This window comes from Burkholderia sp. HMSC10F09 (assembly GCF_001806955.1).
Classification (GTDB): Bacteria; Pseudomonadota; Gammaproteobacteria; order Burkholderiales; family Burkholderiaceae; genus Burkholderia; species Burkholderia multivorans.
Genome location: NZ_KV786726.1, coordinates 1 through 41,181 on the forward strand (window position 1 = coordinate 1; position 41,181 = coordinate 41,181).

Annotated in this window: 34 protein-coding genes; 16 read left to right on the plus strand and 18 right to left on the minus strand. The window is 66.8% G+C overall.

Translation table 11 applies throughout. The features are described from left to right. Positions 1–48: 48 nt before the first annotated feature. Positions 49–1,281: a citrate/2-methylcitrate synthase gene (locus tag HMPREF3115_RS15095; RefSeq protein ID WP_070554968.1), complete on the minus strand. Its 1,233-nt coding sequence runs from the start codon at positions 1,279–1,281 to the stop codon at positions 49–51. A 139-nt stretch (positions 1,282–1,420) separates the two neighbouring features. Here HMPREF3115_RS15095 and HMPREF3115_RS15100 point away from each other — a divergent pair, with 139 nt between their 5' ends. Continuing rightward, on the plus strand, positions 1,421–2,812 hold the full coding sequence (locus tag HMPREF3115_RS15100) for a CoA transferase (protein ID WP_070554970.1): 1,392 nt from the start codon (positions 1,421–1,423) through the stop codon (positions 2,810–2,812). A 25-nt stretch (positions 2,813–2,837) separates the two neighbouring features. Here HMPREF3115_RS15100 and HMPREF3115_RS15105 read toward each other — a convergent pair whose 3' ends face one another. Then, positions 2,838–3,584: a GntR family transcriptional regulator gene (locus tag HMPREF3115_RS15105; RefSeq protein ID WP_006398515.1), complete on the minus strand. Its 747-nt coding sequence runs from the start codon at positions 3,582–3,584 to the stop codon at positions 2,838–2,840. A gap of 166 nt (positions 3,585–3,750) precedes the next feature. On the opposite strand from HMPREF3115_RS15105, the gene HMPREF3115_RS15110 reads away from it, so the two are divergent. Continuing rightward, entirely contained in the window at positions 3,751–4,596 is an 846-nt protein-coding gene (locus HMPREF3115_RS15110; protein ID WP_070554971.1) for an aldo/keto reductase, read from the plus strand. Between the two features lie 19 nt (positions 4,597–4,615). On the opposite strand, the gene HMPREF3115_RS15115 is transcribed toward HMPREF3115_RS15110, so the two are convergent. The 5 genes from HMPREF3115_RS15115 to HMPREF3115_RS15130 form a co-directional block, all read right to left on the minus strand. Next, positions 4,616–5,629, minus strand: a complete 1,014-nt coding sequence (locus HMPREF3115_RS15115) for a HoxN/HupN/NixA family nickel/cobalt transporter (RefSeq protein ID WP_070554988.1) — start codon at positions 5,627–5,629, stop codon at positions 4,616–4,618. Between the two features lie 159 nt (positions 5,630–5,788). After that, positions 5,789–7,894, minus strand: a complete 2,106-nt coding sequence (gene fusA, locus HMPREF3115_RS15120; RefSeq protein ID WP_006398518.1) for an elongation factor G — start codon at positions 7,892–7,894, stop codon at positions 5,789–5,791. Positions 7,895–8,116: 222 nt separating this feature from the next. Continuing rightward, a complete protein-coding gene (locus HMPREF3115_RS15125; RefSeq protein WP_006405897.1) occupies positions 8,117–8,617 on the minus strand; it encodes a DUF192 domain-containing protein in 501 nt (166 codons plus the stop codon). Between the two features lie 158 nt (positions 8,618–8,775). Continuing rightward, positions 8,776–8,988 carry a hypothetical protein gene (locus HMPREF3115_RS29355; RefSeq protein ID WP_006398520.1) on the minus strand — a complete coding sequence of 71 codons (213 nt, stop codon included), beginning with the start codon at positions 8,986–8,988 and terminating at the stop codon, positions 8,776–8,778. Between the two features lie 280 nt (positions 8,989–9,268). After that, positions 9,269–9,847, minus strand: a complete 579-nt coding sequence (locus HMPREF3115_RS15130) for a pseudouridine synthase (RefSeq protein WP_006410687.1) — start codon at positions 9,845–9,847, stop codon at positions 9,269–9,271. 271 nt (positions 9,848–10,118) lie between these two features. Here HMPREF3115_RS15130 and icd point away from each other — a divergent pair, with 271 nt between their 5' ends. Further along, positions 10,119–11,375: an NADP-dependent isocitrate dehydrogenase gene (icd, locus tag HMPREF3115_RS15135; RefSeq protein ID WP_006398522.1), complete on the plus strand. Its 1,257-nt coding sequence runs from the start codon at positions 10,119–10,121 to the stop codon at positions 11,373–11,375. A gap of 276 nt (positions 11,376–11,651) precedes the next feature. Beyond that, positions 11,652–13,877 (plus strand): NADP-dependent isocitrate dehydrogenase, encoded by a 2,226-nt coding sequence (locus tag HMPREF3115_RS15140; RefSeq protein WP_053296923.1) that lies wholly within the window; start codon positions 11,652–11,654, stop codon positions 13,875–13,877. A 123-nt stretch (positions 13,878–14,000) separates the two neighbouring features. On the opposite strand, the gene HMPREF3115_RS15145 is transcribed toward HMPREF3115_RS15140, so the two are convergent. Then, positions 14,001–14,225, minus strand: a complete 225-nt coding sequence (locus HMPREF3115_RS15145) for a hypothetical protein (protein ID WP_012212852.1) — start codon at positions 14,223–14,225, stop codon at positions 14,001–14,003. Between the two features lie 565 nt (positions 14,226–14,790). Here HMPREF3115_RS15145 and HMPREF3115_RS15150 point away from each other — a divergent pair. Beyond that, positions 14,791–16,392: a multicopper oxidase family protein gene (locus HMPREF3115_RS15150; RefSeq protein WP_070554973.1), complete on the plus strand. Its 1,602-nt coding sequence runs from the start codon at positions 14,791–14,793 to the stop codon at positions 16,390–16,392. Between the two features lie 488 nt (positions 16,393–16,880). Next, positions 16,881–18,713 carry a YadA-like family protein gene (locus tag HMPREF3115_RS15160; protein WP_227747579.1) on the plus strand — a complete coding sequence of 611 codons (1,833 nt, stop codon included), beginning with the start codon at positions 16,881–16,883 and terminating at the stop codon, positions 18,711–18,713. Between the two features lie 249 nt (positions 18,714–18,962). On the opposite strand, the gene HMPREF3115_RS15165 is transcribed toward HMPREF3115_RS15160, so the two are convergent. Continuing rightward, positions 18,963–19,166, minus strand: coding sequence for a cold-shock protein (locus tag HMPREF3115_RS15165; protein WP_004196460.1), 204 nt, complete (start codon positions 19,164–19,166; stop codon positions 18,963–18,965). Positions 19,167–19,708: 542 nt separating this feature from the next. Between HMPREF3115_RS15165 and clpS the strand changes: the two genes are divergently transcribed. From clpS to HMPREF3115_RS15185, 4 genes are all read left to right on the plus strand, one after another. Next, positions 19,709–20,023 (plus strand): ATP-dependent Clp protease adapter ClpS, encoded by a 315-nt coding sequence (clpS, locus tag HMPREF3115_RS15170; RefSeq protein WP_006398529.1) that lies wholly within the window; start codon positions 19,709–19,711, stop codon positions 20,021–20,023. Further along, a complete protein-coding gene (gene clpA, locus HMPREF3115_RS15175) occupies positions 20,020–22,320 on the plus strand; it encodes an ATP-dependent Clp protease ATP-binding subunit ClpA (RefSeq protein WP_006398530.1) in 2,301 nt (766 codons plus the stop codon). Before clpS ends, clpA begins: the two co-directional genes overlap by 4 nt. Before the next feature lie 102 nt (positions 22,321–22,422). Further along, positions 22,423–23,802: an amino acid permease gene (locus HMPREF3115_RS15180; protein WP_070554976.1), complete on the plus strand. Its 1,380-nt coding sequence runs from the start codon at positions 22,423–22,425 to the stop codon at positions 23,800–23,802. 114 nt (positions 23,803–23,916) lie between these two features. Next, positions 23,917–24,687 carry a COG4705 family protein gene (locus tag HMPREF3115_RS15185; protein WP_059940199.1) on the plus strand — a complete coding sequence of 257 codons (771 nt, stop codon included), beginning with the start codon at positions 23,917–23,919 and terminating at the stop codon, positions 24,685–24,687. A 70-nt stretch (positions 24,688–24,757) separates the two neighbouring features. Here the strand turns inward: HMPREF3115_RS15185 and dut are convergent, their stop codons facing one another. From dut to HMPREF3115_RS15210, 5 genes are all read right to left on the minus strand, one after another. Further along, complete coding sequence (gene dut, locus HMPREF3115_RS15190) at positions 24,758–25,204, minus strand: dUTP diphosphatase (protein ID WP_006410973.1); 447 nt, start codon at positions 25,202–25,204, stop codon at positions 24,758–24,760. 53 nt (positions 25,205–25,257) lie between these two features. Continuing rightward, positions 25,258–26,469, minus strand: coding sequence for a bifunctional phosphopantothenoylcysteine decarboxylase/phosphopantothenate--cysteine ligase CoaBC (gene coaBC / locus HMPREF3115_RS15195; RefSeq protein ID WP_070554978.1), 1,212 nt, complete (start codon positions 26,467–26,469; stop codon positions 25,258–25,260). 68 nt (positions 26,470–26,537) lie between these two features. Continuing rightward, positions 26,538–27,038 (minus strand): signal peptidase II, encoded by a 501-nt coding sequence (gene lspA / locus HMPREF3115_RS15200; RefSeq protein ID WP_006398534.1) that lies wholly within the window; start codon positions 27,036–27,038, stop codon positions 26,538–26,540. A gap of 2 nt (positions 27,039–27,040) precedes the next feature. Next, on the minus strand, positions 27,041–29,878 hold the full coding sequence (gene ileS / locus HMPREF3115_RS15205; RefSeq protein ID WP_006410968.1) for an isoleucine--tRNA ligase: 2,838 nt from the start codon (positions 29,876–29,878) through the stop codon (positions 27,041–27,043). Between the two features lie 101 nt (positions 29,879–29,979). Beyond that, the gene (locus HMPREF3115_RS15210; protein ID WP_006405882.1) at positions 29,980–30,972 is read right to left on the minus strand and encodes a bifunctional riboflavin kinase/FAD synthetase; all 993 of its coding nucleotides are present in this window, start codon (positions 30,970–30,972) and stop codon (positions 29,980–29,982) included. A gap of 121 nt (positions 30,973–31,093) precedes the next feature. On the opposite strand from HMPREF3115_RS15210, the gene purN reads away from it, so the two are divergent. The 6 genes from purN (at position 31,094) to nadC (ending at position 38,034) form a co-directional block, all read left to right on the plus strand. Next, on the plus strand, positions 31,094–31,756 hold the full coding sequence (gene purN, locus HMPREF3115_RS15215; protein WP_070554979.1) for a phosphoribosylglycinamide formyltransferase: 663 nt from the start codon (positions 31,094–31,096) through the stop codon (positions 31,754–31,756). Next, a complete protein-coding gene (locus tag HMPREF3115_RS15220; protein WP_069220503.1) occupies positions 31,753–33,018 on the plus strand; it encodes an RsmB/NOP family class I SAM-dependent RNA methyltransferase in 1,266 nt (421 codons plus the stop codon). Before purN ends, HMPREF3115_RS15220 begins: the two co-directional genes overlap by 4 nt. Before the next feature lie 18 nt (positions 33,019–33,036). Next, positions 33,037–34,425: a mechanosensitive ion channel family protein gene (locus HMPREF3115_RS15225; RefSeq protein WP_070554981.1), complete on the plus strand. Its 1,389-nt coding sequence runs from the start codon at positions 33,037–33,039 to the stop codon at positions 34,423–34,425. Between the two features lie 197 nt (positions 34,426–34,622). Then, the gene (locus HMPREF3115_RS15230) at positions 34,623–35,816 is read left to right on the plus strand and encodes a DesA family fatty acid desaturase (protein ID WP_006398540.1); all 1,194 of its coding nucleotides are present in this window, start codon (positions 34,623–34,625) and stop codon (positions 35,814–35,816) included. Between the two features lie 203 nt (positions 35,817–36,019). After that, the gene (gene nadA, locus HMPREF3115_RS15235) at positions 36,020–37,156 is read left to right on the plus strand and encodes a quinolinate synthase NadA (RefSeq protein WP_070554982.1); all 1,137 of its coding nucleotides are present in this window, start codon (positions 36,020–36,022) and stop codon (positions 37,154–37,156) included. Beyond that, entirely contained in the window at positions 37,153–38,034 is an 882-nt protein-coding gene (nadC, locus tag HMPREF3115_RS15240) for a carboxylating nicotinate-nucleotide diphosphorylase (RefSeq protein ID WP_070554984.1), read from the plus strand. The genes nadA and nadC overlap by 4 nt, the downstream gene beginning before the upstream one ends. An 86-nt stretch (positions 38,035–38,120) precedes the next feature. Here nadC and nadB read toward each other — a convergent pair whose 3' ends face one another. The 4 genes from nadB to radC all read right to left on the minus strand — a co-directional run. After that, positions 38,121–39,707: an L-aspartate oxidase gene (nadB, locus tag HMPREF3115_RS15245; RefSeq protein ID WP_053296937.1), complete on the minus strand. Its 1,587-nt coding sequence runs from the start codon at positions 39,705–39,707 to the stop codon at positions 38,121–38,123. A 159-nt stretch (positions 39,708–39,866) separates the two neighbouring features. After that, positions 39,867–40,034: a 50S ribosomal protein L33 gene (gene rpmG, locus HMPREF3115_RS15250; RefSeq protein WP_004185395.1), complete on the minus strand. Its 168-nt coding sequence runs from the start codon at positions 40,032–40,034 to the stop codon at positions 39,867–39,869. 17 nt (positions 40,035–40,051) lie between these two features. Next, the gene (rpmB, locus tag HMPREF3115_RS15255; protein WP_004186391.1) at positions 40,052–40,285 is read right to left on the minus strand and encodes a 50S ribosomal protein L28; all 234 of its coding nucleotides are present in this window, start codon (positions 40,283–40,285) and stop codon (positions 40,052–40,054) included. Between the two features lie 238 nt (positions 40,286–40,523). After that, positions 40,524–41,181: RadC family protein (gene radC / locus HMPREF3115_RS15260; protein WP_256276209.1), on the minus strand; the 658-nt coding region annotated here is incomplete at its 5' end.

Here is a 41,181-nt window from a genome sequence, read left to right on the forward strand (position 1 = left end):
CGTTGCGCGCGCCGCACCGGCGGTGCGGCACGCGCCCGACGGACGGCGTCACGCGGCCGCGTCGTTGCCGACGTAGCGTGCGCGCGGCCGGATCAGCTTGCCGTTCGCCGACTGTTCGAGCGCATGCGCGATCCAGCCGGCCGTGCGGCCTGCCGCAAACAGCGTGAAGGCCGCGCCGTCCGGCAGCGCGAGCGCGCGTTCGAGCGTCGCGAGCGCAAAGTCGATCGTCGGCTGCAGCCCGGTCGCCGCTTCGACGCGTGCGGCCAGCGTGCGCGCCGCGCGCAGGGCCGGCCGCTGCGGCATCGCCGCGTGCAATGCGTCGAGCAGCGCCCGCGCGCGCGGATCGCCGTCCGGATACAGCGGGTGCCCGAAGCCGGCCAGCGCGGTGCGGCCGCCGTCCGCGCGTTCGTCGTGCGCGATCCGCAGCGCGAGGTAGCGGTCGAGATCGGCGGCGCGCGCCGCTTCGTCGAGCAGCGTCGCCGCGCGGAACGTTTCGCCGCCGTGGCGCGGTCCCGATAGCGCGGCGAGCCCGCCCGCGATCGCGCCGAACAGGTGCGTGCCGGTCGACGCGATGCAGCGCACCGCGAACGTCGACGGGTTCAGTTCGTGATCCGCGCAGAGCACGAGCGCGCGGCGCAGCAAGTCGGTGTGATCGCCTCGACGCACGCGCCAGGCAGCGGCGAGTTGCCGATGCACGGGCGCGTCGGACGGCGCACAGCCGGCGAGTGCGGCGGCCGCGACACGCAGCAGCAGGGCGGCCGAATCGAGCTGCGCGTCGCGCTCCTGCGCCCACAGTCGCGGCAGCGACGCGGCGGCGGCCGGCAGCAGCACGAGCGCGCGGTCGAGCGGGGCGAGATGCGCCCAGCGGCGCGCCCAGTCGTCCCATTGCGCGCGATCGAAGCCGCTCGCGTCGAGCGAGGCGGCGGTGAGCCGCGCCGGTGCGCAGTCCCAGAGCCGCGCGGCGGTCGCTTCGAGCGTCGCGTCGTTTGCGAGTGCGACCGCATCGGCGCCGCGGTAGCGCAGGCGGCCATCGGCGATCTGCGTGATTCGCGATTCGAGCACCGGTACGCCCCAGTCGAGCGAACGCTCCGCGACCCCGCCTGCCCGTTTCGCATCGGCTCGCCGGCGCGCGAGCAGGCGCACTTCGTCGGCGTCGTAGCGACGCCGCTTGCCCGCGCCGTCCGGCAGCGAGCGCAGCAGCCCGCGGCTCACGTATGCGTAGAGCGTGCTCACGCTGATGCCGAGTCGATCGGCCGCTTCGGGCGCGCTGAGAGACGTCATGTCGATCGCTCCTGTCGGCGCGCATAAGGCGCGCTCGCGCTACAACTATTCGTTATGTATTGATTCGCGCAATCAAGATTGATCGCGTGTGTGGCGAATTCTAGACTCGATTCCGTCTTCGCAACGACGGACTGCCGCCATGACACCCGAACACGCACTGACCCATTTGTGGCAACGCGCGCACGGCGACGCCGACGCGCTGTCGCGAGCGGCCGTGACCGGACACGATCCGGTCCTGCCCTCGACGTTTCGCATCGGTACGCTCGCGGCCGCGACGATTGCGGCGGCCGGCCTCGCGGCGGCCGAATGCCATCGGTTGCGTACCGGCGTGGCGCAGCGTGTCGACGTGTCGGTGCGCGACGCGCTCATCGCGTTTCGCAGCGAACGCTATTTGCGCGTCGACGACGGACCGCCGCCCGAGCTGCGCCATCCGGTCACGGGCTTCTACGCGACGCGCGATGGCCGCTGGATCCAACTGCATGCGAACTTTGCGCATCATCTGCACGGCATACTCGACGTGCTCGATTGCGGCGAACGGCCGGCCGATGTCGCCGCGGCGATCCGCACCTGGGACGGCGCCGCGCTCGATACCGCGCTGGCCGACGCCGGGCTGTGCGCGGCATTGATCAGAACGCCTGACGAGTGGGCCGCGCACGAACAGGCCCGCGCGATCGCGGCGCTGCCGCTGTTCGAGATCGAACGCATCGGCGACGCGCCGCCGGAGCCGATCGGCAGTGGCATCGCCGCGCGCCCGCTCGACGGCGTACGCGTGCTCGATCTGACGCGCATCATCGCGGGGCCGGTCGCGGGGCGTACGCTCGCTTCGCACGGCGCGCAGACGCTGCTCGTGAACGGGCCGCACCTGCCGAACATCGCGCCGCTCGTGATCGACAACGGTCGCGGCAAGCGCTCCGCGTGGCTCGATCTGCGCGAGACGGCGGGCGTCGACGCGCTGCGTGCACTCGTGCGCGACGCCGACATCTTCCTGCAGGCATATCGCCCGGGCGCGCTCGCCGCGCGCGGCTTCGGACCGGAGGCGCTGGCGGCATCGCGTCCGGGCATCGTCTGCGTATCGGTGTCGGCGTACGGGCATGCGGGCCCGTGGGCCGCACGGCGCGGCTTCGACAGTCTCGTGCAATCGGCGAGCGGCATCGCGTGGCGCGAGCAGCAGGCCGCGCACGCGGACGCGCCGCGCCATCTGCCCTGCCAGGCGCTCGATCATGCGACCGGATACCTGGCCGCATTCGGCGCGATGATCGCGCTGATACGTCGCGCGCGCGAAGGAGGAAGCTGGCATGTGCGCGTGTCGCTCGCGCAGACCGGGCACTGGCTGCAATCGTTCGGCGCGGTGCCGGACGGCATGCAGGCGCGCGATCTCGCGCTCGACGACGTGCGCGACCGGATCGATCGCATCGCGTCGACGTTCGGCACGATCGATACGGTCCGGCCGGCCGAGCGGCTGTCGGCGACGCCGCCGTCGTTCGCGCGCCCGCCGGTGCCGCTCGGCAGCGACGACGCACGCTGGCTCTGAACGCCGCGCGCGAAGCGCGGCTGGCCTATTTGCGAAGTTCGACGACGAAGTCGTAGTAGTCGTTGCGGCAATACGTGTCGGTCAGCTCGATCGCGCGCTGATCGGCCGTATAGCCGATACGCGTGATCAGCAGCAGCGCGTCGTGCGGCGCGATGCCCATCTGCGCGGCGATCTCGTCGGTCGCGTTGACCGCGCGGAAGTGCTGCAGTGCGCGCACGATCGGCGTGCCGCGCGCTTCGAGATAGCTGTAGAGCGATCCGCCGATCGCTTCGGGATCGGGAATCAGCGTCGCGGGGAACGTCGAGTTCTCGACGGCCATCACGATGCCGTCCGCGAGCCGCAGCCGCTTCAGGCGCGTGACCGACGCGGCCGGCGACAGCCCGAGCTGAATCACCTCGTCGCGGTTCGCGGGCTGGATCTCGCGCGCGAGCCACTGCGAGCTCGGCTTGAAGCCGCGGCGCTCGAGCATTTCGCTGAAGCTCGACAGCCGCGACAGCGGATCTTCATAGCGCGGCCGGATGAAGTTGCCGGCGCCTTGCGTCCGACGGATCAGCCCTTGTTCGACCAGCAGCGCGATCGCCTTGCGCGCGGTGATCCGCGACACGCCGAGCGCCTCGGACAGCACACGTTCGGAAGGCAGCGCCTCGCCGGCCGCCCAGCGATTGTCGTGAATCGCATCGCCGAGCTTGCGGGCGAGTTGCAGATAGAGCGGCGTGTCGTTGTCGGGGTCGGGGCGCAGGTCCTGCCAGCGGTCGTCCGTGGGTGCCTTCATGGAATGGGTATCGATCAGGTTGCGGCCATTCTAAGTCATCATGCGGCGCCGTTATAGCCGGTTTTTGCGATCCTGCAGGTGCGTGCGGCGGCGATTGACTACACTGATACGTCGCATTCGATGCTTCGGCCGCGGTGCGCGGCCACGAATCCGCAGCGAGGAATTCATGACAGACACGATGGCCACGGTCGTCCTGCCCGACGGCGAGACGATCCCGAAGCTCGGGCAGGGCACCTGGGAAATGGGCGAACGGCCGGCGCGGCGCGCGGACGAGATCGCGGCGCTGCGCGAAGGCATCGCGCTCGGGATGACGCTGATCGATACCGCGGAAATGTACGGCGAAGGCGCGACCGAAGCGCTCGTCGGCGAAGCGCTGCACGGCTTGCGCGACGACGTGTTTCTCGTCAGCAAGGTCTACCCGCACCATGCGAGCCGGCGCGGTGTCGTCGCCGCGTGCGAGGCGAGCCTGAAGCGTCTGCGCACCGACCGTCTCGACCTGTATCTGCTGCACTGGCGCGGCTCGGTGCCGCTTGAGGAGACGGTCGAAGGCTTCGAGGCGCTGCGGCGCGCCGGCAAGATACGCCACTGGGGCGTCAGCAACTTCGACACCGCGGACATGATCGAACTCGTCGACGAAGCGGGCGGCGCCGCGTGCGCGACCGACCAGATCCTCTACAACATCGCGCGGCGCGGCCCCGAATTCGACCTGCTGCCGTGGCTTGCCGCGCACCGGATGCCGGCGATGGCGTACAGCCCGGTCGATCACGCGCGGCTGCCGAAACGCTCGCCGCTCGACGAGATCGCGCGGCAGCGCGGCGTGTCGGTGATGCGCGTCGCGCTGGCGTGGGTACTCGCGCAGCCGGGTGTGTTCGCGATTCCGAAGGCGTCGCGGATCGAGCACGTGCGCGACAATCGCGCGGCGCTCGAGCTGGTGCTGACCGACGACGAGCACGCGCAACTCGACGCGTATTTCCGCGCGCCGCGCAGCAAGCGGCCGCTCGAGATGCTGTGAGCGGCGGCGCGCGCGGTGCTCAGCGCGCCGGCGCGCCTGCCGCGCGCTGCCAGCGGTGGAACAGGATCGACGCGATCCAGCAGACGATAAACAGCGCGACGATCGCGTAGCCGAGCGTGCCGAAGCGTTCGCCGAGCGCATCGAGCGCGTCGCGCACGGGGCCCGTGAGCGCGAGCTTGTCGGCGAGCAGCCCGGCCGCTTCGATGCCGCCAATCGCGAGCGCGACGATCGCCGACACGAGCGTGATGCTCGCGTTGTAGAGCAATTTGCGCTGCGGGTCGTCCATTGCCCACCCGTACGCATGAATCATCAGTACGTTGTCGGTCGAATCGATCAGCGTCATGCCGGCCGTGAACAGCGCGGGAAACAGCATCACCGTATAGATCGGCAAGCCCTGGCTCGCCTGCGCGGCCGCGATCGCGAGCAGGCCGATTTCGGTCGCGGTGTCGAAGCCGAGACCGAACAGCACGCCGATCGGATACATGTGCCAGCTCTTCGAGACGAAGCGGAACAGCGGGCGCAGCAGGCGCGACAGCAGGCCGTCTCGCCGATGCCGATGCGCGACGTCGTGTGCGTGGGCCGGCGCGCGGCGGTAGCGCCGCCAGACGTCGCGCAGAATCATCAGGTTCACGCAGGCGAGCGCGAGCAGGAACGTCGCCGACACGGCCGTGCCGATCGTCCCGCCGATGTCGCGAAATGCATCGAAGCGCGTGCGTAGCGCGAACGCGGTGAGCGCGATGCCGAGCGTCGCGGCGATCACGACCGTCGAGTGGCCGAGCGAGAACGCGAGGCCGACCGTCAGCGGGCGCCGGCCGTCGTGCATGAGCTTGCGCGTCGCGACGTCGATCGCCGCGATGTGGTCGGCGTCGACCGCATGACGCAGTCCGAGCCCGTAGGCGATCGCCGCCGTGCCGAGCAGCAGCGGATGCGCGCGCAGCACCGCGAGCGCCCATAGCCAGACGGCCGCATTGGCGGCGATCAGCCCCGCATAGAGGATCAGCAGGCGGCGCAGCGCAGGCGTGGCGGACAACATCGGCAGGTTCCATCGGACGATACGCCGGCCATTGTGGCACGCGAAAAAAATGCGCGGCGTGCGGACGGCGCGGCGCGCACGACGCGACGGCGGCCGGCGCGCGGAAAAAAGCCCGTCCGGAACCGGACGGGCTTTCATGCGTCGCGACGAACGTCGTGCTTATTTCGTCTTCGCGTTGATCACCGCTTCGGACACGTTCGTCGGCGTTTCGGCGTAGTGCTTGAACTCCATCGTGTAGGTCGCGCGACCTTGCGTGGCCGAGCGCAGTGCCGTCGAATAGCCGAACATCTCCGCGAGCGGCACTTCGGCGCGCACGAGCTTGCCGCCGCCGCCGGCGATGTCCTCCATCCCCTGCACGATGCCGCGCCGGCTCGACAGGTCGCCCATCACGTTGCCCATGAAGTCCTCGGGCGTCTCCACTTCGACGGCCATCATCGGTTCGAGCAGCACCGGCTTCGCGCGGCGCATCGCTTCCTTGAAGGCCATCGAGCCGGCCATGCGGAACGCGTTTTCGTTCGAATCGACGTCGTGGTACGAACCGAACGTCAGATGCACCTTCACGTCGACGACCGGGTAGCCCGCGAGCACGCCGCTCTTCAGCGTTTCCTCGATGCCCTTGTTGACCGCCGGAATGAATTCGCGCGGAATCACGCCGCCCTTGATCTCGTCGAGGAACTCATAGCCCTTGCCGGGATTCGGCTCGAGCGTGATCACCGCGTGACCGTACTGGCCGCGCCCGCCCGACTGCTTGACGAACTTGCCCTCGACGTCGGCGGCCGTCGTGCGCACCGTCTCGCGATACGCGACCTGCGGCTTGCCGACCGTCGCCTCGACGCCGAATTCGCGCTTCATCCGGTCGACCAGAATTTCGAGGTGGAGCTCGCCCATCCCCGAGATGATCGTCTGCCCCGATTCCTCGTCGGTCTGCACGCGGAACGACGGATCTTCCTGCGCGAGGCGGTTCAGCGCGAGGCCCATCTTCTCCTGGTCGGCCTTCGTCTTCGGCTCGACGGCTTGCGAGATCACCGGCTCCGGGAATTCCATCTTCTCGAGGATGATCGGCTTGGCCGGGTCGCACAGCGTGTCGCCGGTCGTCGCTTCCTTCAGGCCGACGGCCGCCGCGATGTCGCCCGCGCGCACTTCCTTGATTTCCTTGCGCTCGTTCGCGTGCATCTGCAGGATCCGGCCGAGCCGCTCCTTCTTGTCCTTCGTCGCGTTCAGCACGGTGTCGCCCGAGTTGACGACGCCCGAGTACACACGGAAGAAGATCAGCTGGCCGACGAACGGGTCGGTCATGATCTTGAACGCGAGCGCGGAGAACGGCTCGTCGTCGCTCGGATGGCGTTCCGCTTCCTGATCGTCGAGCGTATGGCCGAGGATCGCGGGCACGTCGACCGGCGACGGCAGATAGTCGATCACGGCGTCGAGCATCGCCTGCACGCCCTTGTTCTTGAACGCGCTGCCGCACAGCATCGGCACGATCTCGTTGGCGATCGTGCGCTGGCGCAGCGCAGCCTTGATCTCGTCCTCGGTCAGCGATTCGTGGTCGTGCAGATACTTCTCGAGCAATTCCTCGCTCGCCTCGGCGGCCGCCTCGACCATCTTCTCGCGCCACTCGTGTGCGAGATCGACGAGGTTCGCGGGAATGTCCTCGTACGTGAACTTCACGCCCTGGCTTTCGTCGTCCCAGACGATCGCCTTCATCTTCACGAGATCGACGACGCCCTGGAAATGATCTTCCGCACCGATCGGAATCTGGATCGGCACCGCGACGCCTTTCAGCCGCTCGCCGATCTGCCGCTGCACGCGGAAGAAGTCCGCGCCGACGCGGTCCATCTTGTTGACGAACGCGATGCGCGGCACCTTGTACTTGTTCGCCTGGCGCCACACGGTTTCGGACTGGGGCTGCACGCCGCCGACCGAGTCGTAAACCATGCACGCGCCGTCGAGCACGCGCATCGAGCGCTCGACCTCGATCGTGAAGTCGACGTGCCCGGGCGTATCGATGATATTGATCCGGTGTTCCGGATAGTTGCCGGCCATGCCTTTCCAGAAAGCGGTGGTCGCAGCCGACGTGATCGTGATGCCGCGTTCCTGCTCCTGCTCCATCCAGTCCATCGTGGCCGCACCGTCGTGCACTTCACCGATCTTGTGGCTCACGCCGGTGTAAAACAGGATGCGCTCGGTCGTCGTGGTCTTGCCGGCATCGATGTGAGCGCTGATCCCGATGTTGCGATAGCGCTCGATGGGGGTTTTGCGGGGCACGTGAACCTCCTGGTGGTTCGGATCGTAAGCGGGCCGGCTGCGCCGGTCCGGGCTTGGAAACAAGCGAGACTTCAAGGATAGCGCTTGCGCGCGGCTTTTGCAGATGCGGGCCGCGACCGCGGAATCAAGCCGGCGCCGCCGCCGGCGGACGAAAAAAAACCGGCGCGCGACGCAGCCGGTTTCGGGCGGGGCAGGGCGCGGCCCGCGCGCGGGCGCTGCGCGTTACTGCGGCTTCGGCAGCCCTTCGAGCTTCATGCCGGGCTTGATGCCCTTCGCGGCGAACCAGCCCTTGCTCATTTCGAGCGCATAGACGCCGTTGTTGCGCGGGCAGTGGTTGTCGGTCGTCTCGGCCTGCATCTCGTCGATGTCCGTGATCGTGCCGTCGGCGCGGATGAACGCGATCGACAGCGGGATCAGCGTGTTCTTCATCCAGAAGCAGTGCACGGCGTTCTCGTTGAACACGAACAGCATCCCTTCGTTCGGCGCGAGCTGCGAGCGGTACATCAGCCCCTGTTCGCGGTCGGCGTCGTTCGCGGCGACGGCCGCATCGATCACGTACATGCCGGCACGCAGCTTCACGCGCGGGAACTCGCTGGGCTGCTTCGCGCCGGGCGGTATTTGCGCGCCGGCGCTCTGCATGCCGAGCGCGAGCACGGCGAGTGCGGCGGGAAACACGGCGGCGCGCGCAAGGCGGCCGAGCGACGAGCGCAGGGAGAATCGCACAGCAGGGCTCCTATCTGGAAAACGAGACCGCATGGTACGCGATCCGCACCACCGGGCACAAAAAGAAAAAGGCAGATCGCCTCGCGGTGATCTGCCTTTCAACGCCGTAAGAACGGCACGAACGTGTGTTCTTGACTGCGTTATTACAACCAGCTTGCTTAGTTCGAAGCAGCTGCCGGGGCTTCGGCTTCGCTAGCAGCCTTCTTCGCTGCGTGGTGCTTCTTGGCGTGGTGCTTCTTCGCAGCCTTGTGCTTTGCCGGTGCCGAAGCAGCTGCCGGAGCAGCAGCCGAAGCAGCTTCCGGAGCCGAAGCTTGTGCGAAAGCAGCCGTTGCGAAGAGACCAGCGACCAGAGCGGCGATCAGTTTGTTCATGTTGTGTTCCTCAGCTTTAGTTAATTAACCAAATGACCCGGCATAGGAGTCATGACGTCTAACGGTGCCATCCACCTTTCGGTTGACAGACGCTCCGAGAAATTTCTCTTTGCGCTGCGGGCGCCGAATCGTATTCGACGAAAACGTCGGTTTCGTGACGCAAACGCGGATTCGGCCGCCAATGCCGGATAGCTCAGGGTGGCATCTGCGTCGTTTAACGCGCGATCTTCGCAGGCGGTTGACGAAAAAGATGAGGAAAAGTGCGCGCGCGTCGTGCCGCTCAGGTTGCGCGTGCGAAACCGTCCCACGGCGCGCGCGGCGGCAGCGCGATTGTTTCGCCGGGTGCAATGCCGAGCGCGAATATGTCGAGCGCGCCGATGCCGACGCGCACGAGGCGCAACGTCGGGAAGCCGACCGCCGCGGTCATCCTGCGCACCTGCCGGTTCTTGCCTTCGGTGATCGCGAGTTCGATCCAGGTCGTCGGGATCGCCGCGCGGTAGCGGATCGGCGGGTTGCGCGGCCATAGCGTCTCGGGCGGTTCGATGAATTCGGCGCGGCACGGGCGCGTCACGTAGTCGCCGAGATCGACGCCGCGCGCGAGCGCTTTCAGGTCGGCTGGGCCCGGCGCGCCCTCGACCTGCGCCCAGTAGCGTTTCACGAGCTTGTGGCGCGGCTCCGCGATGCGCGCCTGCAGCGCGCCGTCGTCGGTGAGCAGCAGCAGGCCTTCGCTGTCCGCGTCGAGGCGGCCGGCCGGATAGACGCCGGGCGCTTTTACCCAGTCGCCGAGCGACGGCCGCGTTTCGTGCGCGGAAAACTGGCAAATCGTGCCGAACGGCTTGTTGAGGGCGATCAGGGTCATGGGCGGCACGCAGGCCCGCGGCGCGCGGGGCGGCGGGCGCTCTATGGCAAATGGCGGAATCTTAATGCATAATACGGAACGGCAAGTCATCTGTCTTATATAAGACATAAGTGAAGACTTGATACGCAGCACCGCGCTTCGTGCCGCCGTGCCCGGTTGGGGCGCTAGAATAGCGGCTCGCTGTCGGCGCCGGAGGAGCTCAGGCCTTGCTCCTGCGGCGCGCGCAGCTTCGACCAGCAACACCTGCTCAGCCACGTCACTGGAGTCGATCATGCCGTATCAGCACATCAAGGTTCCGGACGGCGGTGACAAGATCACCGTCAACCAGGATTTCACGCTCAACGTTTCCGATCAGCCGATCATTCCCTATATCGAAGGCGACGGGACGGGCTTCGACATCACGCCGGTCATGATCAAGGTGGTCGATGCGGCGGTCGAGGCGGCGTACAAGGGCAAGCGCAAGATCCACTGGATGGAGATCTACGCGGGCGAGAAGGCGACCAAGGTGTACGGTCCGGACGTGTGGCTGCCGGACGAGACGCTGCAGGTGCTGAAGGAATACGTCGTGTCGATCAAGGGGCCGCTGACGACGCCGGTCGGCGGCGGCATCCGTTCGCTGAACGTCGCGCTGCGCCAGGAGCTCGATCTGTACGTGTGCCTGCGGCCGGTGCGGTACTTCAAGGGCGTGCCGTCACCGGTGCGCGAGCCGGAAAAGATCGACATGGTGATCTTCCGCGAGAACTCGGAAGACATCTACGCCGGCATCGAATGGCCGGCCGGTTCGGAGCAGGCGAAGAAGGTGATCGCGTTCCTGCGCGACGAGATGGGCGTGAAGAAGATCCGCTTCCCGGAAACGTCGGGGATCGGCGTGAAGCCCGTGTCGACGGAAGGCACCGAGCGGCTCGTGCGCAAGGCGATCCAGTACGCGATCGACAACGATCGCAAGTCGGTCACGCTGGTGCACAAGGGCAACATCATGAAGTTCACGGAAGGCCTGTTCCGTGACGCCGGGTACGCGCTCGCGCAGAAGGAATTCGGCGGCGAGCTGATCGACGGCGGCCCGTGGATGCGCGTGAAGAACCCGAAGACGGGCGGCGAGATCGTGATCAAGGATTCGATCGCCGACGCGTTCCTGCAGCAGATCCTGCTGCGCCCGGCCGAATACGACGTGATCGCGACGCTGAACCTGAACGGCGACTATATTTCGGACGCGTTGGCCGCGCAGGTCGGCGGCATCGGCATCGCGCCCGGCGCGAACCTGTCGGATTCGGTCGCGATGTTCGAAGCGACGCACGGCACGGCGCCGAAGTACGCGGGCAAGGATTACGTGAACCCCGGTTCCGAGATCCTGTCGGCCGAAATGATGCTGCGCCACCTCGGCTGGACGGAAGCGGCCGACACGATCATCGCCGCGATGGAGAAGTCGATCCTGCAGAAGCGCGTCACGTACGACTTCGCGCGCCTGATGGAAGGGGCGACGCAGGTATCGTGCTCCGGTTTCGGCGAGGTGCTGATCGAGAACATGTAAGACCCCTTCCGGGGTGGGCCGGCGCGCAGCCGGCCGCCCCGGCGCCTGCTGCCGGCGCCGGGGCGTTTCGTGGATGGCAGCTTTGGCAGGGCGGCCCGGGCTCCGGGTCGCGGCGCCGCGAGGCGGCTCGCAAGCCCTGCAAGGTAGAACATGACGGCCCTCGCAACATTCCCGCCCGGCTAGCCGGCGCGCCCCTTTTCGCGACCGACCCGGTCGCTCCCCGCCGGTTACCGCCGGCGATCTTCAGTCCCACTTTCACGTAGCAACGCATCGACCATGTCCACTTCGCCCAAGATCATCTACACGCTCACCGACGAAGCGCCCGCGCTCGCGACCTATTCGCTGCTGCCGATCGTCAAGGCCTTCACGCGTTCGTCCGGCGTCGCCGTCGAAACGCGCGACATTTCGCTCGCGGGCCGCATCATCGCGGCATTTGCAGACATCCTGCCGCCCGAGCAGAAGGGTTCCGACGATCTGGCCGAGCTCGGCCAGCTCACGCTGAAGCCCGAGGCGAACATCATCAAGCTGCCGAACATCAGCGCGTCGGTGCCGCAGCTGAAGGCTGCGATCGCCGAGCTGCAGGCACAGGGCTACAAGCTGCCGGCCTATCCGGAAGAGCCGTCGACCGACGAAGAGAAGGCGATCAAGGCCCGTTACGACAAGATCAAGGGCAGCGCGGTAAACCCGGTGCTGCGCGAAGGCAACTCCGATCGCCGTGCGCCGCTGTCGGTGAAGAACTACGCACGCAAGCACCCCCACAAGATGGGCGCATGGCAGTCGAGCTCGAAGGCGCACGTCGCGCACATGACGGAAGGCGACTTCTACGGCAGCGAGAAGTCGGCGCTGATCGCCGAGCCGGGCAGCGTGAAGATCGAGCTGACCACGGCCGACGGCGTGAAGAAGGTCCTCAAGGAAAAGACGGCCGTGAAGGCCGGTGAAGTGATCGACGCGTCGGTGATGAGCCGCAAGGCGCTGCGCAGCTTCCTCGAAGCGCAGATCGCGGACGCGAAGGCGCAGGACGTGCTGTTCTCCGTGCACCTGAAGGCGACGATGATGAAGGTGTCCGATCCGATCCTGTTCGGTCAGGTCGTCTCGGTGTTCTATCGCGACGCGCTCGAAAAGCATGCGGACGTGCTGGCCAAGGCGGGCTTCAACCCGAACAACGGCATCGGCGATCTGTACGCGCGCCTGAAGGACCTGCCGGCCGACACGCGCGAAGCGATCGAAGCCGACATCAAGGCCGAGTACGCGGTGCGTCCGCGTCTCGCCATGGTGAACTCCGACAAGGGCATCACGAACCTGCACGTGCCGAGCGACGTGATCGTCGACGCATCGATGCCGGCGATGATCCGCGAGTCGGGCCGCATGTGGGGCCCGGACGGCGAACTGTACGACGCGAAGGCCGTGATTCCGGACCGTTGCTACGCGGGCGTCTACCAGGCCGTGATCGAGGACTGCAAGCAGCACGGCGCGTTCGATCCGGTCACGATGGGCAGCGTGCCGAACGTCGGCCTGATGGCGCAGGCGGCCGAGGAATACGGTTCGCACGACAAGACCTTCCAGATCCCGGCCGACGGTGTCGTGCGCGTGATCGACGAAGCGGGCAACGTGCTGCTCGAGCATGCGGTCGAGTCGGGCGACATCTGGCGCATGTGCCAGACGAAGGACGCGCCGGTGCAGGACTGGGTCAAGCTCGCGGTGAACCGCGCACGCGCGACCGGCGCGCCGGCCGTGTTCTGGCTCGATCCGGCGCGCGCGCACGACGCGCAGATCATCGCGAAGGTCGAGCGTTACCTGAAGGATCACGACACGAACGGTCTCGACATCCGCATCATGACGCCGGTCGAAGCGACGCGTTTCTCGCTCGAGCGCATCCGCGCGGGTAAGGACACGATCTCCGTCACCGGCAACGTGCTGCGCGACTACCTCACCGACCTGTTCCCGATCATGGAGCTCGGCACCAGCGCGAAGATGCTGTCGATCGTGCCGCTGATGGCGGGCGGCGGGATGTTCGAGACGGGCGCAGGCGGCTCGGCGCCGAAGCACGTGCAGCAGTTCGTCGAGGAAGGCTTCCTGCGCTGGGATTCGCTTGGCGAATTCCTCGCGCTCGCGGCGTCGCTCGAACACCTCGGCAACGCGTACCAGAACCCGAAGGCGCTCGTGCTCGCGAAGACGCTCGACCAGGCGACCGGCAAGTTCCTCGACGAGAACAAGTCGCCGGCGCGCAAGGTGGGCGGCCTCGACAACCGCGGCAGCCACTTCTACCTGTGCCTCTACTGGGCGCAGGCGCTCGCCGCGCAGGACGAGGATGCGGCGCTGAAGGCGCAGTTCGAGGGTGTCGCGAAGGCGCTCGCCGACAACGAGGCGCGCATTCTCGAGGAACTGTCGGCCGCACAAGGCAAGCCGCAGAACATCGGCGGCTACTATCGCCCGAACGTCGAGCTGACGAGCCAGGCGATGCGCCCGAGCGCGACGCTCAACGCGATCGTCGACGCGCTCTGATCGCGACCGGCGCCGGCCGGCGGATGCGCCGGCGCTGACCGGCTGCCGCCCGACGGACGGCAGCCCGAGCGCAACGAGAAACGCCCCGGAGGTCCGGGGCGTTTTGCTTGGGTGACGCGTCATTCAGACGTGGACGACTTCCCACTCGGCGATTTCGTGCGGCACTTCGAGCGTCGCGGTATCGAGGTCGGACAACTGCGGGCAGTCGCCGCGAGAGATGTGGTCTGCCGCGTGTTCCGGGCACGAGAACGCGCCGAGCACGGCGTTGCCGAACGTCGCTTCCCAGCCGCCGTTACCCGGCAGGATGTAGAACGACCCGAGCGCTGAACCAAAGCGAAATCCCATCATTTCCGTTCTCCCTTTCTGATCACAAGCGATTCTGTGCGTGCCGCCGGTTCGACCGGCCCTGGCTCGACTGGCTGCTTGCGTCCGGTCCGGTATCGACCATCCTCGCGAAGCGTCAGTGCATGGAACAAAGTCTACGTCCGGCGACGGTCCGGATGGTGCGCGTAGAACGGCGACTCGATAGAAAATTGTTCTTGTAAAAACAAAGGGATACGTGCTTCGTTTTGTATTGCGGAACGTTTTTCGGCATCGCGAAATGGGGAATTTGTGCCATGCACCACGAGTTTTTATAACGCAGTGATTCTTTCCGCATCGTGAAAAATCGGCGGTTTGGCGATTGACGAGCATGCGGGCGCGCCCAATAGGCGGGAATCGCCATGCGCTGAGCGCAGAACCGGCGCGCGATGCGCAGGCTGCGCTGCGACGTATCGCCGCTCGAGCGGCGCTCGCGCGTCGCGGTACGGACGCGCGGTTATGATGGCGCGGGGCACGGCTTCGCATCGTGCCCGCGGTATGCGGCCCGTCCGCGTGGCGCCGCTGCCGCCGCACGAACAACGAGGAACGATTGATGATTCGAAGAACCTTTCTGTCGCGCGCGATCGGGGTCGCGGCGGCATCGCTCGTCGCACGCGGTGCATGGACGCAACATGCGGGACATGCCGGTATGGCGGGCATGGACGACATGCGGGACATGCCGGGAATGGGCGGCATGTCCGGGCACGGGCAGCACGCTAACCGGCCCGCGCCTGCGGCGCTGGCGGCAGCCGATGCGCTGCCGGCCGGCGCGCCGCTGGCCGTCTTGCGCACGCTCGTCAACGAAAGTCGCGAGCCGGGCACGTTCCGCGCGACGCTGACCGCGCAGCCGGTCGCGCGGCCGCTGCTGCGCGGTGCGCGCCCGACGACGTTCTGGCAGTTCGGCGCCGGCGCCGACGGCCCCGTCGTCGGTCCGCTGATCGACGTGCGCGAGGGCGATACGGTCGAGATCCGGTTCGAGAACAAGCTGCCGCAGCCGTCGACGATTCACTGGCACGGCCTGCCGGTGCCGCCCGATCAGGACGGCAATCCGTCCGATGCCGTTGCGCCGGGCGCGTCGCGCGTCTATCGCTTCACGCTGCCGAAGGGCAGCGCGGGCACGTACTGGTATCACCCGCATCCGCACATGATGACGGCCGAACAGGTGTTCCGCGGGCTCGCGGGGCCGTTCGTCGTGCGTGCGGCCGACGATCCGCTCGCGGGCTGGCCCGAGCGCCACCTGTTCGTGTCCGATCTGAAGCTCGCGCGCGACGGGACGATTCCGCCGAACGACATGATGGACTGGATGAACGGTCGTGAAGGGCAGTTCGTGCTCGTCAACGGTGCGCGCCGGCCGCGGATCGAGGTCGCCGGCGACGAACGCTGGCGCGTGTGGAACGCGTGCAGCGCGCGCTACCTGCGCGTCGCGTTCGACGACGGCCGCGCGTTCGAGCATGTCGGCACCGACGGCGGCCTGTTCGGCGCGCCGCGTCGCGTCACGTCGCTGCTGCTCGCACCGGGCGAGCGCGCGGAGATGCTGGTTCGGGCCGGCGACCGCGCGTCGCGTGCGGTGCTGCAGGCAGCCGAGTACGATCGCGGCAAGATGGCGATGTCGCACGACGACGGCCACGGCAGCCTGCCGCCCGATCCCGCCCGCGCATTGGCCGACGTCGTGTTCGCGCCGGCTGCGCCGCGCGAGTTGCCCGCGACGCTGCGCACGGTGCCGCCGCTCGGCGAGCCGGTCGCGCACAAGGAGGTCGCGTTCGGCGAAGAGATGGACATGGACGCGATGATGAAGCCTGGCGCGCATGGTCGTCCGGCGGGCATGCGTTTCACGATCAACGGCGACACCTATGCGCCGGGGCGCGTCACGCTGACGAGCCGCCGCGGCGACGTCGAACGCTGGACGATACGTAACGCCACCGACATGGATCATCCGTTCCATCTGCACGGCACGCAGTTCCAGGTGATCGAGCGCGCGACGGAAGGCGCGCGCACGGCCGAGCCGTTCCGCGCATGGCGCGACACCGTGAACGTCCGCAGCGGCGAGACCGTGACGATCCTGACGACGCAGGATATGGCCGGCGAACGCATGTTCCACTGCCACATTCTCGAACACGAAGACCTCGGCATGATGGGTACGCTGAAGGTCGTCTGACGTATCGGTCGTCCGGGTGTCGTCGACATCCGGCGTTCGCCGTTCTCGGGAAAGCAGGCCGCGCATCGTTGTCGATGCGCGGCTTTTTCTTTCTCTGGCGACACTGGAGCGCGCGCAGCGTAATGATTTGTCTTGTCCTATCGGTCAAATGCGAATTGAGTTAGTTGTCCCATAAATATTGGTACGCGTCAGATATGTGCGACGTGTCGCCGTCCCTATACTCGATTTCCGCCGCCGGCTCGCACGCGAAGTCCTGAGCGTCGGGCGTCGGTGCGCTTCGCGGCGGTTCATGTGCGGCGCAAGTCGCTTCCAATTTCCGATGCGGATTCGACATGTGCCGAAGACCGAAAAATACGATTAGGAAAACGATGAAAACTACGAGAGACCGAGGCATCAACACGAACACCTTCAGTGCGAAAGACGAGTCGCGATGCGGGTGCTCCGCGCGGTCGCGCGCCCGCCGCGCGCTGGCATCCGGCGTGGCCGGCATGCTCGGATGGGCCGTTCCCGACGCATACGCGCAGCGGTATGCCGATGCGCCGCCGCTGTCGCGCAGCGTGTCCGCCGACACGATCCTGCGAGCCGACGCGAACGTTCTGGCACCCGGCGACGGCATCGCGATCGTCGTCGATGCGCGGAACGCGCGTGACATGAACGGCACGCGTGCACGCGCGCCGGGGCCGAACAGTTTCGCGATCGGCGGCAACGCGCTCGCTGCCGGCGCCGACAGCATCGCGCTCGGTCCGCGGGCGTGGGCGGCAGGCGATGCAAGCCTGGCCGCAGGTGTCGCGGCCGCGGCGCATCATGCGGATGCCGTTGCGGTCGGTGCCGGCGCGAAGGCGAAGGGAGAACAGAGCATGGCTGCCGGTACGCTGGCGCTGGCCGCCTCGTCGGGCAGTACGGCGGTGGGTGTGCAATCGAGTGCGACGGGTGCGGCGAGCACCGCGCTCGGCGCGGACGCGGCGGCGTTCGGCGACGGAAGCATCGCGCTCGGCAGCGGCGCAAGTGCGAACGAGTTCGACAGCATCGCGCTGGGGACGGCGGCGAACGCTTTCGCGGACGAGACGGTCGCGATCGGCGGCTCGGCGAGCGCGGAGGGCACGGGCAGCATCGCGCTCGGTGCGGAGGCATCGGCACTCGACGACGGCAGCGTCGCGGTCGGCCACGGCGCAAACGCGCAGGCATCGGGCGGTGTGGCGATCGGCGTCGCGGCGGACGCGTCGGCGGAGCACGGCATTGCGCTCGGCTCGAGCGCGAATGCGAGCGGGAGCGATGCGGCGGCCGTCGGTGTGTCGTCGAACGCTGCGGGCGTCGACAGCGCGGCATTCGGCACGAACGCATCGGCGCTCGGCGACGGGAGCCTCGCGATCGGCGGCGGCGCCAACGCGTCGGCGTCGGATGGTGTCGCGATCGGCGTTGCCGCGAGCGCATCGGCGGAGCACGGCATCGCAGTCGGCGCGAACGCGAATGCGAACGGCGCGAACGGTGCCGCGATTGGCGCGGCGTCGCGTGCGGCAGGCGCGGACAGTGCCGCATTCGGCATCGACGCGTCGGCGCTCGGCGACGCGAGCCTCGCGATGGGCCGTCGCGCGATCGCGACGAGCGATGGCAACGTTGCGATCGGCGCCGATGCGCATGCGACGGCAAGCAGCGGCATCGCGATTGGCGTGGGCGCGCACGCGGAAGGCGCAGACAGCACCGTACTCGGCGCCGGTGCGCGCGTAGGCGGCACCGGCGGAGTCGCAGTCGGCGTAGCGGCGACCGCAACGGGCAACGACGGCCTCGCGACGGGCGCTCGCGCACAAGCTGCCGGCTTCCGAAGCACCGCGATCGGCGCCGACGCGACGGCGGTCGGCGATCGCAGCACGAGCGTCGGAAACGGCGCGTCGGCGACGGCCGCACACAGCATCGCGCTCGGTTCGGACGCCGTGGCGAGCGGCACGAATTCGGTCGCGCTCGGCCGCGCGTCGGTCGCGGATCGCGACGATACGGTGTCGGTCGGCGCAGCGGGGCGCGAGCGGAAGATCGTGCATGTCGCGGACGGCGTGCTGCCTTCGGATGCGGTCAACATGCGGCAGCTTCACTCGGTTGCACGGCGCGCATACGGCGGCGTCGCGGCGGCGACCGCGCTGTCGATGATTCCCGACGTCGACACGGGCAAGACGATCGCCGTCGGGATCGGTACGGGCGGCTACCTCGGCTATCAGGCCGTCGCGCTCGGCGCATCGGTGCGGTTCGGCGAGAACCTCAAGCTGCGTGCCGGCGCGAGCCTGAATGCCGCGACGACGACGTGGGGCGCGGGCGCCTCATACAGCTGGTAACGCCACGGCGACACATGCGCTCGATAAACGCGCATGTAAATATTGCGCGATGATGACGGCGCGCGCGATCGTGAATCGGTAAAACGGTCGCGCGCGTCGACAAAATCGATTTGCACGCCTATGCGGACAATCGCAAAGCTTGCGCCGCCATTGTGCAAACTCGCCGATCAATCGACATGGCGCACGTACGACGCACAAAAAAAGAAACCCGGCATCTCGCCGGGTTTCTTCGTCCGAAATCCGTTGCCCTCAGGCGGCCTGGATATTCGAAGCTTGCTTGCCCTTCGGTCCTTGGACGACTTCGAAGCTCACCTTCTGGCCTTCCTTCAGGGTCTTGAAACCCTGCATGTTGATCGCCGAGAAGTGCGCGAACAGGTCTTCACCGCCCTCGTCGGGAGTGATGAAACCGAAGCCCTTTGCGTCGTTGAACCATTTGACAATACCAGTTGCCATACCTACTTCCCCTGTCACACAGTCGCTACTTACCACGAGCACGCTCGAAAAGCTAAACGACCGGAAAACTGCAGCCGTTCCCCCCTCACAAGCTCACCTCGGCCTCTTTCATTTCGCCCGCAGGCAATTTGAAAAAAGTGCCAGCTTGATTGTTGGCGCTCTTTATTTGAGTGTCAAGGAAATTTTTAGACGGTTAGGGGGACGTTGTAAAGAACCCATTTTCAGGGTTTTTCCGGCTTTGCTTCGCAGCACGGCGGCAAGCGCGACAACTTGAAAAGTCGCATAATCGGCTCATATACCAGGCTCGAGTGACACGCGTTCGAGTCGTCCCGGCTTGTGGGATACTGGATGCGAACACGACGTTCCGGCGCGACACCCGGCGACGATTCGCGTTCCGCGCCACGCGTGAAAGCCGGCACCGCAGCCGGCTTTCGCATGGCGCGAAGACGATCGCGTGTTTCCGGGATACCGGGGAGGGCGCCGGCCGGTCGGTCGGGTAATGGCAGGATTGCGGGCCTGTCCGAGTTGTTTAGAATGGGTGTATGGCGATTATCCCGGACAAGCAGGACAGCACGGTCCTGGAACGCAAGCAACAGAAGCTGAAGCCACCTTCGATGTACAAGGTGGTGTTGCTGAACGACGACTTCACGCCGATGGAATTCGTCGTGATGGTCGTGCAGGAGTATTTCAAGAAGGATCGCGAGACGGCCACGCAGATCATGCTGAAGGTCCATCGCGAAGGGCGAGGGGTTTGTGGGGTCTATACGCGGGACATCGCGTCGACCAAAGTTGAGCAAGTCGTTACCCATGCGCGGCAGGCCGGGCATCCGCTGCAGTGCGTGATGGAGGAAGCATGATTGCCCAGGAATTGGAAGTCAGCCTGCACATGGCGTTCATGGAAGCACGCCAGGCGCGCCATGAGTTCATTACGGTCGAGCACCTGCTGCTCGCCCTGCTGGATAATCCGACGGCAGCCGAGGTGTTGCGCGCGTGCGCGGCCAACATCGAGGATCTGCGTCAGAACCTGCGCAATTTCATCCACGACAACACGCCTACCGTCCCCGGTACCGACGACGTCGATACCCAGCCGACGCTCGGCTTTCAGCGCGTGATTCAGCGCGCGATCATGCACGTCCAGTCGACGTCGAACGGCAAGAAGGAAGTGACCGGCGCGAACGTGCTGGTCGCGATCTTCGGCGAGAAGGATTCGCATGCCGTCTACTACCTGCAGCAGCAGGGCGTCACGCGTCTGGACGTCGTGAACTTCATCTCGCACGGCATCGCGAAGACCAACAGCGGCGAGGCCGCGAAGTCGGGCGATCCGAGCGCGGAAAGCGACGACGCGAACGCGCAGAAGGAAACGCCGCTCGCGCAGTTCACGCAGAACCTGAACCAGATGGCGAAGGACGGCCGCATCGATCCGCTGATCGGGCGCGAGCCCGAGGTCGAGCGCGTCGTGCAGGTGCTGTGCCGCCGTCGCAAGAACAATCCGCTGCTCGTCGGCGAGGCCGGCGTCGGCAAGACCGCGATCGCGGAAGGGCTCGCGTACCGCATCACGCGCGGCGAAGTGCCCGACATCCTCGCGAATGCGCAGGTCTACTCGCTCGACATGGGTGCGCTGCTCGCGGGCACCAAGTATCGCGGCGATTTCGAGCAGCGTCTGAAGACGGTGCTGAAGGAACTGAAGGAGCGTCCGCACGCGATCCTCTTCATCGACGAGATCCACACGCTGATCGGCGCGGGCGCCGCGTCGGGCGGCACGCTGGATGCGTCGAACCTGCTGAAGCCGGCGCTGTCGTCGGGCACGCTCAAGTGCATCGGCGCGACGACGTTCACCGAATATCGCGGGATCTTCGAGAAGGATGCAGCGCTGTCGCGGCGCTTCCAGAAGGTCGACGTGACGGAGCCGACCGTCGAGCAGACGGTCGCGATCCTGCGCGGGCTGAAGTCGCGCTTCGAGGAGCATCACGGCGTCAAGTATTCGTCGGGCGCGTTGTCGGCCGCCGCCGAACTGTCGGCGCGCTTCATCACCGACCGTCATCTGCCCGACAAGGCGATCGACGTGATCGACGAAGCGGGTGCCGCGCAGCGCATCCTGCCGAAGTCGAAGCAGAAGAAGACGATCGGCAAGAGCGAGATCGAGGAAATCATTTCGAAGATCGCCCGCGTGCCGGCGCAGAGCGTGTCGCAGGACGACCGCAGCAAGCTGCAGACGCTCGATCGCGATCTGAAGAGCGTCGTGTTCGGTCAGGATCCGGCGATCGACGCACTCGCGGCGTCGATCAAGATGGCGCGCGCGGGCCTCGGCAAGATGGACAAGCCGATCGGCGCGTTCCTGTTCTCGGGCCCGACGGGCGTCGGCAAGACCGAGGTCGCGCGTCAGCTCGCGTTCACGCTCGGCATCGAGCTGATCCGCTTCGACATGTCCGAGTACATGGAGCGTCATGCGGTGAGCCGGCTGATCGGCGCGCCGCCGGGCTACGTCGGATTCGATCAGGGCGGTCTGCTGACCGAAGCCGTCACGAAGAAGCCGCACTGCGTGCTGCTGCTCGACGAAATCGAGAAGGCGCATCCGGACATCTTCAACGTGCTGCTGCAGGTGATGGACCACGGCACGCTGACGGACAACAACGGTCGCAAGGCGGATTTCCGCAACGTCATCATCATCATGACGACGAACGCGGGCGCCGAGTCGATGCAGAAGGCGACGATCGGCTTCACGACGCGTCGCGAGACCGGCGACGAGATGGCCGACATCAAGCGTCTGTTCACGCCGGAGTTCCGCAATCGTCTCGATGCGATCATCAGCTTCCGTGCGCTCGATGAGGAAATCATCATGCGCGTGGTCGACAAGTTCCTGATCCAGCTCGAGGAACAGCTGCACGAGAAGAAGGTCGACGCGCTGTTCACCGACGCATTGCGCAAGCATCTGGCGAAGCACGGCTTCGATCCGCTGATGGGTGCGCGGCCGATGCAGCGGTTGATCCAGGACACGATCCGTCGTGCGCTGGCCGACGAGCTGCTGTTCGGCAAGCTGGTGAACGGCGGCCGCGTGACGGTCGACGTCGACGAAAACGACAAGGTGCAGCTCTCGTTCGACAAGCTGCCGAATCCGCCGCACAAGCCGAACGAAGAGACGGTCGAAGTCGAATAAGCGATAATTGCGGGTTCATCCGAACGGCGCGGGAAGTCCTCCGCGCCGTTTCGTTTTATCCGGCGCCGGCGGCGCGTTCGTAGGGCAGGGAGTGGCAACGCAGTGACACGACAACAGCAGTCGTTCGACAACATCGTCGAGCGCGAACAGGGGCTGCGCCACGCGCTGACGTCGGGGCAGATGGCGATGATCGCGATCGGCGGCGCGATCGGCACGGGACTCTTTCTCGGCAGCGGTTTCGCGATCGGGCTCGCCGGCCCGAGCGTGCTCGTGTCCTATGCGGTCGGCGCGCTGATCGCATTGCTGCTGATGGGCGCGCTGGCCGAAATGACGGTCGCGCATCCGACGGCCGGCTCGTTCGGCGCGTATGCCGAACATTACGTCGGCCCGCTCGCCGGCTTTCTGGTCCGTTACGCGTACTGGTTCGCGGTCGTATTCGCGATCGGCACGGAGATCAGCGCGATCGCCGTGTTCATGAAGTACTGGTTTCCGGCCGTGCCGGGCTGGTACTGGGTCATCGGCTTCTCCGCGCTGCTGATTGCGGTGAATCTCGCGAGCGTCACGCTGTACGGATCGGTCGAATATGCGTTCTCGCTGCTGAAGATCGCGGCGATCGTCGTCTTCATCGTGCTCGGCGCGTATCTGGTGTGGTCCGCGCCGCCCGCATCCGGCATCGGCTTCGCGAACTACACCGCGCACGCCGGTTTCATGCCGAAGGGCCCGTGGGGGACCTGGGTCGCGGTGATCGTGGCGATCTTCAGCTACATGAGCATCGAGGCGGTCGCGATCGCGGCCGGCGAAGCGCGCGATCCGCAGCACGCGGTCACGCGCGCGTTCCGCTCGACCGTGTTTCGCCTCGTGCTGTTCTATCTGCTGACGCTGTCGCTGATGCTCGCGATCGTCCCGTGGACGCAGGCCGGCACCGACGAGAGCCCGTTCGTGAAGGTGATGGCCGCGACGCACGTGCCGTACGCGGCCGGCGTGATCAACTTCGTGCTGCTGATCGCGGCGCTATCGGCGATGAACAGCCAGCTGTACGTGACGACGCGGATGATGTTCAGCCTGTCGCGCGCACGTCTCGCGCCCGCGGTGTTCGGCCGGCTCGGCGCGAACGGCGTGCCGCGCGCGGCGCTGTGGATCTCGACGAGCGGCGTCGCGGTCGCGGCCGTGCTGGTCGCGCTGTCGCCCGATACGGCGTTTACCGTGATGATGGCGATCGCGATGTTCGGCGCGCTGTTCACGTGGCTGATGATCTTCGTCACGCATCTGCGTTTTCGTTCGAAATATCGTGGTCCTGCGCTCGCCTTCCGGATGTGGGCGCATCCGTTCGGCAGCCTGCTCGGCGCGGGGCTCGTCGCGGCGATCCTGCTGACGACCGCTTTTACGCGCGAATTCCGGATGACGATGGTGGTCGGCGTCGTGTTCGTCGTGCTGCTGACGCTTGCTTACGCGCTGCATTACCGGCATCAGCACGCACGCTGAGTTCCCGCGCGGCCGCTCGCTAAGGTTGCGTTAAGCTGGCGGCGGCTACATTCGATCCTGTCTGCAACGCGTTCCGGCTCGCCCGGTTCGCCGCTTTCCTGCAAAAGGGCTCGAATGAACAAACTTCCCGAAATCACGCTTGCGTTCTGGATCATGAAGATCTGCGCGACGACGCTCGGCGAAACCGGCGGCGACCTGCTGTCGATGACGCTGAACGTCGGCTATGCAGTGAGCTCGATCCTGCTGTTCGGTTTCTTCGTCGTTACGCTCGGCGCGCAGCTGCGCACCACGCGCTATCGGCCGGCGGTCTACTGGGCGGTGATCGTCGCGACCAGCACGGCCGGCACGACGATGTCCGACTTCATGGACCGCACGCTCGGGCTCGGCTACGCGCTCGGCACGTCGATTCTCGTCGCGATCCTGCTGTCGATCTTCGCGATCTGGCGGCTGAGCGGCGAATCGCTGTCGGTCGACCGGATCCGCACGCGCAAGGTCGAGATGCTGTACTGGATCGCGATCCTGTTCTCGAACACGCTGGGCACCGCGCTCGGCGACTTCCTCGCGGACAGCTCCGGCCTCGGCTTCGGCGGCGGCGCGCTGCTGATCGGCGGCCTGCTCGCGGCGATCGTCGTCGCGCACTATTTCACGCGAATCTCCGGCGTGCTGCTGTTCTGGGGCGCGTTCGTGCTCACGCGGCCGTTCGGTGCGACGGTCGGCGACTTGCTGACGAAGCCGACCGCCAAGGGCGGGCTCGCACTCGGCACGGTTGGATCGTCGGCGGTGCTGCTCGGCGTGCTCGTCGCGATGGTCGTCTACGCGATGCTCGCGCAGCAGCGGCAGCGCGACCTGACGGCCGCGCGGATCGCGCAGCGCGTCCAGGACTGATGCGGGGCGCGCGAGCGCCGATCGACAAAAAAAGGCCTGCGGCCCCTTTTTTGCACATCCGACGCACCGTTCAGTGACGGCCGGTGCTGCCGAAGCCGCCCGCGCCGCGTTCGCTTTGCGCGAAGTCGTCGACGATGTTGAACTGCGCCTGCACGACCGGCACGATCACGAGCTGCGCGAGGCGCTCGAACGGGTTCAGCACGAATTCCGTTTGCCCGCGGTTCCAGGTCGATACCATCAGCTGGCCCTGGTAGTCGGAATCGATCAGCCCGACCAGATTGCCGAGCACGATCCCGTGCTTGTGGCCGAGGCCCGAGCGCGGCAGGATCAGCGCCGCGTAGCCGGGGTCGGCCAGATGGATCGCGAGGCCCGTCGGCACGAGCGCCGTGTCGCCCGGTTTCAGCGTCAGCGGCGCGTCGAGGCACGCGCGCAGATCCAGGCCCGCGCTGCCGGCGGTTGCGTAGGCGGGCAGGTAGTCGCGCATACGCGCGTCGAGAATTTTCAGGTCGAGTTTCATGCGGTTCGAATCGGTCGGGAAGGGCGCGGCGGCGCGTGCCGCCGCGCGCGAGTTCAGATCAGGCTGTTGTCCGGCAGGCGCTTCGCGATTTCGTCGACGATCACGTGCGCGAGCTCCTCCTTCGGCGCGCGCGGCAGCCGCGTGAGGCCGCTTTCGTCGAACAGCACGACTTCGTTGTCGTCGCGGCCGAACGTCAGCGGGCCGAGATTGCCGACCAGCAGCGGCACGTTCTTGCGCTTGCGCTTTTCGTCGCCGTGCACGTCGAGGTCGCCGCTTTCGGCCGCGAAGCCGACGCAGAACGGCGGATCGGGCAGCGCCGCGACCGACGCGAGGATGTCGGGATTCTCGACGAATTCGAGCGGCGGCATCTTACGGTCGGCCGTCTTCTTCATCTTGTGCTCGGCCGGCTGCGCGACGCGCCAGTCGGCCACCGCGGCAACCGCGATGAAGATGTCGGCATCGTTGATCGCGTTCATCACCGCGTCGTACATCTGCTGCGCAGTCTGGACGTCCTCGCGGTACACGCCCCACGGCGTGTCGAGCGCGACCGGGCCGGCGACGAGATGGACTTCGGCGCCTGCCTGCTGCGCGGCGCGCGCGAGCGCGAAACCCATCTTGCCGCTCGAGCGGTTCGTGAGGCCGCGCACCGGATCGAGCGGTTCGAAGGTCGGGCCGGCCGTGATCAGCACGCGCCGATGCGCGAGCCGCTTCGGCCGGAAGTGCGAGACGATCGCTTCGTAGATCGCTTCGGGTTCGAGCATGCGGCCGTCGCCGACTTCGCCGCACGCCTGCGCGCCGGAGTCGGGGCCGAGCACCGACACGCCGTCGGCGCGCAGTTGTGCGACGTTGCGCTGCGTAGCCGGGTTCTGCCACATCTGCCGGTTCATCGCGGGCACGACGAGCAGCGGACAGTCGCGCGCGACGCAGAGCGTCGACAGCAGATCGTCCGCGAAGCCATGTGCGAGCTTCGCGAGGAAATCGGTCGACGCCGGCGCGATCACGATTGCGTCGGCCTCGCGCGACAGGTCGATGTGCGCCATGTTGTTGTCGATGCGCGCATCCCACTGGCTCGTGTAGACGGGACGGCCGGACAGCGCCTGCATCGTGACGGGCGTGATGAACTGCGTGGCGGCTTCCGTCATCGCGACCTGCACGGTCGCTCCGGCTTTCGTGAGCAGCCGGGTCAGCTCGGCGATCTTGTAGCAGGCGATGCCGCCGGTCAGGCCGAGAACGAGGTGTTTTCCTGCGAGTTCCGCGTGTGCCAACTCAAACCTCCAAGGGTCGAACGAGACGGCCGGCACGCACGCCGGCCGTCGACGCAGAGTATGCGCGCTTAGCGCGCCCCGCGCACGCGACGCAGTTCGTCGTAGATCAGCAGCACGGCGCCGATCGTGATCGCGGAGTCGGCAAGGTTGAATGCCGGAAAGTGCCAGCCGCCGAGATGGAAATCGAGGAAGTCGATCACGTGGCCGTACACGAGCCGATCGATCACGTTGCCGAGCGCGCCGCCGAGGATCAGCGCGAGCGACAGGCTGAACAGCCGCTGGTGGCCGTGGCGCTTCAGCAGGAAGCAGATCACGAGCGTCGCGCCGACGCCGAGCGCGGTGAACGCCCAGCGCTGCCAGCCGCTCGCGGTCGACAGGAAGCCGAACGCGGCGCCGCGGTTGTAGACGAGCACGAGGTTGAAGAACGACGTCAGCGCATGCTGCGCGCCGTAGGCAAACGTCTTCAGGATCGCGATTTTCGACAGCTGGTCGAACAGGATCACGATCAGCGAAATGCCCAGCCACGGCGCGAGTGCGCCGCTGGCCGGTTTCGACAGGGTTTTCGCCATATTTACGCAGCGCTCCGGATTTCGCCGTTTTCAAACAGGTTCGAGAAGCAGCGGCCGCACAGCGTCGGATGATCGGCGTGCGCGCCGACGTCTTCACGATAGTGCCAGCAGCGTTCGCACTTCTGATACTTCGACGCGGCCACGTCGACGCCTTCCTGCGCTTCGTCGTCGACCTTGACGACCGTCGCGGCCGACGTGATCAGCACGAACTTCAGATCGTCGCCGAGGCTCGCGAGCGCGTCGTAACGCGCGCCGCTCGCGTGCACCGTCACTTCGGCCTGCAGCGACGAGCCGATGCGGTTCGCGGTGCGCGCTTCCTCGAGTGCCTTCGTCACGTTGCCGCGCACGTCGCGCAGCAGCGACCACTTGTCGATCAGCGCATCGGCGTTGGCGACGTCCGGATACGCGTAATACGTTTCGGTGAAGATCGTGTCGCTCGCCGGCTGGAACACCTTCCACGCTTCCTCGGCCGTAAACGACAGGAACGGGGCGAGCACGCGCAGCAGGCCCTGCGTCAGGTGGTACAGCGCCGTCTGTGCGGAGCGGCGCGCGCGCGAGTCGGGCGCGCTCGTGTACAGGCGGTCCTTCAGCACGTCGAGATAGAAGCCGCCGAGGTCTTCCGAGCAGTACGTCTGCAGCTTCGCGACGACCGGGTGGAACTCGTACTTTTCGTAGTACGCGAGCAGTTCGGTCTGCAGCTGCGCCGAGAACGCGACGGCATAGCGGTCGATCTCGAGCCACTCGTCGACCGGCACCGCATGCTGCGCGTAGTCGAAGTCGGACAGGTTCGCGAGCAGGAAGCGCAGCGTGTTGCGAATCCGGCGATAGCCTTCCGTCACGCGCTTCAGGATTTCCTCGGAGATCGCGAGCTCGCCCGAGTAGTCGGTCGATGCGATCCACAGGCGGATGATTTCCGCGCCGAGGCGATTCGCGACTTCATGCGGATCGACGCCGTTGCCGAGCGACTTGCTCATCTTGCGGCCTTCGCCGTCGACCGTGAAGCCGTGCGTCAGCAGCCCCTTGTACGGCGCGCGGCCGTCGAGCATCGACGCGGTCAGCAGCGACGAATGGAACCAGCCGCGATGCTGGTCCGAGCCTTCGAGGTAGAGGTCGGCCGGGAACTGCAGCTGATCCTTGTGCGAGCCGCGCAGCACGTGCCAGTGCGTTGTGCCCGAGTCGAACCACACGTCGAGCGTGTCGCGGTTCTTTTCGTACAGGTTCGCGTCGTCGCCGATCAGCTCGCGCGGATCGAGCGTTTGCCACGCCTCGATGCCCGACTTTTCGACACGCTTCGCGACTTCCTCGAGCAGCTCGAGCGTGCGCGGATGCAGCTCGCCGGTTTCCTTGTGCACGAAGAACGCCATCGGCACGCCCCACTGGCGCTGACGCGACAGCGTCCAGTCCGGCCGGTTCGCGATCATGCTGAAGAGGCGCTGCTTGCCCCACGACGGATAGAACGCCGTGGCTTCGACGCCTTCGAGCGCGGTCTCGCGCAGCGTCTTGCCGCCTTCGCGCGGCGTGACGTCCATCCCGGCGAACCATTGCGACGTCGCGCGGTAGATGATCGGCGTCTTGTGGCGCCAGCAGTGCATGTAGCTGTGCGTGTACTTCTCGCTGCGCAGCAGCGTGCCCGCGTCGCGCAGCGCGTCGACGACCTTCGGATTCGCATCCCAGATCGACAGCCCGCCGAACAGCGGCAGCGATTCGATGTAGCGGCCGTCGCCCATCACCGGATTGATGATGTCGGAGTCGGTCATGCCGTGCGTCTTGCAGGAGATGAAGTCTTCGACGCCGTACGCGGGCGACGAGTGCACGACGCCGGTGCCGGTGTCGGTCGTCACGTAGTCGCCCAGATAGACGGGCGCCGTGCGCTTGTAGCCGGGGTGGGCCGACGCGAGCGGATGGTGGAAACGCAGGTTCACGAGCTTCACGCCCGGCGCGGTCGCGACGACGCGGCCGGTCAGCTTGAACTCTTCCATGCACGCGGCGACGCGCTCTTCGGCGACGATCAGCAGCCCGCGCTCGGTATCGACGAGCGCGTAGACGATTTCGGGATGCAGGTTCAGCGCCTGGTTCGCGGGGATCGTCCACGGCGTCGTGGTCCAGATCACGATGCCGCCTTCGGCGCGCGGCAGCGCGGGCAGCCCGAACGCCTGCGCAGTCTTTTCCGGTTCGGCGAACGGGAACATCACGTCGATCGTCGGATCGGTGCGGTCCTTGTACTCGACTTCCGCTTCAGCGAGCGCCGAGCCGCAGTCGAAGCACCAGTTCACGGGCTTCAGCCCGCGATAGACGTAACCCTTCTCGATGATCTTGCCGAGCGCACGGATTTCTTCCGCTTCATTCACGAAGTTCATCGTCTTGTAGGGATCGGCCCAGTCGCCGAGCACGCCGAGGCGCTTGAAGCCGGCCTTCTGCTTCTCGATCTGCTCGGTCGCGTACGCACGCGCCTTGCTCATCACTTCGGCGGCCGGCAGCGACTTGCCGAACTGCTTCTCGATCTGGATTTCGATCGGCATCCCGTGGCAGTCCCAGCCCGGCACGTAGGGCGCATCGAAGCCGGCCATGTTGCGCGACTTCACGACGATGTCCTTCAGGATCTTGTTGACCGCGTGACCGAGGTGGATGTCGCCGTTCGCATACGGCGGGCCGTCGTGCAGGATGAACTTCGGCCGGCCCTTGCTGGCCGCGCGGATCTTCTCGTAGACGCCGCGCTCCTCCCACTCCTTGACCCACTGCGGCTCGCGCTTGGGCAGATCGCCGCGCATCGGGAACGGCGTGTCGAGCAGGTTGACCGGATACTTGGCCTGCGGTTTCGAATCGGCTTTCTTGTTGCTCATGATGGGATCGCTATCTAAATCGGGGGACGCACGTGCGTCGTGAATCGGGCGCGCGCGCAGCGCGGCGCGAGGGTGCGGCGCGCTATGCGCCGCCGGCCGGATCAGCTAATTCGGTCGGTCGCCGACGTCGAGAAGCCGGTCGCGCGGCTGCCCGGCGCACGGTCGCGCTCGATGAAGTACGCGCGCGCGTTCGCGACGTCCTGCGCGATCGCGCGGGACAGCGCCTCGAGATCGTCGAATTTCGCCTCGTCGCGCAGCTTTTTCAGGAATTCGACGCGCACGAGCTTGCCGTATGCGTCGCCGTGCCAGTCGAGCAGGTGCACCTCGAGCAGCACGCGGCCGGAATCGTCGACGGTCGGCCGCAGGCCGAGGCTCGCGACGCCGGGCAGCGGTGCGGGGCCGAGGCCGTGCACCTGCACGACGAAGATGCCCGACAGCGCAGGGCGCTTGTGCGCGATCGGCAGGTTCAGCGTCGGGAAGCCGAGGTCGCGGCCGAGCTTGAGCCCGTGTGCGACGTGGCCGCTGATCGCATAGCTGTGGCCGAGCGCGCTCGCGGCCGCCTCGAGATCGCCCGCGGCCAGCGCGGTGCGCACGCCGGAGCTCGAGATGCGCGTGCCGTCGCTGCCGGCGATCGTGCCCATCTGCTCGACTTCGAAGCCGTACTGCTCGCCGGCCGCCTTCAGCGTGTCGAAGGTGCCCGCGCGCTTCGCGCCGTAGCAGAAATCGTCGCCGACCATCATCCAGCGCGTATGCAGCCCGTTGACCAGCGTGCGTTCGACGAACGCCTGCGGCGACTGGCTCGCGAACGTGTGATTGAAATGCTCGACCACCACGCGATCGACGCCGTGCTCGCGCAGCGCCTCGAGCTTGTCGCGCAGCATCGCGATGCGCGGCGGCGCGCCGGCCGGGTTGAAGAATTCGCGCGGATGCGGCTCGAACGTCATCACGCACACGGGCAGGCCGCGCGCGTCCGCTGCCGCGCGCACGCGCGCGAGCAGGGCCTGATGCCCGCGATGGACACCGTCGAAGTTGCCGATCGTCAGCGCGCAAGGCGCGCGGCTCTCGGCGTTGGGCAGGCCGCGGAAGACTTTCACGATAGCGGATGCAGCGTCGGGGATGGGCGGTGGGATGCCGCAAAGCAGAAGATTATAAACGTTCGGGCGGCGCGGCGGCTCAGGAGGCGGGAAACGCGGGGCCGAATGGTAAAATTCGCGGATGAAAAAACTCGTGATCCTGATTTCCGGTCGCGGCAGCAACATGGAGGCCATCGTCCGCGCATGCGCGCACGAACGCTGGCCGGCCGAGGTCGCCGCCGTGATCGCCAACCGGCCCGACGCGGCCGGCCTCGCCTTTGCCGCATCGCACGGCATTGCGACCGCGGTGGTCGACCATCGGTCGTTCGACGGCCGCGACAGCTTCGATGCGGCGCTCGCCGCCGAGATCGACCGCTTCGCGCCCGATCTCGTCGTGCTCGCCGGCTTCATGCGCATCCTGACGCCCGAATTCGTCAGACGATATGAGGGCCGGCTGCTGAACATTCATCCGTCGCTGCTGCCGAGCTTCAAGGGCATCCGCACGCACCAGCAGGCGCTCGACGCGGGCGTCGCGCTGCACGGTGCGACGGTCCATTTCGTCATTCCGGAACTCGACAGCGGCGCGATCGTCGCGCAGGGCGCGGTGCCGGTGCGCGCGGGGGACGACGCCGCGGCGCTCGCGCAGCGCGTGCTGGCGGTCGAGCACGTGCTGTATCCGCGGGCGGTGCGCTGGTTCGTCGAAGGGCGCCTGCGCCTCGAAGGCGACCGTGCGGTCGTCGCGCCCGAGGAGGCGCGCTGGATTTTCGCGGATCAACCGCAAACCGAAACGAGCGAGGGTGTATGAAGCTGCACGGATTCCTGATCGGCCAGACCGAGACGCTGCTGGCCGAAGTGCTGAAATTTGCCGGTCCCGCCGACGCGACGACGAGCCGCTTTTTCCGCGCGCATCCGAAGCTCGGCCACGCGGAGCGCGGCGTGATCGCCGAAGCCGTGTTCGCGGTACTGCGCCGCAAGATGGAGTTCGCGCATCTGGCCGAGAGCGGCACGGGCAGCCCCGCGCGACGCCTGACGCTGCTCGGCCTGATGCAGACGATGGGCCGCAACGCGCTAAAGCCGTTCGTGTCGCCCGCCGAGGCGGCGTGGCTCGAGCATGTATCGAAGATCGATCCGGCGAGCCTGCCGTTGCGCATCCGCACGAACCTGCCGGACTGGATCCAGCAGGCGCTGTCCACGCGCTTCGATGCCGAGGAGCTCGCGCAGCTCGCGGCCGCGCTGAATTATCCCGCGCCGCTCGATCTGCGCGCGAACGTGCTGAAGGCCACGCGCGAGCAGGTGATCGACGCGCTGCGCGCGAACGGCATCGACGCGGGCGAGACGCCGTTCGCGCCGCACGGCGTGCGCGTGGTCGGCAAGCCGGCGCTCACGCGCCTGAAGCTCTTCGAGGAAGGGCAGATCGAGGTGCAGGACGAGGGCAGCCAGCTGCTGTGCTCGCTCGTCGCGCCGCGCCGCGGCGAGATGGTCGTCGACTTCTGCGCGGGCGCCGGCGGCAAGACGCTCGCGCTCGGCGCGATGATGCGCTCGACCGGCCGGCTGTATGCGTTCGACGTGTCGGAGAAGCGTCTCGCGAAGCTCAAGCCGCGCCTGGCGCGCAGCGGGCTGTCGAACGTGAACCCGGTGCTGATCGACAGCGAGCACGACGCGAAGATCAAGCGGCTCGCCGGCAAGATCGACCGCGTGCTCGTCGACGCGCCGTGCAGCGGTCTCGGCACGCTGCGCCGCAATCCCGACCTGAAGTGGCGCCAGACGCGCACGTCGGTCGACGAGCTCACGCCGAAGCAGGCGTCGATCCTCGCGAGCGCGGCGCGCCTCGTGAAGAAGGGCGGCCGCCTCGTCTACGCGACCTGCAGCGTGCTCGACGCCGAGAACGAGCGCATCGTCGAGCAGTTCCTCGCCGATCATCCGGACTTCGTGCTCGTGCCGGCGCAGAAGGTGCTGGCAGATCAGCGCATCGAGCTCGAGACGGGCGACTACCTCTCGCTGTGGCCGCACCGCCACGCGACCGACGGCTTCTTCGCGGCGGTGCTCGAGCGGCGCGCGGCGCAGTAACGCAGCAGGGCACGGACGATGGAGAACCGACTGCTGTCGCACCGGCTTGCGTCGGTGATCCGCGACTTCAACGAGCCGGTCATGATCTGGCAGGCAGCGATTCTCGTCGGCGCGCTTGCGTTTGCCTGGGTCGCCGCGCGCTTCATGCACGGCCGGATCGACGCACGCCGGCGGGCGGCCGGCCGCCTGCCGGGCGCGGGCGCGCAAAGCCTGAAACGCGCGCTCTTTCCGCTGTTCGGCGGGCTGTTCGTGCTGGCCGCGCAGCTGGCGTTCGAGCCGTTCATGTCGACATCGCTGTTGTCGCTCGCGCTGGTGCCGCTGTTCGGCATCGGGCTCATCTACGTGCTGTTTTTCTTCGCGCGGCGCGTGTTCGCGCGCGACGGCCACTCGCATGCGTGGCTCTCGATCGTCGAGAAGCTCGTGTCGGTGATCGTGTGGGCCGCGATGGTGCTGACCGTGCTCGGCATCCAGCGCGACGTGCTCGAATGGCTCGACAGCGTGCAGTTCCGCGTCGCGAACGCGCACCTGACGCTGCTGTCGCTGATCTCCGGCGCGCTGTGGGTCTGCGTGACGCTGATGGTCGCGATGTGGCTCGGCTCGGTGCTCGAGGACCGGCTCGCGCGCGCGAGCACGCTCGATGCGAACCTGCGCGTCGTGCTCTCGCGCGTCGGCCGCGCGCTGCTCGTGTTCGCGGCGGTGCTGATCGGGCTGTCGCTGGTCGGCATCGATGTCACGGTGCTCGGCGTGTTCGGCGGCGCGGTCGGCGTCGGCCTCGGCTTCGGGTTGCAGAAGATCGCGAGCAACTACGTGTCGGGCTTCATCATCCTGCTGGACCGCTCGCTGCGGCTCGGCGACGCGATCAGCGTCGGCGGGCTGCAGGGCGTCGTCACGCAGATCCGCACGCGCTACACGGTCGTACGCGGCCTCGACGGCAACGAGACGCTGATTCCGAACGAGAAGCTGATCACCGACGTCGTGCAGAACCAGTCGTCGTACCTGACGCGCGGCTATGCGAAGCTCGCGGTGCAGGTCGCGTACACGAACGACGTCGAGCAGGCACTCGCGTTGCTTGCCGAGGCCGCGCGCGGCGTGCCGCGCGTGCTCGACGAGCCGGCGCCCACGCCGTATCTCGTCGGCTTCGGCGCCGACGGGATCGACCTGGAGCTCGGCTTCTGGATCGCGGACGCGGCGACGGGCACCGGCAGCGTGCGCTCGAACGTGAACCGGAACATCTGGCGGCTGTTTCATGAGCACGGGATCTCGATTCCGTACCCGCAGCGCGAGGTGCGCGTGATCGGGCTGCCCGACGCGCTGGGCGGCACGGTGCGGGCGGCCAACGAGCCTCCCGCGGACGGCCGTGCGGCCGACGCGGCGCCCGCGTCGAGCGCGCAGCAGCCGGCCGCGTGACGTGCAGCGGCCGAAACGGGAGCGCGGCGGGCGCGGCGTCCGTTCGTGGACCGTTCCCGTTGCTTCTCGACAAGAAAATATTCATTTTTTACAAAGACTTGGAACGGGTGAAGTAAAATTTCGGTCTATTCGCGGTATGCTTTCATTTTTATGACGTCGGCCCGTTGCCGGCGTCGCACTCACCACAGGTAACTGCCTTGCTGAATTCCCTGCTCGATTTTCTTTCTCACGGGCTTCTGCGTTTTTCGTGGTGGCAGGTCGCGCTGTTCGCGCTGGCCGTCACGCACGTCACGATCATCGGCGTGACGGTCTATCTGCACCGCTGCCAGGCGCACCGCGCGCTGGAGCTGCACCCGATCGCCAGCCACTTCTTCCGCGCCTGGCTGTGGATGACGACCGGCATGCTCACCGGCCAGTGGGCGGCGATCCACCGCAAGCACCACGCGAAGTGCGAAACCGAGGAGGATCCGCACAGCCCGCAGACGCGCGGGATCTGGAAGGTGTTCCTCGAAGGCGCGGAGCTCTATCGCGCGGAAGCGAAGAACGAAGAGACGCTGCGCAAGTACAGTCACGGCACGCCGAACGACTGGATCGAGCGCAACGTCTATTCGAAATACCCGATCCTCGGCGTGAGCCTGATGATGGTGATCGACGTCGCGCTGTTCGGCGTGATCGGCCTCACCGTGTGGGCCGTGCAGATGGTCTGGATTCCGTTCTGGGCGGCCGGTGTCGTCAACGGTTTCGGCCACTTCTGGGGCTATCGCAACTTCAATTCGGCCGACGCGAGCACGAACCTCTTTCCGTGGGGCATCGTGATCGGCGGCGAAGAGCTGCACAACAATCACCACACGTTCGCGACGTCCGCGAAGCTGTCGAACAAGTGGTACGAATTCGACATCGGCTGGATGTATATCCGCATCATGTCGGCGTTCGGCCTCGCGAAGGTGAAGAAGGTCGCACCGACGCCGCGCCTGAACAAGCCGAAGACGGTGCTCGACCAGGAAACGCTGCAAGCCGTGCTGTCGAACCGCTACGAAGTGATGGCGCGTTACGGCAAGGCCGTGAAGCGTGCGTATCGTCAGGAGCTTGCCCATCTGAAGGCGCTCGGCGGCGAGAAGTATCAGCTGATGCGCGGTGCGCGCAAGTGGTTCCATAAGGACGCCGACGGGCTCGACGAGCCGCAGAAGAAGCTGCTGCCCGAGATCTTCGCGAACAGCCAGAAGCTGCACACGTATTTCCAGCTGCGCCAGGATCTGGCCGCGATCTGGGATCGTTCGACCGCGTCGCGCGAACAGCTTCTCGCACAATTGCAAGATTGGTGTCATCGCGCCGAACAAAGCGGCATCAAGGCATTGCAGGAATTTGCGATGCGCCTGCGCCGCTACGCCTGATTCGAAATCGATTAGAATCTCAGGACGTCACAAACCCCGCGCTGGCGGGGTTTTTTCATTTCGGCCGCCGGTTTTCGCGGTCGCGATGGGCGACGCTGAATGGTGTTTGGGGCCGGCACGCGCGGCGCGCGCACGCCGGCCGGTGCGAAGCATGGGGTCGCGGCATGCGCAGGCGCGTGCGGCGGCCGACAGGAGACTGTGAGATGCAATCGACGATCAAGTCCGTCGAATACGATCGGCCGCTCGCGGCAGGCGCCACGTGCGGCGTCGGGCAGGCGTGGGCGAAGGTGCCCGAGACGCCGTCCGCGGAGGAGCGTGCGGCGCTCAAAGCGCGCATCAAGGCGTTGCTCGTGCGTGAAAAGGCCGTGCTCGTCGCGCATTACTATGTCGACGCCGAATTGCAGGAGCTGGCCGACGAAACCGGCGGCTGCGTCGCCGATTCGCTCGAGATGGCGCGCTTCGGCCGCGATCACGATGCGCAGACGCTCGTCGTCGCCGGCGTGCGCTTCATGGGCGAAACGGCCAAGATCCTGAGCCCGCACAAGCGCATCCTGATGCCCGATCTCGACGCGACCTGTTCGCTCGATCTCGGTTGCCCCGTCGACGAGTTCTCCGCGTTCTGCGATGCGCATCCCGATCGCACCGTCGTCGTCTACGCGAACACGAGCGCAGCCGTGAAGGCGCGCGCGGACTGGATGGTCACATCCTCGATCGGTCTCGAGATCGTCGCCGATCTGCACGCGCGCGGCGAGAAGATCATCTGGGCGCCGGATCGCCATCTCGGCAGCTATATTCAGAAGAAAACCGGCGCGGACATGCTGATGTGGCAGGGCTCCTGTCTCGTTCACGACGAATTCAAGGGCATCGAGCTCGACCTGCTGCGCGCCGAATATCCGGACGCGAAGGTGCTCGTGCATCCGGAATCGCCGGAGAGCGTCGTCGCGCAGGCCGACGTCGTCGGCTCGACCACGCAGCTGATCGACGCGGCCGTGAAGTTCGACGCGACGCGTTTCATCGTCGCGACCGATCTCGGCATCCTGCACAAGATGCAGCTCGCGGCGCCCGGCAAGACCTTCATCGCCGCACCGACGGCCGGCAACAGCGGGACCTGCAAGAGCTGCGCGCATTGCCCGTGGATGGCGATGAACGGCCTCGCGAATCTCGCCGACGTGCTCGAACGCGGCCACAACGAAATCTTCGTCGATCCGGCGATCGGCGAACGCGCGCGTCTGCCGATCGACCGCATGCTCGCGTTCGCGGCCGCGCACAAGAAGCGCGTGCAGGCGAGCGGCGATCTGCAGCGCGACCAGCCACTGTTTGCGAACGTGGGGGCGGCATGACGAGCGCCGTTTCTCCGCTTTACGACGCGATCCGCGCGCAATACGGCGCGGCCTTCGACGACGCGATCGCGCGCAACGTCGCCGACGCAATTGCCGAAGACGTCGGCCCCGGCGATCAGACCGGGCGGCTCGTGCCGGCCGACGAGCGGCGTCGTGCGCGCATCATCGTGCGCGAGGAGGCCGTGCTGTGCGGCGTGCCGTGGTTCGACGCGGTGGTCGCGCAGATCGATCCGTCGATCGCCGTGCAGTGGCGCTACCGCGAAGGCGACCGGATGACGGCCGACTCGATCGTCTGCGAACTCCAAGGGCCGGCGCGCGCGCTGCTGACCGCCGAGCGCAATGCGCTGAATTTCCTGCAGCTGCTCTCGGGTGTCGCAACGGCGACGCGCCGCTACGTCGATCGCATCGAGGGCACGCGCGCGAAGATTCTCGATACGCGCAAGACCTTGCCGGGGCTGCGGCTCGCGCAGAAATACGCGGTGCGCGTCGGCGGCGGCGAGAACCAGCGTCTTGCGCTGTACGACGGCATTCTGATCAAGGAAAACCACATTGCGGCCGCAGGCGGCGTCGGCGAGGCGCTCGATGCGGCATTCGCGCTGAACGCGGGCGTGCCCGTGCAGATCGAGGTCGAGACGCTCGCGCAGCTCGACACGGCGCTCGCGCACGGCGCGCAGTCGGTGCTGCTCGACAACTTCACGCTCGACATGATGCGCGAAGCGGTGCGCGTAGCGGCCGGCAAGGCGGTGCTCGAAGTCTCGGGCGGCGTCAATTTCGACACGGTGCGCACGTTCGCCGAAACCGGCGTCGACCGCATCTCGATCGGCGCGCTGACGAAGGACGTGCGCGCGACCGATTATTCGATGCGCATCGTCGCCTGATCGCGCGACGCGCGGCAACGCAATGAAAAGGCCGCCGGTGCGTATGCGCCGGCGGCCTTTCTCTTTCCGGTCGACGCGTGCCTCGCTCAGCGACGCGAACGCGGCTGCAGCACGCTCGGCAGCGCCTTCGGCAGCGTGTTCGGCCAGTCGCGGCTGTAGTGCAGCCCGCGGCTTTCGCGGCGCGACTGCGCACTCTTCACGATCAGCGTCGCGACGTCGACGAGATTGCGCAGTTCGAGCAGATCGCGCGTCACACGGAAGTTCGCGTAGTACTCGTGGATTTCGTCACGCAGCAGCGACAGCCGATGCTTCGCGCGCTCGAGGCGTTTGTCGGTACGCACGATGCCGACGTAGTTCCACATCAGCCGGCGCAGCTCGTCCCAGTTGTGCGCGACGACGACTTCTTCGTCGGCATCGGACACGCGGCTCTCGTCCCATGCGGGCAACGGACCCGTCGCTTCGACGTCGAAGCCGGCCGCTTCGATCGCCCCGGCCGCCGCACGGCCGATCACGAGGCATTCGAGCAGCGAATTGCTGGCGAGCCGGTTCGCGCCGTGCAGGCCCGTGTACGACGTTTCGCCGACCGCATACAGGCCGGCCAGATCGGTGCGTCCGGCAAGGTCGGTCACGACGCCGCCGCACGTGTAGTGCGCGGCCGGCACGACCGGGATCGGCTCCTTCGCGATGTCGATGCCGAATTCGAGGCAGCGCGCGTGGATCGTCGGGAAATGCTCGCGCAGGAACGCTTCGGGCTGGTGGCTGATGTCGAGATAGACGCAGTCGATCCCGCGCTTCTTGATCTCGAAGTCGATCGCGCGCGCGACGATGTCACGCGGCGCGAGCTCCGCGCGCGGATCGTGCGCGGGCATGAAGCGCGTGCCGTCCGGCAGCTTCAGCAGGCCGCCTTCGCCGCGCACGGCCTCGGAGATCAGGAACGATTTCGCGTACGGATGGAACAGGCAGGTCGGATGGAACTGGATGAATTCCATGTTCGCGACGCGGCAGCCCGCGCGCCACGCCATCGCGATGCCGTCGCCGGTCGCGGTGTCGGGGTTGGTCGTGTACAGGTAGACCTTGCCGGCGCCGCCCGTCGCGAGCACCGTGTGCGGCGCCTCGATCGTGATCGTGCGGTCGTGCTCGACGTCGAGCGCGTACAGGCCGTGACAGCGGCGGCCGGGCAGGCCGAGCCGGTCCGACGTGATCAGGTCGATTGCGTGATGGTTTTCGAAGAACGTGATGTTCGGATGCCGGCGCGCGCGCTCCGACAGCGTCGCGAGCACCGCATGACCGGTCGCGTCGGCCGCGTGGATGATTCGGCGATGACTGTGGCCGCCTTCGCGCGTCAGGTGAAAGCCGAGTTCGGCCGCGTCGTCCTTCGTGAACGGCACGCCCTGCGAGATCAGCCATTCAATCGCCTCGCGGCCGTGCTCGACGATGTAGCGCGTCGCAGCTTCGTCGCACAGGCCGCCGCCTGCGACGAGCGTATCGTCGACGTGGTTTTCGATGCTGTCCGCCGAATCGAGGACAGCGGCGATGCCGCCTTGTGCATTATCGCTCGCGCCTTCCATCATCGAACGCTTCGCGATCAGCGCGACGCGTCGCGTGCTGGCCAGGTTGAGTGCGACCGACAGCCCTGCCAGGCCGCTGCCGACGATCGCCACGTCGAATTTCATGCTGCATCTCCATCGTTGTGCTGTGAGGCTCGTGCGTTCCGGCGGCCGCGCCGCGGGAAAGGGGAGAGCATACCGCGTCGGACGAAGCTGCGTACGCGCAAAACAAAAAGCCCCGCATGAGCGGGGCTTTTCGTGTCAACAGGCTGCAGGAAGCGGAGATTACTTGATCTTCGTTTCCTTGTATGCCACATGCTTGCGGGCGACGGGATCGAACTTCATGATCTCCATCTTTTCCGGCATGTTGCGCTTGTTCTTCGTGGTCGTGTAGAAGTGACCCGTACCAGCGGTCGACTCGAGCTTGATCTTGTCGCGTGCGCCTTTTGCCATGATTGTGCTCCTTGGGCTTAGGCTTCGCCGCGTGCGCGCAGGTCAGCGAGCACGGAATCGATGCCGTTCTTGTCGATCAGGCGCAGGCCGGCGTTCGAAACGCGCAGGCGCACCCAACGGTTTTCGCTTTCCACCCAGAACCGGCGGTTTTGCAGGTTCGGCAGGAAGCGGCGCTTGGTCTTGTTGTTCGCGTGGGAAACGTTGTTGCCGCTCATCGGCGCTTTCCCAGTTACTTGGCATACGCGTGCCATGAGAGCACTCCTAATACGCTAAATTCGGGGTTCGATCGCCGGTGAAGGTTCTCATCGCGCCGCCACGTGATCCATGGCCGCACTCCGAACGCACAAGCCCTTGCAGACAAGGCCCTTCGATGGCTAGAACTGGTTGGAAAAAAGACAGACGGCGATTCTAGCAGAAAAATATCAGGAAAATCAAACCTAATTTCGCATCGCCGTTGCGGCGCTCCGCGAAGGGGCGCCGCGCCACAGTCTACAGCCAACCGGCGCGCGCGAACGAGAATGTGTCGGCCTTGCCGACGACGACGTGGTCGAGCAGCCGCACGTCGACCAGCGCGAGCGCGTCGCGCAACATGCGCGTAAGCCGCCGATCTTCGGCACTCGGCTGCACCGCGCCCGACGGATGATTGTGTGCGACGATCAGCGCGGCCGCGTTCAGCCGCATCGCGCTGCGCACGATCTCGCGCGGATAGACGGCCATGCGCGTCAGCGAGCCGCGCGCATTTTCCTCCATGTCGATGAGCCCGTGCCGGGCATCCAGATACAGCGTGACGAAGACTTCGTACGGCCGCGTGCCGATCTTCAGCCGAAGATAGTCGTCGACGGCGGCCGGCGAGTCGATCGGCCGGCGCAGCAGCGCCTTTTCCGCGAGCGCGCGGCGCGAGAGCTCGGTGATCGCGCCGAGCAGCGCCGCGCGCGCCGGCCCGATGCCCGGACATGCGCCGAAATCGGCCGGCGTCGCGTCGAGCAGCCCGCGCAGCGAACCGAACCGCACCAGCAGCGCGCGGGCGCTCGCGAACACGCTGTGCCCGCGCACGCCGGAGCCGAGCAGGAGCGCGACGAGCTCGTCGTCGGTCAGCGCGGCCGGCCCGCGCTCGAGCAGCCGTTCGCGCGGCAAATTCGCCCGCCAG

What these genes read in the sequence shown, in the direction of transcription:
- HMPREF3115_RS15145 (WP_012212852.1), bottom strand. Translation starts at nt 14,225, where the DNA reads ATGATGGGATTTCGCTTTGGTTCAGCGCTCGGGTCGTTCTACATCCTG.
- HMPREF3115_RS15130 (WP_006410687.1), bottom strand. Translation starts at nt 9,847, where the DNA reads ATGACCCTGATCGCCCTCAACAAGCCGTTCGGCACGATTTGCCAGTTT.
- HMPREF3115_RS15160 (WP_227747579.1), top strand. Translation starts at nt 16,881, where the DNA reads ATGCTCGGATGGGCCGTTCCCGACGCATACGCGCAGCGGTATGCCGAT.
- icd (WP_006398522.1), top strand. Translation starts at nt 10,119, where the DNA reads ATGCCGTATCAGCACATCAAGGTTCCGGACGGCGGTGACAAGATCACC.
- purN (WP_070554979.1), top strand. Translation starts at nt 31,094, where the DNA reads ATGAAAAAACTCGTGATCCTGATTTCCGGTCGCGGCAGCAACATGGAG.
- lspA (WP_006398534.1), bottom strand. Translation starts at nt 27,038, where the DNA reads ATGGCGAAAACCCTGTCGAAACCGGCCAGCGGCGCACTCGCGCCGTGG.
- rpmG (WP_004185395.1), bottom strand. Translation starts at nt 40,034, where the DNA reads ATGGCAAAAGGCGCACGCGACAAGATCAAGCTCGAGTCGACCGCTGGT.
- HMPREF3115_RS15150 (WP_070554973.1), top strand. Translation starts at nt 14,791, where the DNA reads ATGATTCGAAGAACCTTTCTGTCGCGCGCGATCGGGGTCGCGGCGGCA.
- nadA (WP_070554982.1), top strand. Translation starts at nt 36,020, where the DNA reads ATGCAATCGACGATCAAGTCCGTCGAATACGATCGGCCGCTCGCGGCA.
- ileS (WP_006410968.1), bottom strand. Translation starts at nt 29,878, where the DNA reads ATGAGCAACAAGAAAGCCGATTCGAAACCGCAGGCCAAGTATCCGGTC.
- HMPREF3115_RS15185 (WP_059940199.1), top strand. Translation starts at nt 23,917, where the DNA reads ATGAACAAACTTCCCGAAATCACGCTTGCGTTCTGGATCATGAAGATC.
- rpmB (WP_004186391.1), bottom strand. Translation starts at nt 40,285, where the DNA reads ATGGCACGCGTATGCCAAGTAACTGGGAAAGCGCCGATGAGCGGCAAC.
- HMPREF3115_RS15140 (WP_053296923.1), top strand. Translation starts at nt 11,652, where the DNA reads ATGTCCACTTCGCCCAAGATCATCTACACGCTCACCGACGAAGCGCCC.
- HMPREF3115_RS15165 (WP_004196460.1), bottom strand. Translation starts at nt 19,166, where the DNA reads ATGGCAACTGGTATTGTCAAATGGTTCAACGACGCAAAGGGCTTCGGT.
- HMPREF3115_RS15220 (WP_069220503.1), top strand. Translation starts at nt 31,753, where the DNA reads ATGAAGCTGCACGGATTCCTGATCGGCCAGACCGAGACGCTGCTGGCC.
- HMPREF3115_RS15225 (WP_070554981.1), top strand. Translation starts at nt 33,037, where the DNA reads ATGGAGAACCGACTGCTGTCGCACCGGCTTGCGTCGGTGATCCGCGAC.
- nadC (WP_070554984.1), top strand. Translation starts at nt 37,153, where the DNA reads ATGACGAGCGCCGTTTCTCCGCTTTACGACGCGATCCGCGCGCAATAC.
- HMPREF3115_RS15095 (WP_070554968.1), bottom strand. Translation starts at nt 1,281, where the DNA reads ATGACGTCTCTCAGCGCGCCCGAAGCGGCCGATCGACTCGGCATCAGC.
- HMPREF3115_RS15110 (WP_070554971.1), top strand. Translation starts at nt 3,751, where the DNA reads ATGACAGACACGATGGCCACGGTCGTCCTGCCCGACGGCGAGACGATC.
- HMPREF3115_RS15115 (WP_070554988.1), bottom strand. Translation starts at nt 5,629, where the DNA reads ATGTTGTCCGCCACGCCTGCGCTGCGCCGCCTGCTGATCCTCTATGCG.
- HMPREF3115_RS15100 (WP_070554970.1), top strand. Translation starts at nt 1,421, where the DNA reads ATGACACCCGAACACGCACTGACCCATTTGTGGCAACGCGCGCACGGC.
- HMPREF3115_RS29355 (WP_006398520.1), bottom strand. Translation starts at nt 8,988, where the DNA reads ATGAACAAACTGATCGCCGCTCTGGTCGCTGGTCTCTTCGCAACGGCT.
- clpS (WP_006398529.1), top strand. Translation starts at nt 19,709, where the DNA reads ATGGCGATTATCCCGGACAAGCAGGACAGCACGGTCCTGGAACGCAAG.
- HMPREF3115_RS15105 (WP_006398515.1), bottom strand. Translation starts at nt 3,584, where the DNA reads ATGAAGGCACCCACGGACGACCGCTGGCAGGACCTGCGCCCCGACCCC.
- nadB (WP_053296937.1), bottom strand. Translation starts at nt 39,707, where the DNA reads ATGAAATTCGACGTGGCGATCGTCGGCAGCGGCCTGGCAGGGCTGTCG.
- clpA (WP_006398530.1), top strand. Translation starts at nt 20,020, where the DNA reads ATGATTGCCCAGGAATTGGAAGTCAGCCTGCACATGGCGTTCATGGAA.
- dut (WP_006410973.1), bottom strand. Translation starts at nt 25,204, where the DNA reads ATGAAACTCGACCTGAAAATTCTCGACGCGCGTATGCGCGACTACCTG.